The organism is Massilia sp. Root133 (genome assembly GCF_001426525.1).
Taxonomy (GTDB): Bacteria; Pseudomonadota; Gammaproteobacteria; order Burkholderiales; family Burkholderiaceae_D; genus Telluria; species Telluria orientalis.
Window position 1 is genome coordinate 440,731 of sequence record NZ_LMEW01000035.1, and the last position, 57,671, is coordinate 498,401.

Annotated in this window: 48 protein-coding genes (1 of these 48 running past the window's edge); 27 read left to right on the forward strand and 21 right to left on the reverse strand. The window is 66.1% G+C overall.

What is annotated here, in order from left to right; translation table 11 throughout:
• The first annotated feature begins 142 nt into the window (after positions 1–142).
• From accD to ASD28_RS28720, 7 genes are all read left to right on the forward strand, one after another.
• Entirely contained in the window at positions 143–1,015 is an 873-nt protein-coding gene (accD, locus tag ASD28_RS28690; RefSeq protein WP_056136719.1) for an acetyl-CoA carboxylase, carboxyltransferase subunit beta, read from the forward strand.
• Between the two features lie 68 nt (positions 1,016–1,083).
• Positions 1,084–2,382: a bifunctional tetrahydrofolate synthase/dihydrofolate synthase gene (gene folC / locus ASD28_RS28695; protein ID WP_056136721.1), complete on the forward strand. Its 1,299-nt coding sequence runs from the start codon at positions 1,084–1,086 to the stop codon at positions 2,380–2,382.
• An 11-nt stretch (positions 2,383–2,393) separates the two neighbouring features.
• Complete coding sequence (locus ASD28_RS28700) at positions 2,394–3,398, forward strand: SPOR domain-containing protein (RefSeq protein ID WP_056136723.1); 1,005 nt, start codon at positions 2,394–2,396, stop codon at positions 3,396–3,398.
• A 13-nt stretch (positions 3,399–3,411) separates the two neighbouring features.
• The gene (locus ASD28_RS28705) at positions 3,412–3,900 is read left to right on the forward strand and encodes a CvpA family protein (RefSeq protein WP_056136726.1); all 489 of its coding nucleotides are present in this window, start codon (positions 3,412–3,414) and stop codon (positions 3,898–3,900) included.
• Positions 3,901–3,940: 40 nt separating this feature from the next.
• Positions 3,941–5,464 (forward strand): amidophosphoribosyltransferase, encoded by a 1,524-nt coding sequence (gene purF, locus ASD28_RS28710; protein ID WP_056136727.1) that lies wholly within the window; start codon positions 3,941–3,943, stop codon positions 5,462–5,464.
• Between the two features lie 66 nt (positions 5,465–5,530).
• Positions 5,531–6,772 (forward strand): cystathionine gamma-synthase family protein, encoded by a 1,242-nt coding sequence (locus ASD28_RS28715; RefSeq protein ID WP_056136730.1) that lies wholly within the window; start codon positions 5,531–5,533, stop codon positions 6,770–6,772.
• Positions 6,773–6,824: 52 nt separating this feature from the next.
• On the forward strand, positions 6,825–7,613 hold the full coding sequence (locus tag ASD28_RS28720) for a tetratricopeptide repeat protein (protein ID WP_200948785.1): 789 nt from the start codon (positions 6,825–6,827) through the stop codon (positions 7,611–7,613).
• A 16-nt stretch (positions 7,614–7,629) separates the two neighbouring features.
• Here the strand turns inward: ASD28_RS28720 and ASD28_RS28725 are convergent, their stop codons facing one another.
• Positions 7,630–8,154 carry a hypothetical protein gene (locus tag ASD28_RS28725; protein ID WP_156403739.1) on the reverse strand — a complete coding sequence of 175 codons (525 nt, stop codon included), beginning with the start codon at positions 8,152–8,154 and terminating at the stop codon, positions 7,630–7,632.
• 92 nt (positions 8,155–8,246) lie between these two features.
• On the opposite strand from ASD28_RS28725, the gene ASD28_RS28730 reads away from it, so the two are divergent.
• Positions 8,247–8,882: a hypothetical protein gene (locus tag ASD28_RS28730; RefSeq protein ID WP_056136734.1), complete on the forward strand. Its 636-nt coding sequence runs from the start codon at positions 8,247–8,249 to the stop codon at positions 8,880–8,882.
• A 55-nt stretch (positions 8,883–8,937) separates the two neighbouring features.
• Here the strand turns inward: ASD28_RS28730 and lexA are convergent, their stop codons facing one another.
• Entirely contained in the window at positions 8,938–9,600 is a 663-nt protein-coding gene (gene lexA, locus ASD28_RS28735; RefSeq protein ID WP_056136736.1) for a transcriptional repressor LexA, read from the reverse strand.
• Positions 9,601–9,891: 291 nt separating this feature from the next.
• Between lexA and rpsF the strand changes: the two genes are divergently transcribed.
• The 8 genes from rpsF (at position 9,892) to ASD28_RS28775 (ending at position 18,074) form a co-directional block, all read left to right on the forward strand.
• The gene (rpsF, locus tag ASD28_RS28740; protein WP_056136738.1) at positions 9,892–10,275 is read left to right on the forward strand and encodes a 30S ribosomal protein S6; all 384 of its coding nucleotides are present in this window, start codon (positions 9,892–9,894) and stop codon (positions 10,273–10,275) included.
• A gap of 23 nt (positions 10,276–10,298) precedes the next feature.
• Positions 10,299–10,589, forward strand: coding sequence for a primosomal replication protein N (gene priB, locus ASD28_RS28745; protein WP_056136740.1), 291 nt, complete (start codon positions 10,299–10,301; stop codon positions 10,587–10,589).
• 38 nt (positions 10,590–10,627) lie between these two features.
• On the forward strand, positions 10,628–10,918 hold the full coding sequence (rpsR, locus tag ASD28_RS28750) for a 30S ribosomal protein S18 (protein WP_020656854.1): 291 nt from the start codon (positions 10,628–10,630) through the stop codon (positions 10,916–10,918).
• A 46-nt stretch (positions 10,919–10,964) separates the two neighbouring features.
• Positions 10,965–11,417 carry a 50S ribosomal protein L9 gene (rplI, locus tag ASD28_RS28755; protein WP_056136742.1) on the forward strand — a complete coding sequence of 151 codons (453 nt, stop codon included), beginning with the start codon at positions 10,965–10,967 and terminating at the stop codon, positions 11,415–11,417.
• 182 nt (positions 11,418–11,599) lie between these two features.
• Positions 11,600–12,985: a replicative DNA helicase gene (locus ASD28_RS28760; RefSeq protein WP_056136924.1), complete on the forward strand. Its 1,386-nt coding sequence runs from the start codon at positions 11,600–11,602 to the stop codon at positions 12,983–12,985.
• 96 nt (positions 12,986–13,081) lie between these two features.
• Entirely contained in the window at positions 13,082–13,708 is a 627-nt protein-coding gene (locus ASD28_RS28765; protein WP_056136743.1) for a DUF47 domain-containing protein, read from the forward strand.
• Between the two features lie 22 nt (positions 13,709–13,730).
• On the forward strand, positions 13,731–14,741 hold the full coding sequence (locus ASD28_RS28770) for an inorganic phosphate transporter (protein ID WP_056136745.1): 1,011 nt from the start codon (positions 13,731–13,733) through the stop codon (positions 14,739–14,741).
• 237 nt (positions 14,742–14,978) lie between these two features.
• Positions 14,979–18,074 (forward strand): alpha-1,6-glucosidase domain-containing protein, encoded by a 3,096-nt coding sequence (locus tag ASD28_RS28775; RefSeq protein ID WP_229412069.1) that lies wholly within the window; start codon positions 14,979–14,981, stop codon positions 18,072–18,074.
• 65 nt (positions 18,075–18,139) lie between these two features.
• Here ASD28_RS28775 and ASD28_RS28780 read toward each other — a convergent pair whose 3' ends face one another.
• Genes ASD28_RS28780 through ASD28_RS28790 form a run of 3 tightly spaced genes read right to left on the reverse strand, consistent with a single transcriptional unit; the run spans position 18,140 to position 21,708 of the window.
• Positions 18,140–18,388: a hypothetical protein gene (locus ASD28_RS28780; protein WP_056136749.1), complete on the reverse strand. Its 249-nt coding sequence runs from the start codon at positions 18,386–18,388 to the stop codon at positions 18,140–18,142.
• Positions 18,389–18,424: 36 nt separating this feature from the next.
• Positions 18,425–20,806: an ATPase, T2SS/T4P/T4SS family gene (locus ASD28_RS28785; RefSeq protein ID WP_082577195.1), complete on the reverse strand. Its 2,382-nt coding sequence runs from the start codon at positions 20,804–20,806 to the stop codon at positions 18,425–18,427.
• On the reverse strand, positions 20,806–21,708 hold the full coding sequence (locus ASD28_RS28790) for an MBL fold metallo-hydrolase (RefSeq protein ID WP_056136751.1): 903 nt from the start codon (positions 21,706–21,708) through the stop codon (positions 20,806–20,808). Before ASD28_RS28790 ends, ASD28_RS28785 begins: the two co-directional genes overlap by 1 nt.
• 210 nt (positions 21,709–21,918) lie before the next feature.
• Between ASD28_RS28790 and ASD28_RS28795 the strand changes: the two genes are divergently transcribed.
• The 5 genes from ASD28_RS28795 to ASD28_RS28815 all read left to right on the forward strand — a co-directional run bounded on the left by ASD28_RS28795 (position 21,919) and on the right by ASD28_RS28815 (position 32,462).
• Entirely contained in the window at positions 21,919–23,538 is a 1,620-nt protein-coding gene (locus tag ASD28_RS28795; RefSeq protein WP_056136753.1) for an HD family phosphohydrolase, read from the forward strand.
• On the forward strand, positions 23,535–25,763 hold the full coding sequence (locus ASD28_RS28800) for an adenylate/guanylate cyclase domain-containing protein (RefSeq protein WP_229412436.1): 2,229 nt from the start codon (positions 23,535–23,537) through the stop codon (positions 25,761–25,763). Before ASD28_RS28795 ends, ASD28_RS28800 begins: the two co-directional genes overlap by 4 nt.
• Before the next feature lie 304 nt (positions 25,764–26,067).
• On the forward strand, positions 26,068–27,636 hold the full coding sequence (locus tag ASD28_RS28805) for a ShlB/FhaC/HecB family hemolysin secretion/activation protein (protein WP_056136931.1): 1,569 nt from the start codon (positions 26,068–26,070) through the stop codon (positions 27,634–27,636).
• 10 nt (positions 27,637–27,646) lie between these two features.
• Entirely contained in the window at positions 27,647–31,714 is a 4,068-nt protein-coding gene (locus tag ASD28_RS28810; protein ID WP_056136754.1) for a filamentous hemagglutinin N-terminal domain-containing protein, read from the forward strand.
• Positions 31,680–32,462 carry a FecR family protein gene (locus tag ASD28_RS28815; protein WP_082577196.1) on the forward strand — a complete coding sequence of 261 codons (783 nt, stop codon included), beginning with the start codon at positions 31,680–31,682 and terminating at the stop codon, positions 32,460–32,462. Before ASD28_RS28810 ends, ASD28_RS28815 begins: the two co-directional genes overlap by 35 nt.
• Positions 32,463–32,626: 164 nt before the next feature.
• Here the strand turns inward: ASD28_RS28815 and ASD28_RS28820 are convergent, their stop codons facing one another.
• The 10 genes from ASD28_RS28820 to ASD28_RS28865 form a co-directional block, all read right to left on the reverse strand.
• A complete protein-coding gene (locus ASD28_RS28820; RefSeq protein WP_056136756.1) occupies positions 32,627–34,444 on the reverse strand; it encodes a PhoH family protein in 1,818 nt (605 codons plus the stop codon).
• A gap of 221 nt (positions 34,445–34,665) precedes the next feature.
• On the reverse strand, positions 34,666–35,163 hold the full coding sequence (locus ASD28_RS28825) for a peroxiredoxin (RefSeq protein ID WP_267873886.1): 498 nt from the start codon (positions 35,161–35,163) through the stop codon (positions 34,666–34,668).
• A 36-nt stretch (positions 35,164–35,199) separates the two neighbouring features.
• Positions 35,200–36,141: a polysaccharide deacetylase family protein gene (locus ASD28_RS28830; RefSeq protein ID WP_056136761.1), complete on the reverse strand. Its 942-nt coding sequence runs from the start codon at positions 36,139–36,141 to the stop codon at positions 35,200–35,202.
• Between the two features lie 9 nt (positions 36,142–36,150).
• Positions 36,151–37,191, reverse strand: a complete 1,041-nt coding sequence (locus tag ASD28_RS28835) for a bifunctional UDP-4-keto-pentose/UDP-xylose synthase (RefSeq protein ID WP_056136763.1) — start codon at positions 37,189–37,191, stop codon at positions 36,151–36,153.
• 22 nt (positions 37,192–37,213) lie between these two features.
• Positions 37,214–38,131: a formyltransferase gene (locus ASD28_RS28840; RefSeq protein WP_056136765.1), complete on the reverse strand. Its 918-nt coding sequence runs from the start codon at positions 38,129–38,131 to the stop codon at positions 37,214–37,216.
• 88 nt (positions 38,132–38,219) lie between these two features.
• On the reverse strand, positions 38,220–39,203 hold the full coding sequence (locus ASD28_RS28845; protein WP_056136935.1) for a glycosyltransferase: 984 nt from the start codon (positions 39,201–39,203) through the stop codon (positions 38,220–38,222).
• Positions 39,204–39,214: 11 nt separating this feature from the next.
• Positions 39,215–40,384: a DegT/DnrJ/EryC1/StrS aminotransferase family protein gene (locus ASD28_RS28850; RefSeq protein WP_056136767.1), complete on the reverse strand. Its 1,170-nt coding sequence runs from the start codon at positions 40,382–40,384 to the stop codon at positions 39,215–39,217.
• Positions 40,385–40,461: 77 nt separating this feature from the next.
• Entirely contained in the window at positions 40,462–40,836 is a 375-nt protein-coding gene (locus ASD28_RS28855; protein WP_056136768.1) for a 4-amino-4-deoxy-L-arabinose transferase, read from the reverse strand.
• A gap of 9 nt (positions 40,837–40,845) precedes the next feature.
• Positions 40,846–42,513 carry a glycosyltransferase family 39 protein gene (locus tag ASD28_RS28860; protein ID WP_056136770.1) on the reverse strand — a complete coding sequence of 556 codons (1,668 nt, stop codon included), beginning with the start codon at positions 42,511–42,513 and terminating at the stop codon, positions 40,846–40,848.
• Complete coding sequence (locus ASD28_RS28865; protein ID WP_056136772.1) at positions 42,510–42,899, reverse strand: Mth938-like domain-containing protein; 390 nt, start codon at positions 42,897–42,899, stop codon at positions 42,510–42,512. Before ASD28_RS28865 ends, ASD28_RS28860 begins: the two co-directional genes overlap by 4 nt.
• Positions 42,900–43,114: 215 nt before the next feature.
• Here ASD28_RS28865 and ASD28_RS28870 point away from each other — a divergent pair, with 215 nt between their 5' ends.
• A complete protein-coding gene (locus tag ASD28_RS28870) occupies positions 43,115–44,341 on the forward strand; it encodes a pyridoxal phosphate-dependent aminotransferase (RefSeq protein WP_056136773.1) in 1,227 nt (408 codons plus the stop codon).
• 29 nt (positions 44,342–44,370) lie between these two features.
• Complete coding sequence (locus ASD28_RS28875) at positions 44,371–45,690, forward strand: homoserine dehydrogenase (protein ID WP_036233023.1); 1,320 nt, start codon at positions 44,371–44,373, stop codon at positions 45,688–45,690.
• 59 nt (positions 45,691–45,749) lie between these two features.
• On the opposite strand, the gene ASD28_RS28880 is transcribed toward ASD28_RS28875, so the two are convergent.
• The 5 genes from ASD28_RS28880 to ASD28_RS28900 form a co-directional block, all read right to left on the reverse strand.
• Complete coding sequence (locus ASD28_RS28880; protein ID WP_056136775.1) at positions 45,750–45,962, reverse strand: hypothetical protein; 213 nt, start codon at positions 45,960–45,962, stop codon at positions 45,750–45,752.
• A 185-nt stretch (positions 45,963–46,147) separates the two neighbouring features.
• Positions 46,148–47,431 (reverse strand): Glu/Leu/Phe/Val dehydrogenase, encoded by a 1,284-nt coding sequence (locus ASD28_RS28885; protein WP_056136777.1) that lies wholly within the window; start codon positions 47,429–47,431, stop codon positions 46,148–46,150.
• Positions 47,432–47,654: 223 nt separating this feature from the next.
• Positions 47,655–49,001, reverse strand: a complete 1,347-nt coding sequence (locus ASD28_RS28890) for a type II toxin-antitoxin system HipA family toxin (RefSeq protein WP_056136779.1) — start codon at positions 48,999–49,001, stop codon at positions 47,655–47,657.
• Positions 49,002–49,003: 2 nt separating this feature from the next.
• Positions 49,004–49,267 carry a helix-turn-helix domain-containing protein gene (locus tag ASD28_RS28895; RefSeq protein WP_056136781.1) on the reverse strand — a complete coding sequence of 88 codons (264 nt, stop codon included), beginning with the start codon at positions 49,265–49,267 and terminating at the stop codon, positions 49,004–49,006.
• A gap of 262 nt (positions 49,268–49,529) precedes the next feature.
• Positions 49,530–50,456, reverse strand: a complete 927-nt coding sequence (locus tag ASD28_RS28900; RefSeq protein WP_056136783.1) for a LysR substrate-binding domain-containing protein — start codon at positions 50,454–50,456, stop codon at positions 49,530–49,532.
• 301 nt (positions 50,457–50,757) lie between these two features.
• Between ASD28_RS28900 and ASD28_RS28905 the strand changes: the two genes are divergently transcribed.
• The 4 genes from ASD28_RS28905 to ASD28_RS28920 are packed head-to-tail and all read left to right on the forward strand — an operon-like array spanning position 50,758 to position 56,317.
• The gene (locus ASD28_RS28905) at positions 50,758–52,029 is read left to right on the forward strand and encodes a dicarboxylate/amino acid:cation symporter (RefSeq protein ID WP_056136937.1); all 1,272 of its coding nucleotides are present in this window, start codon (positions 50,758–50,760) and stop codon (positions 52,027–52,029) included.
• Between the two features lie 32 nt (positions 52,030–52,061).
• Positions 52,062–53,072, forward strand: a complete 1,011-nt coding sequence (locus ASD28_RS28910) for a porin (RefSeq protein WP_229412075.1) — start codon at positions 52,062–52,064, stop codon at positions 53,070–53,072.
• Positions 53,073–53,101: 29 nt separating this feature from the next.
• The gene (locus tag ASD28_RS28915) at positions 53,102–54,964 is read left to right on the forward strand and encodes an ATP-binding protein (RefSeq protein ID WP_056136785.1); all 1,863 of its coding nucleotides are present in this window, start codon (positions 53,102–53,104) and stop codon (positions 54,962–54,964) included.
• Between the two features lie 9 nt (positions 54,965–54,973).
• Positions 54,974–56,317: a sigma-54 dependent transcriptional regulator gene (locus tag ASD28_RS28920; RefSeq protein WP_056136787.1), complete on the forward strand. Its 1,344-nt coding sequence runs from the start codon at positions 54,974–54,976 to the stop codon at positions 56,315–56,317.
• Positions 56,318–56,341: 24 nt separating this feature from the next.
• On the opposite strand, the gene ASD28_RS28925 is transcribed toward ASD28_RS28920, so the two are convergent.
• Positions 56,342–57,671, reverse strand: partial view of a sensor histidine kinase gene (locus ASD28_RS28925; protein WP_056136789.1) — the 3' portion only. It continues 101 nt past the right edge of the window; only the last 1,330 of its 1,431 coding nucleotides appear in the window; its start codon lies off the right edge, out of view — the gene reads right to left on this strand; it ends in the stop codon at positions 56,342–56,344.

The window sequence follows — 57,671 nt, forward strand, 5'->3', positions numbered from 1 at the left end:
TTACCGGGGCCAAGCGCCCCGGTTCTCATGTCTGCTAGCGCAACTTTGCTAAGAAGGCAAGTAATTAACGGCAAGAATTCGACAAGCCTGATGCGAACGGCTACACTACGCCCAATTCCAGAATTGCCGCAAAGGAGAGAACATGAGTTGGTTGGAAAAGCTGCTGCCCCCCCGGATCCAGCGCTCCGATGCCGCCAAACGCCAGACCATGCCCGAAGGCCTGTGGGTCAAGTGCCCGTCGTGCGAGTCGGTCCTGTACCGCGCCGACCTGGAGTCGAACCTGCATGTCTGCCCGAAATGCAGCCACCACATGCGCATCCGCGCCCGCGAGCGCCTCGACGCGCTGCTCGACGAGGGCGGCCGCTACGAGATCGGCCAGGACGTGCTGCCGGTCGATACCCTCAAGTTCAAAGACAGCAAGAAATATCCTGATCGTCTGAAGGACGCGATGGAAGCCACCGGCGAGACCGATTCGATGGTCGTGCAGGGCGGTTCGATCATGAGCCTGCCGGTCGTGGTCGCCTGCTTCGCCTATGAATTCATGGCCGGCACGATGGGTTCCGTGAACGGCGAGCGCTTCGTGCGCGGCGCCCAGGTGGCGCTCGAGCAGAAGGTGCCGTTCATCTGCATTACCGCCAGCGGCGGCGCGCGCATGCAGGAAGGCCTGCTGTCGTTGATGCAGATGGCCAAGACCACGTCGATGCTGACCAAGCTGGCCGAGAAAAAACTGCCGTTCATCAGCGTGCTGACCGACCCGACGACGGGCGGCGTGTCCGCTTCGTTCGCGTTCATGGGCGACGTCGTCATCGCCGAACCGAAGGCCCTGATCGGCTTCGCAGGTCCGCGCGTGATCGAGAACACGGTGCGTGAAAAACTGCCGGAAGGCTTCCAGCGTTCCGAGTTCCTGCTGCAAAAAGGCGCCATCGACATGATCGTCGACCGCCGCAAGATGCGCGAAGAAATCGCGCAACTGCTCGCCCTGCTGCAAAGCCAGCCGGCCGACGTCATCGCCTGATTCGCTGTCACCGCGCGGCCGGCTGCTTGTGCAAAGCAGCCGGCCGCGCGCATTCCGGAAGCCATCCCATGCCTAACCTGCCGACTACCTTGCCCGACTGGCTGGCGCTGCTCGAGTCGCGCCATGCCGAAACCCACATCGACATGGGCCTGGACCGTGTGCGCGCCGTCAAGGAGCGCGTGGGCCTCGCCTTTTCCTGCCCCGTGATCATGGTCGCGGGCACCAACGGCAAGGGCTCGACCTGCGCCATGCTGGAAGCCATCCTGCTGCAGAGCGGCTACAAAGTCGGCCTGTACATCAAGCCGCACTTCCTCGACTTCAACGAGCGCGCCCGCATCAACGGCGACATGGCCAGCGACGACAAGCTCATCGCCGCCTTCAACGACGTCGAGGCGCGCCGCGGCGACATCGACCTCACGTATTTCGAATTCACGACGCTCGCGATCATGCACCTGCTGTCGACGTCCGGCGTCGACGTGGCGATCCTGGAAGTGGGCCTCGGCGGCCGCCTGGATGCCGTGAACGTGATCGATGCGGACGTGTCCATCGTCACGAGCATCGACATCGACCACAAGGATTATCTCGGCGACACGCGCGAAGAGATCGGCTTCGAGAAGGCCGGCATCTTCCGTCCCGGGAAGCCCGCGATCTGCAGCGATCCGCAGCCGCCGCAAGCGCTGATCAAGCATGCGGAAGACATCGGTGCCGACCTGTGGCTGCTGGGCCGCGATTTCAACTACCAGGGCGACAAGCAGCAGTGGGCCTACGGCGGCCGCACGCAGCGCCGCAATTCGCTCGCGTATCCGGCGCTGCGCGGTGCCAACCAGCTGCTGAACGCATCGGCCGCGCTGGCCGCGCTGGAAGCGCTGCGCAACGTGCTGCCGGTCGGCGCGCAGGAAACGCGCGCGGGCCTCGCGATGGTCGAATTGCCGGGTCGCTTCCAGGTGCTGGCGGGCCGTCCGACGACGATCCTCGACGTCGCGCACAACCCGCACGCGGCCGCGACGCTCGCCCAGAACCTGGGCAATATGGGGTTCCACCGTTTCACGTACGCCGTGTTCGGCATCATGCAGGACAAGGACATCGACGCCGTCATCGCCCACCTGGCGCCGACCATCGACCACTGGTGCGTGACGGCGCTGCCGTCGCCCCGGTCGGCCGACCCGGCCGTGCTGGCCGAGAAGCTGCAGGCATTGAAGCCGAGTGGTGCGAAAGACGACGAATTCTCGGTCAAAACGTTCGCGAATCCGGCCGATGCATTCGCAGATGCAACAAGCCGGGCCGGACAGGATGATAGAATAGTGGTCTTTGGCTCGTTCTATACCGTGGCTGGCGTGATGGCAGCCCGTAAATCCTCTCTTCATTGACGTGACACCGCATGGGCTTGTTCTCCCGTAAAAGCAAGCAGGACCGCCTCACCGAGGACAGTGGCCGCTTCTACAGCAAGGACGACGACGCCGCGATTGGCGAGCGCGCCCGCGCCAAACGCGCCAGCAATGCCGGTGGCGGCGCATCGCGCCGTCCCGGTGCCGACCCCATGCTCCCCGAAAAGAAGCGCGCCCGGCGCCGCCTCGTCGGCGCCATCGCGCTGGCGCTCGCGGCCGCCGTCGGCCTGCCGATGCTCCTCGATTCCGAGCCCAAGCCGCTCGCCGGCGACATCGCGATCCAGATTCCCGCGAAAGACAAGGCCGCGCCGCTGCCCGTGCCGGCCGCCGACAAGGCCGTGTCCGCCGCGGACAGCGTCGACAAGGGCGAGGAAGTGGTCGACGCACCGCCGCCCGCGCCCGCCGCGAAGGCCCCGGCCGCCGTCGCCGCCGCCAGGCCGGAGAGCGCCGCGACGCAGCCGCCGGCCGTGATCGCGCCGAAACCGGAGCCGAAGGTCGAGCACAAGCCCGAACACAAGGAAACGCCCGCGGCCGAGCACAAGGATGCGAAGGCCGAGGCGCGCCTCGCCGAGAAGGAAAAGGCGGAACGCGCGAAGGCCGAGCACGACCGGGCCGAGCACGAGAAGGCGGAGCGCCTCGCGCGTGAAGCCCGCGACAAGGCCAAGGCCAAAGCCGAGGACAAGCCCGTGAAGCCGAAGGACGACGCGGCGCGCGCCATGGCCATCCTGGAAGGCAAGCCGGCGGAGAAGGACAAACCGGCCGAGGCCTCGTCGCAGCGCTTCGTGCTGCAGGTGGCCGCGCTGTCGAGCCAGGAAAAGGCGGCGGAAGTGCAAGCGAAGCTGCGCGAAGCGGGCATCTCGTCGTACACGCAGAAGACGTCCACCCCCTCCGGCGAACTGATCCGCGTTAGAGTCGGCCCCCTGAACAAGGAAGACGCCGAGAAAGTACGCGCCAAGCTGGGCCGCCTGGGCTTGTCCGGCGCCATGACCCCGGTCTGATTCGATTGAAGCCGTGACGATTTTCGACTACGTGGTGTTGTTCATCCTGATCTCGTCGGTCGTCATCAGCACCATGCGCGGCCTGGTGAAGGAAATCCTGTCGCTGGTCGGCTGGGTGGCGGCCTTCATCGTGGCCAACGCCTTCGGCGCGAAACTGGCACCCATGCTACCATCCGTGATTCCGGGCGAAGCCTTGCGGCTGATCGTTGCCTTCATTGCACTGTTCCTCGGCGTGCGCGTGCTGATGGGCCTGCTGGCCCTTGCGATCAGCGCCCTGATCGAGGCCTCCGGCCTGTCCCTGGCCGACCGCGGACTCGGCGGCCTGTTCGGATTGGGCCGGGGTATTGTGATCGTGCTGGCCGGCGTCATATTGTGCGGGATGACATCCATCCCCCAACAGGCTTTCTGGAAAGACGCGCTGTTCTCGCCCATGGCGGAAACCGGAGCGCGCACAGTCAAACCTTTCTTGCCCGCTGCCTTCGCGCAGCACGTGCAGTTTTGAAACACCCTTTTGTCTAGCTGTCCAAGTTTAGGAGCACACCATGTGTGGCATCGTCGGCGTCGTCTCGCAAGCCCCCGTCAACCAGCTGTTATATGATGCGTTGCTGCTGTTGCAGCACCGCGGTCAGGACGCAGCGGGGATTGCAACCAATCACAGCAGCATGTTCTCGATGTACAAGGCCAACGGCCTCGTGCGAGACGTCTTCCGCACGCGTAACATGCGTTCGCTGCAAGGCAATTCCGGCATTGGCCACTGCCGCTACCCGACCGCCGGCTCGTCCAGCGAAGAGGAAGCGCAGCCGTTCTACGTGAATGCCCCGTTCGGCATCACCCTCGCGCACAACGGTAACCTCACGAACCAGGAACAACTGAAGGAAGAGCTGTTCCGCATCGACCGCCGCCACGTCAACACGAACTCCGACTCGGAAGTCCTGCTGAACGTGCTGGCCCACGAGATCGCCACGGCCGCCGACGGCTACTCGCTCGATCCGGACGCCGTGTTCAAGGCCGTCGCGCACGTGCACCGCCGCGTGCGCGGCGCGTACGCCGTCATCGCCCAGATCGCCGGCCACGGCCTGCTCGCGTTCCGCGACCCGTTCGGCATCCGCCCGCTGTGCCTCGGCATCAACGAGACGGAGAACGGCCCCGAATACCTCGTCGCCAGCGAATCCGTCGCGCTGGAAGGCCTGGGCTTCCGCTTCGTGCGCGACATCGCGCCGGGCGAAGCCGTCTGGGTCGACGCCGACCGCCAGCTGCACACCCGCCAGTGCGCCGAGAATCCGTCGCTGAATCCGTGCGCGTTCGAATACGTCTACCTGGCCCGCCCGGACTCCGTGATCGACGGCGCCTCCGTGTACGCCACCCGACTGCGCATGGGCGAATACCTGGCCGAGAAGATCCGCAAGGAGATTCCGGTCGAAGAGATCGACGTCGTGATGCCGATTCCGGATTCGTCGCGTCCGGCCGCCATCCAGCTCGCGCTGAAACTGGGCGTCGAATACCGCGAAGGCTTCATCAAGAACCGCTACGTCGGCCGCACGTTCATCATGCCGGGCCAGGCGATGCGCAAGAAGTCGGTGCGCCAGAAGCTGAACGCGATCCCGTCCGAATTCAAGGACAAGAACGTGCTGCTCGTCGACGACTCCATCGTGCGCGGCACGACGAGCCGCGAGATCGTGCAGATGGCGCGCGAATCGGGCGCCCGCAAGGTGTTCTTCGCGTCCGCCGCGCCGCCGGTCCTGTACCCGAACGTGTACGGCATCGACATGCCGACGCGCGACGAGCTGATCGCCCATGGCCGCACCGTCGAGGAAGTGTGCCGCGAGATCACGGCCGACCGCCTCGTCTACCAGGACCTCGATGCGCTGAAGAAGTCGATCTCCGACGTCAACCCGGCCCTGACGAACGTGGAAGCGTCGTGCTTCGACGGCGTCTACGTCACGGGCGACGTCACGCCGGCCTACCTCGACCAGCTGGAGCACGCGCGCCACAAGTCGTCCGGTAAATCGTCGGAAGACATCGTGCGTACGCAACTGAACCTGAACCCGCCCGTCGCGGCGGAATAACGCGTATTCCGTAGGGCGGGCACCCGGTGCCCGCCTGGCGTATCGCGGCCCATCATTCAAAAGACCATGAGCGACAAACCCAACTACGGCTTCACCACCACCATCCTGCACAACGATCGCAGGAAGTCGATCGAACACAACTCGCTGCACAAGCCGATCCACACATCGGTCGCGTTCGGCTACACGGATGCGCGCCAGCTCGCGTCCGTCTTCCAGGGCAAGGAACCGGGCTTCCGCTACGGCCGCCAGGGCAACCCGACCGTCAGCGCGCTGGAAGACAAGATCAGCAAGATGGAAGACGGCGTCGCGTCGCTGTGCTTCGGCACCGGCATGGCTGCCATCGGCGCGCTCGCGCAGGCACTGCTGCGCGCCGGCGACCACGTCGTGTCGTCCTCGTTCCTGTTCGGGAATACCAACAGCCTGTGGAACACGGTGGCCGCGCAGGGCACGGAAGTGTCGTTCGTGGACGCGACCGACGTCGCGAACGTGGAAGCCGCGCTGAAGCCGAACACGCGTCTCGTGTTCGTCGAGACCATCGCCAACCCGCGCACGCAGATCGCGGACCTGGCCCGCATCGGCGCACTGTGCCGCGCGCGCGGCATCCTGTACGTCGTCGACAACACGATGACGACGCCCTACCTGTTCCGTCCGAAGGCGGTCGGCGCGGGCCTCGTCGTGAACGCGCTGACGAAGTCGATCGGCGGCCACGGCATGGCGCTGGGCGGCGCGCTGACGGACACCGGCGTGTTCGACTGGAGCGCCTATCCGAACATCGCCGACAACTTCCGCCGCCAGCCGTCCGCCGCGCAGGGCATGGCCCAGCTGCGCGCGAAAGCGCTGCGCGACTTCGGCGCATCGCTGGCGCCGGAAGCGGCCCACCACATCGCGGTCGGCGCCGAAACGCTCGCGCTGCGCATGGAGCGCACGTGCGCGAACGCCCTGGCATTGGCCCGCATGCTCGAGGCCGATGATCGCGTCGCCGCCGTCCACTATCCTGGCCTGGAATCGCATCCGCAGCACAAGCTGGCGTCCGAACAGTTCCGCGCGTACGGCTCGCTGTTCAGTTTCGAGCTGAAGGAAGGCATCGACTGCTTCGATTACCTGAACCGCCTGAAGGTGGCGATTCCCGCGTCGAACCTGGGCGACACGCGCACGCTCGTCATCCCGGTCGCGCACACGATCTTCTTCGAGATGGGCGCCGAGCGCCGCGCCAGCATGGGCATCGCGGAATCGCTGATCCGCGTGTCGGTGGGTATCGAGGATACGGCCGACCTGCTGGCCGATTTCGGTAACGCGCTGAACGGTTGAGCCCGGGCGACGCTGCGGTTATGATCGACTTGTTGCCATTCATCTATTCGCCATGAAGACTGTCCTGTTCTGTGCCGCATTGCTGTGCGGCGGTGTCGCGCTGGCTGCCGAGCCCGCAGCAAAAAAAGGTGCTGCGCCGAAGCCGGTCGCCGCCGCCCCGTCCGCCAACGTCGCCGCCGAGCTCGCTGAAGCGGACGCGCTGTTCGCCAAGAAATCGTATCCGGACGCGCTGGCGAAATACACGAAGCTGGCGAACGCCGGCAACTTGATGGCCCAGCAGCACCTGGGTGAAATGTATTTCTACGGCGAGGCCGGCAGCGTCGACATGGACAAGGCCGCGCAATGGTTCCAGAAGGCGGCCGCCAAGGGCAATGCCGTCGCCATCGCATCGCTCGAGCTGATGAAGCAGCGCGAGGCCCGGCGCGCCGACCTCGACTACTGGATCGTGAAATACGACGGTTCCGACGTGCGCACCAACGACTACCGCTGCCCGGCGCCGCGCTTCCCGACCATGTCCAAGGTCAACGAGGAAATCGATTACTACAGCGGCAAGATGAAGGATTGGGAAGCGTGCCACAACCGTTGGGTGAAGCAGTTGAACGCCTCCCTGCCGCTGACGAAACGCATCCCGGAAGACATCGCGAAGCTGATGACGAAGGACGAGACGGAGAAGGCGAACGTGCACCTGAAGGAGGTGGGTGATCGCCTGGCGGAAGACACCAAGGTGGCCGGCCGGATGATCGTGGCGGACTTCGACGCCTGGCGCGCAGGCACGGAAGCCTACGTCAAGGAGCACAACGAGATGGTCAAGAACGCGCCGCCGCCGGATAACGACAAGTAAGCGTCGGTGAGGCGCGCTAGCGCGGACATGTGGTGTTCATGGGCGCGCTGCCGTTTGCCGGGTAGGTGCGGCAGAATACGCCCACCGGCGTGACGATGCGGTACACGCGCGCGTTGCCGTCGGCTGCCGTCGTGATGTCTTCGATGCGCGCAGACCGGAACCAGCTGCCGCCTGCCGCGTGAGCGGCGTCGAACCGGCGGTCGATTTCATCCTGTGCGCGCGAGCGGAAGCGTTGCGGCGCGCCGGGTGCGTGGTTCAGTTCGCGGGCAATCACGGCCGCATCGCGCGTGGCGGCCGCCAGCACGTCCATGCGCCCCGGAGGGCGCACGTCCGTCGGCGCGGCAGGCGCGGGGTCGGGCTGCGGCTCGGTGGCGGCTTGCGGCGGCGCGTCATCGTGGCCGGGAAAACGTGGCAGGGCAACGGACGTCGTCTGGACCAGGCCCAGCCACAGCAGGTGCGCCGCGCCGGATACCAGCACGGCAAGTGCCAGCCTTCCGTGCGCACGGGCGCCGGGCAGTTGGATGCTGGGGGAGGGCGGCACAAGACTCCTTCGTGGTACGGCGCCGCAAGCCGACGCACCAGGATCATATCTAAAAAATATCGTTGTTTTCTCACCAAAAGTCGCTTCGGCATATGCTCATCATCACCATCAAACAAGGCAAGGAAAAAAGCCTGCTGTCCGGCGACCCGTGGATTTATTTGTCCGCCGTCGAGAAGATCGAGGGACGGCCCCAGGAGCGCGGCAAGCCCGGCGTCACTGCAATCGTGCAGTCGTCGGCACGCCAGTTTCTGGCGCGCGCGGCCTACAACGCGAAGTCGCAGATCGCGGCCCGCGTCTGGACGCTGCGCGAGGACGAACCCGTCGATCACGCCATGATGAAACGGCGCGTGCAGGCCGCGGTCGCGCGGCGCGCCGTGGCCGTGCGCGGCGCCGATCCGCAAGCCCTGGTCATGGTGATCGATGGCGAAAAAGACGGCCTGCCGGGGCTGCTGGTGCACAGCTATGGCGGGACCGGCGGTTACCTGGTGTGCCAGTTCAATGCGGCCGGCGTCGACGCGTGGAAAGTGACCATCGTGCAGGCGCTGATCGCGGCGACGGGTTGCGCCAACGTATTCGAGCGGAGCGACGAGCTGTTGCGCAAAGGAGAGGGGCTGCCTGTCATCTGGCGCGCCCTGGCCGGCGACGAGCCGCCGCAGCGCCTTATGGTACGTGACGGCAGCCGGCTGCTGCCGACGGATATCCGTACCGGTTTCGTCTATCCGCGCTGAGAGCAGGATAAAACGACAAGGCCCGCATGACGCGGGCCCGTGTGCAAGCGGAAGGTCAGTGCCAGGACCGCAGCAGTCCGACGGCCAGGCCTTCCAGCGCGAACTCGTCGGCCTGCGGGTCGACGGTAATCACGGAAAAGTCCGGGTTTTCCGGCAGCAGTTCGATCGTGGAACCGGTCTTGCGGTAGCGCTTGACCGTCACTTCGTCGCCGATGCGGGCGACGACGATCTGGCCGTTTTTCGCGCTGTCGACCTTCTTGACGGCGAGGAAGTCGCCGTCGCAGATGCCGGCGTCGCGCATCGACCAGCCCTTGACCTTCAGCAGGAAGTCGGGCTTGCTCGAGAACATGGCCGGGTCGACGGAGTAGGTCGCTTCGACGTGTTCCTGGGCGAGGATGGGCGAGCCCGCAGCGACGCGGCCGACGAGCGGCAGCGACATCAGGTTCGGCGGAATCGGCGGCACGAAGGCCGGTACCGCGGCCGCAGTCGCCTTGGATTCGACGGACTGGCCGACGAGGCGGATACCGCGCGAGGTACCCGGGGAAATTTCGATCGCGCCCTTACGGGCCAGGGCCTGCAGGTGTTCCTCGGCGGCATTGGCCGAGCGGAAGCCAAGCTCCTGGGCGATTTCGGCGCGAGTCGGCGGGAAGCCAGTGTTGTCGATGGCTTCCTTGATCAGGTTGAGGATCTGTTCTTGCCGTGCGGTGAGCTTAAGCATGTTCGTCTTCGTTGGTACGGGGTCAGACTGTATTTTTGTACAGTATTGCGCCACGCGCAAGGGGATTTCAAAGTTTTTTTGCGGTGCGGTACGCAGCGCACGTCCACAACTCTTTGCGCTGCGGTACGCGGCGCACGTCCACGACTCTTTGCGTTGCGGCACGCAGCGCACCTGCAAGCGGTACCTATTGAGCACTTGACGGTCTTGCTGTTATAATGTTGGGCTTTCCCTTCCCACACTCGTCTTGACGCCGAGGTGGGCATTTGTTTAAACGTCCTTAAGGAGTGTTTCATGCGTCATTATGAAATCGTGTTTATCGTCCACCCGGACCAGAGCGAGCAGGTCCCGGCGATGATCGAACGCTACAAGGCTACGGTCACCTCGCGCGGCGGCAACATCCACCGCGTCGAAGATTGGGGCCGTCGTCAAATGGCTTACCAGATCCAGAAGCTGCCGAAGGCACACTACATCTGCCTGAACATCGAGTGCGACAACGAGACCCTGGTCGAGCTGGAAACCGCATTCAAATTCAATGATGCCGTGCTGCGTCACCTGACCGTGAAGATGAAGAAAGCTGAAACCGCACCGTCGCCGATGATGAAGTCGGTCCAGCGCGAAGACGCAGCCAAGAGCCACCGCGCCGAGCAGGCCGCCGCTCCGGCCGCCGCAGCCTAATCTCGCGGGAGCAACAAGCTGTAGTGAACGAGCTGTCCCTGGTCGCGAGCATCCTGGAACGCGACGTCCTGCGCTACACACCGGCCGGCATCCCCATCGTGGGCGGCATCCTGCAACACGGATCGACGCAGACGGAAGCGAGGCTGGACAGGCAGGTCGAATTCGAGATTCCCGCGGTTGCCGCGGGCGAGATTTCGGGACGATTTGCCAATGCCGAGTTGGGCGCGATGTACCGCTTCACGGGATTCTTGGCCAGGAAAAGCCGTCACAGCAAAAGCTTGGTGTTTCACATCATTGATTTCAGTGCCGCGTAAATGCGGGCACGTTTATAGATAGATACAGGAGCCTCAAAATGGCATTCGGTAAAAAGTTCGACAAAAACAAAGCTAAGCTCAAAGAGAAGCGCAAACAGCAGAACCCGCTGTTCAAGCGCAAGAAGTTCTGCCGCTTCACCGCTGCAGGCGTGGAACAGGTTGACTACAAAGACGTCGACACCCTGAAGGATTTCGTCCAGGAAAACGGCAAGATCATGCCGGCACGCCTGACCGGCACCAAGGCTCACTACCAGCGTCAAGTGGACACCGCCATCAAGCGCGCCCGTTACCTGGCTCTGCTGCCGTACACCGACCTGCACAACGCTTAATCGTCGGTTACGACATCGAAGCATAGTCAGATTACTGGAGAATAAAATGCAAGTTATCCTGCTGGAAAAAGTCGTCAACGTCGGCAACCTGGGCGACGTCGTCAAGGTCAAGGATGGTTACGCTCGTAACTTCCTGATCCCGCAAAAAATGGCCCGTCGTGCAACGCAAGCTGCCGTGGCTGAATTCGAAGTCAAGCGCGCCGAACTGGAAAAAGCAGCTGCCGAGAAACTGGCTGCCGCTCAAGGCCAGGGCGACAAGCTGAACGGCATGACCGTCACGATCGCCCAGAAAGCCGGCGTCGACGGCCGTCTGTTCGGTTCCGTGACCAACTTCGACATCGCTGAAGCCCTGACCAAGCAAGGTTTCGCCGTCGAAAAGGCACAAGTGCGCATGCCGACCGGTCCGCTGAAGACCACCGGCGAGCACCCGGTGTCGGTCGCTCTGCACACCGACGTCGTGGTGGAAATCACCATCGCTGTCGTGGGCGAAGCCGCCTAAGCAGAGTTTCAGGTAATACCGTCGTCCCCGCGCAGGCGGGGGGCCAAGTTGCGACTTCGGATGCATAGCTTGGGTCCCCGCCTCCGCGGGGACGAATTATTTTTGCGACAGCAAAAATAATTCGTTTTTGGAAACTCACCAATGATTTCAGCGCCTGATCGGGAACGGGTATAATGCCGGCCATGAACACCCCAGCAGACCCGCAGATCGAGTCGCTCCGCATCCCCCCGCATTCCATCGAAGCAGAACAGTCCGTCATCGGCGGCCTGCTGCGCGATAACGCGGCGTGGGACCGCATTGCCGACTTCATGCATGCGGAGGATTTTTACCGCTACGACCACCGGATCATCTTCGAACAGATGGTCCGCCTGATCAATGCCGGCAAGCCTGCCGACGTGATCACCGTGTACGAGGCGCTCGTCCAGCTCGGCAAGGCCGAGGACGTCGGCGGCCTGCAGTACCTGAATGCGATGGCGCAGAACACGCCATCCGCCGCCAACATCCGCCGTTATGCCGAGATCGTCCGCGATCGCGGCGTGCTGCGCCAGCTCATCACCGTTGCCGACGAAGTGTCCGGCAAGGCATTCAATCCGCAAGGCGCCGAGGTCAAGCAGATCCTCGACGAGGCGGAATCGCGTATCTTCGCGATCGCCGAGCAGGGCGCCCGCGGCGCCCAGGGCTGGCTGCCCGTTCAGCCGCTGCTGACCCAGGTGGTCGAGCGCGTGGACGAGCTGTACAGCCGCGACAACCAGGGCGAGATCACCGGCGTCCCGACGGGCTTCACCGATCTCGACAAGATGACGTCCGGGCTGCAGCCGGGCGACCTCGTCATCGTCGCCGGCCGTCCGTCGATGGGCAAGACCGCGTTCTCCGTCAACATCGGCGAAAGCGTGGCGGTCGACGCCGGACTGCCGGTCGCGATCTTCTCGATGGAGATGGGCGGCGTGCAGCTGGCGATGCGTATGCTCGGCTCCATCGGCCAGCTCGACCAGCACCGCCTGCGTACCGGCAAGCTGCTGGACGAGGACTGGCCGCGCCTGACGCACGCGATCCAGAAGATGAACGATGCGCAGATCTTCATCGACGAGACGCCGGCGCTGAACCCGATCGAGATGCGCGCCCGCGCGCGCCGCCTGGCCCGCCAGTGCGGCAAGCTGGGCCTGATCATCGTCGACTACCTGCAGCTGATGCAGGGTTCCAAGCCGGGCGACAACCGCGCGTCCGAAATCTCGGAGATCTCGCGTAGCCTGAAGGGCCTGGCGAAGGAACTGGGATGCCCGGTGATCGCGCTGTCCCAGCTGAACCGCTCGCTGGAACAGCGCCCCAACAAGCGTCCCGTGATGTCCGACCTGCGCGAATCGGGCGCTATCGAACAGGATGCGGACGTGATCATCTTCCTGTATCGTGACGAAGTTTACAACCCGGACTCGCCCGACAAAGGCACTGCCGAGATCATTATCGGCAAACAGCGTAACGGCCCGATCGGCGCCATTCGCGTGACCTGGATGGGCATGTACACCAAGTTCGGCAATTACACCGGCAACCTGGCTGTGTACCAGGGCGATTAAGCCGGCGGCAGTCAAGGATCGCGGCGCCCGGTCCACCCTGGAACGGGCGCCGCGACTTTCAAAGAAGTCCCAAGAGATTTACCCAACGGAGAACCTATGTTTGGACGCCTGATGCCCACGGAGGGCAAATTTTTCGACCTGTTCAACCAGCACGCCGCGTTGTGCGTGAAGGGTGCACAAGAGATGGTCGGCCTGATGACCAACTTCGACGACCTGGAAAACCGCACGCACGCCGTGGAGAGCATCGAAAAACAGGCGGACAAGGTCACGTACCAATGCGTGGACCTGCTGCACAAGACGTTCATCACGCCGCTCGACCGCGACGACATCCACAAGCTGATCACCCGCATGGACGACATCCTCGACATGATGGAGGACGCCGCCCAGACCATCTCGCTGTACGACCTGCACGCCGTCACGCCGGAAGCGAAGCGCCTGGCCGAGCTGTGCCTGGCATGCTGCGAAAAGGTCCAGCAGGCCGTCGGCATGCTGCACAACATGGACAACGCCCAGAAGATGGTCGCCATCTGCGAAGAGATCGACCGCCTGGAATCGGACGCCGACCACGTGATGCGCGCCGCCATGTCCAAGCTGTTCCGCGACGAGCCGGACGTGCGCAACCTGATCAAGATGAAGGCCATCTACGAAATCCTCGAGACCGTGACCGACCGCTGCGAAGACGTTGCCAACATCATCGAAGGCATCATCGTCGAGAACGCGTAACGACCGGAACAACAAAAACAACATGGACTCTCTACATATCAGCATTTATGTGCTGGGCCTGCTCGTCTTTTTAGCGCTGGTCTTCGACTTCATGAACGGCTTCCACGACGCCGCCAACGCGATCGCGACGGTGGTGTCGACGGGCGTGCTGCGTCCGCAGACGGCCGTCGCGATGTCCGCGATGTTCAACTTCGTCGCCATCTTCACCGTCGGCCTGCACGTGGCGTCAACGGTGGGCAAGGGCACCGTCGACCCGCACATCGTCGACCACTACGTCGTGTTCGGAGCGCTCGTCGGCGCGATCATCTGGAACATCATCACGTGGTACTACGGCATTCCGTCGTCGTCCTCGCACGCCCTGATCGGCGGCCTGGTGGGCGCGGCCGTCGCCAAGAGCGGTACCGGCGCGCTGGTCGGCGGCGGCCTGCTCAAGACCGTGCAATGGATCATCCTGTCGCCGCTGCTGGGCTTCATCCTCGGTTCGCTCGTGATGCTGGCCGTGTCGTGGATCTTCGTGCGCACCCCGCCGCGCAAGGTCGACACGTGGTTCCGCCGCCTGCAGCTGTTCTCGGCCGCGGCGTACAGTCTGGGCCACGGCGGCAACGACGCGCAGAAGACCATCGGCATCATCTGGATGCTGCTGATCGTGGCCGGCGTCTCCAAGGCCGGCGATGCCACGCCCCCGCTGTGGGTCATCATCTCCTGCTATACGGCGATCTCGATGGGCACGCTGTTCGGCGGCTGGCGCATCGTGCGCACGATGGGCCAGAAGATCACCAAGCTCAAGCCGGTCGGCGGCTTCTGCGCGGAATCGGGTGGCGCCATCACGCTGTTCATCGCCAGCGCGATCGGCGTGCCGGTGTCGACGACGCACACCATCACGGGCGCCATCGTCGGCGTCGGCTCGGCGCAGAAGGCGTCGGCCGTGCGCTGGGGCGTGGCCGGTAACATCGTATGGGCCTGGATCTTCACCATCCCCGCGTCGGCGTTCATGGCGGCGATCGCGTGGTGGGTCGGCACCCACATCCTGTAAGCGCACCGCGCCGTCATCCACAAGCAGCCTCCAGGCTGCTTTTTTATTTCCCAAAACCGGGGTCAGAGCCCGGGTTTGGGCAATTTCCAAAAATCGGGCTCTGACCCCGGTTTTCTTTTCATTTTTACTAACGACGTAGTAATATTACATGCGATCGTCGGCCAGCGTTGCCGTCCGGGCCACGCCCGTCGGTCAGAATAAGAATGAAGAGGGGACAATATGATATTGAGAAGTAGTTTGACTTCATGGTTGGGGCTCGCCGCGGCCGCCTGCGCCAGCCTGCTGCTGGCCGGTTGCGGCGCCGGCGGTTCCGGCCAGCAGGCCACCCAGTCCGGCACGCGGTTGCTGGCGGCCAGCGCCACCACGGCCACACCCGTCGCGCCGGGCAGCATCCGCATGCACTTCCACCGCGTCCAGAACGACACGGCCCAGTGGGGCGTATATTCGTGGGATGGTCCGCAGCATCCCAGTTCGGCGTGGATCACCGACCGCTTCATGTTCACGGGCACCGACGGTTTTGGCGGCTACGTCGATATTCCGGTGGCAGCGGGCAAGAGCGCGATCTGGTTCCTCGTCACCGACGGCAACGGCAGCAAGAATTGCGGCGCCGACCAGCACGCCGACTTGAATGCCGACGTCGCCACGAAGGGCCAGGAAGCCTGGATGCTCGAAGGCGACTGCGCGGTCTACGCCACCCAGCCCGCGCTCAGCTTCGGCAATCTCGCCTTCGCCAACGCCCAGTGGCTCACCAGCACGACGCTGGCCTGGCCGGGCGTGCCCACCGACGGCACCTATAAACTGTTCCATGCCGCGAACGGCGGTCTCGCGGCGAGCGAAGGCGGTCCCGTGGGCCTCAGCGGCGCGGAGGTCGCCTTCGACCTCACCGTGTCCGCGCTGCCGGACGCCATTCGCCAGAAATATCCGCACCTGGCCGGCGCGACCGGCCTGCGCCTGAAGGACGCCGATGCGGCCAGGATCGCATCGCTGGTCAGCGGCCAGTTCGCCATCGCCCAGTACGACGGTGCCGGCAACCTCGTGCAGGTGACGTCGCTGCAGACGGCCGGCCTGCTGGACGATCTGTACGCGGCGCAGGCGGTGCAGGCCCAACTGGGCGTGACGTTCGACCGCAGCGGCCGCGCGACGTTCCGCGTGTGGGCGCCGACGGCGAAATCCGTCGCGCTGAACCTGTACGCGAGCGCCAACGCGGCGACCGCGACGACCGTCCCGATGACGCGCGACGCGGCCAGCGGCGTGTGGAGCGCCACGTCGAACGATCCGACGCTCGCCAACCGCGCCTACTACACGTACACCGTGCAGGTGCTGTCGCGCTGGGCCGACAACAAGATCGTGACGAACACCGTGACCGATCCGTATTCGCTGAGCCTGTCCGCGAACAGCGCGCGCAGCTTCGTCGCGAACCTCGACAGCCCGCAACTGAAGCCGGCCGGCTGGGACGACCAGCGCATTCCGAAACTGGACGCGCCCACCGACATCGCGCTGTACGAGCTGCACATCCGCGACTTCTCCGCGTCCGACGCCACCGTGCCGGCCGCCCACCGCGGCAAATACCTGGCCTTCACGGACGGCGACGCCAACGGCATGCGTCACCTGAAATCGCTGCAGAAGGCGGGCATGACGCACGTGCACCTGATGCCGAGTTTCGACATCGCCAGCGTCGACGAAAAAGGCTGCGTCACCCCGGCCATTCCGAACGCGGGCGCGGATTCGACCGCGCAGCAGGCCGCAGTCGCCGCCGTGGCGGATACGGACTGCTTCAACTGGGGCTACGACCCGGTCCACTACAATACGCCGGAAGGCAGCTATGCGACGAATGCCGACGACGGCGCCGTGCGCGTGCGCGAGTTCCGCGCGATGGTGCAGGCGCTGCACGAGACCGGCCTGCGCGTGACGATGGACGTCGTGTACAACCACACGAGCCAGTCGCAGCAAGGTCCGCTGTCGGTCCTCGACCGCATCGTGCCGACCTATTACTACCGCCTCGCCAACGATGGCCACATCCTGAACGACAGCTGCTGCGCCGACACCGCGCAGGAAAACGCGATGATGGGCAAGCTGATCATCGATTCCGTGTCGCTGTGGGCGCGCCAGTACAAGGTCGACAGCTTCCGCTTCGACATCATGGGCCTGTCGCCGCTGGATCTCGTCAAGCGCCTGCAGGTCAGCGTCAACCAGGCCGCGGGCCGCGACATCTACCTGTACGGCGAAGCGTGGAACTTCGGCGCCGTCGGCAACGACGCCCGCTTCGTGCAGGCGCGCCAGGCCAACATGGCGGGCACCGGCATCGGTTCGTTCAACGACCGCATGCGCGACACGGTGCGCGGCGGCGGTTGCTGCGACGGCGGCCAGGCGCTGGTCAAGGAGCAGGGCTTCATCAACGGCGTCTACACCGACCCGAACGCACTGTCGACGCAGACCCGCGACGATGCGCTGCGCCTCGCGGACCTCGTGCGCGTCGCGCTGTCCGGCACGTTGCGCGACTACCGCTTCACGGACCGCTTCGGCAACGAGCGCACGAACGCGCAAATCGATTACTTCGGCCAGCAGGCCGGCTTCGCGGCGAGTCCGGCCGAGACGATCAACTACATCGAGGCGCACGACAACCAGACGCTGTTCGACATCAACGCGTTCCGCCTGCCGCAAGCGACCTCGCTGTCCGACCGCGTGCGCGTGCAGACGCTCGGTGCCGCGATCAACGTGCTGGCGCAAGGCATCCCGTTCTTCCACGCCGGCCAGGAAATCCTGCGCTCGAAATCGCTCGACCGCGACAGCTACAACGCCGGCGACTGGTTCAACAAGCTGGATTACAGCTACGCGTCGAATAACTTCGGCGTCGGCCTGCCGATGGCGGGGCAGAACCAGGACAACTGGTCCTTGATGGCGCCCATCCTCGCCAACCCGCTGATCAAGCCGGACACGCGCGCGATCCTCGCCGCGAAGAACGCGTTCGAAGACTTCCTCGCGATCCGCGCGGACAGCACGCTGTTCCGCATGCGCACGGCGCAGGACGTGATCGACCGCCTGAAGTTCTACAACGTGGGACCGAACCAGGTGCCGGGACTCGTCGCGCTGAGCATCGATGGTGCGCGCTATCCGGGCGCCCGGTACAAGGCGGTCGTCGTCGTGTTCAACGTGGACAAGATCCCGAAGACGATCGCGATCCCGGAACTGAAGGGCCGCAAGCTGCAGCTGCATCGCATCCAGCGCAACGGCAGCGACGACGTCGTGAAGGCCTCCACCTTCGTGCCCGGCGTCGGCATCTTCGCGATCCCGGCGCGCACGGCGGCGGTGTTCGTACAGAACGCGAACGACTGACCGGGGTGCAATGAAAAAGGGCCGGGGATGCGATCTCCGGCCCGTGTGCCATGGCGTGTTGCGATTCAGGGCTTGCCGGCTGCCCAGTTGTTGGTGCCGCTGCCGTTGGTGCGGTCGTTCTCGAGCGCCTGCTTGTCGACGATCGTCAGGTTGTCCGTGCGGCTCGGCGCCTTGCGCGGGATGAGGGTGCCGGTCGGCGTGTAGCTCGAATCGAGGTAGGTGTTGCCACCTTGCGCCGGTTTGGCGCCGTCGGCGGCGCAGCCGGACAGCAGGATGGCGGTGGCCGCCAGGATCGGCGGAACGATGCGGTTCATTACGTTACTCTCCTGTAGTGAGTTGCGGTTGGCAGGTCATTTGATGCAGACGGCACGCACCATCTTGATGTCGGTGACGCCGCCCAGGATCTTCTCGATGCCGTCCATTTTCAGGGTCAGCATCCCGTCCTCCAGCGCGGCCGCGAGCAGGTCGGCCACGCGTGCGTGCTCGGTCAGCAGGCGCTTGATACGCTCGCTGCCCAGCATCAGTTCATGCAGGCCGACGCGCCCGCGGTATCCCTTGTTGCACTCGGCGCAGCCCACGGCGCGGTACAGCGTGAAGTGCCCGGAAGCGTCGCCGTGGCGCTGGCGCCAGCCGGCCAGCACGGCCGCGCGCGCGGCCTGCGGGTCCGTCTTGTACGAGGACTGGCCGCGCAGCTCTTCGCAGTACTCGTCGAGCAACGCCTCCACCTCGGCGTCGTCCGGGCGGTAGGGCTGGCGGCACGCGGTGCACAGGCGGCGTGCGAGGCGCTGCGCCAGGATGCCCAGCAGGGCGTCGGCGAAATTGAATGGGTCCATGCCCATGTCGAGCAGGCGCACGACCGATTCCGGCGCGCTGTTCGTGTGCAGGGTCGAGAACACGAGGTGGCCCGTCAGCGAGGCCTCGATGCCCGTGCTGACCGTCTCGCGGTCACGCATCTCGCCGACCATGATCACGTCCGGATCGGCGCGCAGGAAAGCGCGCATGACGGTGGCGAAGTCGAGGCCCGTCTTGCGGTTGACCTGCACCTGGCGCAGGCCCTTCTGGGTGATCTCGACCGGGTCCTCGGCGGTCCAGATCTTGGTCTCCGGCGTGTTCAGGTGCGCGAGGATCGAGTGCAGCGTCGTCGTCTTGCCCGAGCCGGTCGGCCCGCACACGAAGAACAGGCCGTACGGCTTGGCGACGGCGGCCTTCAGGCGCGCCAGGTTGTGCGGCAGGATGCCCAGGCTGTCGAGCGGGATCGGTTCGCCGGCCTGCAGGATGCGCATCACGACGTCCTCGACGCCGCCGCTGGACGGGATCGTCGCCACGCGCAGTTCGATGTCGAGCGGACCGTATTTGCGGAAGCGGATCTTGCCGTCCTGCGGCTTGCGCCGCTCGGAGATGTCGAGGTCGCACATGATTTTTACGCGCGCGACGAGGGCGTTGCGGTAGCTGGCCGGGATCTCGATGTACGGAACGAGCACGCCGTCCTTGCGGAAGCGGATGCCCGTCTTGCCGCGGCCCGGCTGCGGTTCGATGTGGATGTCGGACGCGCCCTGGCGGTGCGCGTCGACGATGATCCGGTTCAGCAGCTTCACCAGTTCGTTCTCGACGGCGGCCGAGACCTCGGTGCTGCCGCCCTCGGTCTCCTCGTCCGGATCGCCTTCCTCGTCGAGGTGCGACAGCAGTTCGCCCACGCTCGTGTCGTCGGCCACCGCCCCGCCGAAGAACTGGGCCACCGTCTGGCGCAGGTCGTGGCGGGTCGTCACGCGCCATGCGATGCGCGCGCGGCCGAACACCTGCGCGGCGATGTGGCTGGCGGCCACGCGCTCCGGGTCCAGCGCCATCAGCACGAGGCCGTCGGGACCATCTTCCAGCGGCAGCCAGCCGTGTTCGAGCGCGTACTGCGGCTTCAGGTTGCGCAGCAGCTCGACGGGCTTCACGCGCTCGGCGCGGAACGCTTCGTAGGGCAGGCCGCAGTACGCCGACAGCGCCTCGCCGATCTGGCCCGGCTTCAGGTGGAAGTCGGACAGCAGCACGTCCTCGATGTCGGCATCGCGCTCGCGCGCGAGGCGCGTGGCCAGTTCCAGTTCCTGCACGGCGAGGACCGCGCGCGTTACGAGGGCATCGTAGCGGCCGCGCGGCAGCGGGGCGCGCAGGCGCTGGCTGAACGCGACGGCCAGGGTGTCGCACAACTGCTTCACGCCGTCGAGGCACAGCTGGGGGAAGGGGCCGCCGGCGCGGTGGTTGATGAACTGGATGACGCCGAGCAGCGCACCGCCCGCGTCGATCAGCGGCGCCACCAGCATCTCGCGCGTGCGGTAGCCCGTGCGCTGGTCGACGCCGCGCTGGAAACGCAGCGTGGGCGCCAGGCGGCGCAGCTCGGCCTCGTCGTAGACGTCGGCGATGTTGACGGTCGCGCGCGCCAGCGCCGCGAAGCCGGCGATGGAGCCGGGACCGATCGGCAGCTGCAGGTGGCGGATTTCGGACAGGCCGGTCTTGACCTTGGCGACGAGGGCGTCCTGCGCCGGCGTCACGGCGTACAGGGTAAAGCGGTCGGCATCGAACAGGTCGCAGAAGTCCTGGCCCAGGTCGAGCATGATCTGGTCCAGGTTGGCGGTGGCGTGGATCCTCGTGGTGATCGCCTGCAGGCGGCGCTGGAAGTCGAGGCGCCGCGCCGTGTCGTCGGGCGCGCGCCGGTCTCCCTTGCGCTGTTCCACGAAGTCCCCGCTCATCAGAGCTCCACTTCCAGGCCTTCGAAAGCCAGCGTCACGGCGAGGCCGTTCAACCGGTCCCGCCAGCGCGCGACGGCCTGCGCGAACACCGCTTCCAGCTCGTCGTCCGAGCGGGTCGGCTCGTGGTGGGTGCAATACAGGCTGCGCGCGCCGACCTTCAGCGCCAGCGCGATGGCGCCGTCGAACGTGCCGTGGCCCCAGCCCTGCTTGGCGGGATATTCCTCGAACGTGTACGAACAGTCGGCGACGAGTGCGTCGACGCCTTCCATGGCGCGCTCGATCTCCCGCTCGCGCCGCTCGATCTCGCGCTGGGCCGCGTCGTAGGCCGCGCTGCCGGGCGCGTGCGGGTTGAAGAACGCTTCGTGGTCGCCCGTGAAGAACATGGCGCGGCCGTTGCATTCGACGCGGTAGCCGAGGTTCGTCACGGGGTGGTTCATCACGACGTTGTGCACGACCACGTCGCCCACGGCGTGCGGCACGCCGATGTCCAGGGTCCGGTAATCGATGGTGGCGTCCATCCGTTCCTCGCTGACGGGGAAGTAGCTGTTCTGCAGCTGCACACCCATCACATGCTCGATGCCCTGGCCGGTGACGGGATCGTGGGCGCCGTGCAGGCAGACCCGCGTGCCCTTCACGAACAGCGGCGTGAAGAAGGGCAGGCCGTGGATGTGGTCCCAATGGCTGTGCGTGATGAAGATGTTGGCGCGCACGGGCGCGCCGTCTTCCGCGCGCCGGCGCATCAGGTCCTGGGCGAGCGCGTAGATCCCGGTGCCGGCGTCCAGCACCACGAGGGTGCCGTCGTCGCCGCGCACCTCGATGCACGTGGTGTTGCCGCCGTAGCGCACGGTACGCGGCCCGGGGGACGGGATCGATCCGCGTACTCCCCAGAATCTGAATTTCATTGGGACTCCCCTTGCTGTGCAGCCTCGTCGTCTGCTCTGTTTTTTGTCGCGGCCAGGCCAGCACCGTTGCAATATATGTCAGATCATAACGTTTATTTGTAACTGATTATCTGGAATTTGCAATTATGCATCGGTTGGTGTACAGCAGGGCGTAATGACGTTACACTGTGGTAGAATTTCACAGCGGCAACTAATGTGGCGATACATCACATGCAAGAGCTCACCCCGGCCAATATCGTGGAGCGCCTCGACCTGCTCACGGAGGTCAGCGTCGCCCTCGGCGACGGCCATGACATCGGCACCTTCCTCGACCGCATCCTGAAGGTCGCCAAGAGCATGACGCATGCGGACGGCGGCACGCTGTACCGCCCGAGCAGCGACGAGCGCAGCCTGTGCTTCCACATCTCGCTGAACGACACGCTGGACCTCTACCAGGGCGGCGCCAGTGGTGTGTCCATCGACCTGCCGCCGATTCCCCTGTACGACCAGCACGGCAACAAGAACCTCGCGTCGGTGGCGGCCTATGCGGCCAACTTCCACCAGTCCGTGAACATCGCCGACGTCTACAAGGCCGACGTCTTCAACTTCTCGGGCATGCGTTCGTTCGACCAGACGTTCGGCTACCGGTCCAAGTCGATCCTGACGGTGCCGATGACGAACCACGAGGGCGAACTGCTCGGCGTGCTCCAGCTGATCAACGCGAAGGACCGGGACACCGGCGAGATCGGCGCATTCTCCGACACCGACCAGCGCTTCATCGAGGCGCTGGCGGCGCAGGCGGCCGTCGCGCTCACGAACCAGCAGCTCGTCGTGCAGATGGAACAGCTGCTGGAAGCCCTCGTCAACCTGATCAACATCGGCATCGACGAAAAATCGCCGTACACGGGCCGCCATTGCCAGTTCGTGCCGGAGCTGACGATGATGCTGGCCGAGGCCGTGCACGAGACGCCCCTCGGGCCGATGGCGTCGTTCCGCATGAGCGACCGCGACCGCCGCGAACTGTGGCTGGCCGGCCTGCTGCACGACTGCGGCAAGATCACGACGCCGGTCCACGTCGTCGACAAGGCGACGAAGCTGGAAACGATCTTCGACCGCATCCACATGATCGACACGCGCTTCGAGGTGCTGCTGCGCGACGCCGAGATCCGCGCGCTGAAGGCGCAATGCCAGCCCGGGGCGAACCGCGCCGCGATCGCCGACCGCCTCGCGTCCGAGCAGGCGCGCCTGCGCGCGGACCGCGACTTCCTGCGCCAGGCGAACATCGGCGGCGAAGGCATGTCGCCGGACGACCAGGAGCGCGTGCGCCGCATCGCCGCGGTCCGCTGGACGGGGCCGGACGGCCAGGAACGGGACTTCCTCGACGAGGACGAAGTACGCAACCTGACCGTGCGCTTTGGTACACTCAACGACGATGAACGCAAGATCATCAACAACCACATCGTCGTGACGATCCGCATGCTCGAATCCCTGCCCTGGCCGAAGCACCTCAAGAACGTCCCGGAATACGCCGGCGGCCACCACGAGCGCATGGACGGCAAGGGCTATCCGCGCGGCCTCACGCGCGAGCAGATGTCCGTGCAGGCGCGCGTGATGGCCATCGCCGACATCTTCGAGGCCCTGACGGCGCGCGACCGCCCGTACAAGAAGGGCAAGTCGCTGTCCGAATCGCTGCATATCCTGGGCAAGTTCGCCCTCAACGGCCACATCGACCCGGACCTGTTCGACATCTTCGTGCGCCAGAAGGTGTACCTGAAATTCGCGCGCAAGAACCTGGATCCGTCGCAGATCGACCACGTCGACGAGGCGGCGATCCCGGGCTACACGCCGTGAAGCTGCTGCGCCGCTACGGCGCGCGCTGGGCACTGGGGCTGGCGCTCACGCTGGCCGCGCTGGCCTACGTGATGGGCATGTGGAGCAGCCACGCGATCGCGCGCCAGGACACCATCATCGGCGATGTGCGCATGCGCCTGGAGGCGCCCGTGCTCGATCCGCGCATCGTCATCGTCGACATCGACACGAAGAGCCTGGGCGAGGTCGGGCGTTTTCCCTGGAGCCGCAACGTGCTGGCGAAGCTCGTCGACCAGCTGGCCGGGCATTACGGCGCCGCCGCGATCGGCTTCGACATCTCCTTTCCCGAGCCGGACACGAGTTCCGGCTATGCGGTGCTGGACCGCCTGGCGGCGCACGAGCTGAAGGACGTTCCCGCGCTGCGCGCGCAACTGGCGCAGCTGCAACCGGCGCTCGACTACGACGGGCTGTTCGCGAAAGCGCTGCAAGGCCGGCCCGTCGTGCTGGGCTATAACCTGGCCGACGTGAAGCGGGGCGTGCTGCCGGCGCCCGCGTTCACGGCGGCCGACCTGCGGGGGCGCGAACTGGTCGCCTACGCGGCGGACGGCTACGAGGCCAACCTGGCGCGCCTGCAGGCGGCCGCGCGCGGCGCCGGCAGCTTCACGGTGATCTCCGACGACGACGGCATGGTGCGATCCAGTTCGCTGCTGCAGCAGATCGGCGACGGCTACTACCCGTCGCTGGCGCTGGCGACGGCCGCCGTGTACCTGGATGCCGGCAAGCTGACGCCGGACTTCGGCGAGTACGATGCGGACAGCGGCGCCGCCGACGCCATCCGCGTGGTGGGCACCCGCGGCAAGCGCCGCATCCCGGTCGGCCTGGGCCTGCTCACGGCCGTGCAGTTCCGCGGCACGGGCGGGCCGCAGGGCGGAGCGTTCCGCTACGTGTCGGCGGCGGACGTGCTGGCGGGACGGGTGGACCCGCGCGTGCTGAAGGGCGCGATCGTGCTGGTGGGGACGACGGCGCCCGGCCTGCAGGACTTGCGCGCCACGCCCGTCAACAAGGAGTACCCGGGCGTCGAGGTGCACGCCAACGTCATCAAGTCCATCCTCGACCAGCACTACAAGACGCATCCCGATTACGCCTCCGGCATCGAGTTCGCGCAGGTGATCGTCGTCGGGCTGGCGTTGTCGCTGCTGCTGCCGGCCCTCGCGCCGCTGGCGGCCGTGCTCACGTCCGGCTTCGCCTTCGCGGCCGTCGTGGGCCTCAACTGGTACGCCTACCGTGCGCTCGACTGGACGACCGACATGTTCATCTGCCTGTTGCTGGTGGCCGTGCTGTTCGTGCTGAACCTGGCGTGGGGCTGGTTCTTCGAGCACCGCAAGGGCCGCGCGCTCGTCTCGCGCTTCGGCGAATACGTGGCGCCGGAACTGGTCGCGCAGATGGCCGAGAATCCCGAAGCCTATACGATGGAAGGCGAAAGCCGCGAGCTGTCCGTGATGTTCGTCGACGTGCGCGGCTTCACGACGATCTCGGAAGGCCTGTCGCCGAAGGCGCTGCGCGAGTACATCAATCTCTATCTCACGGCGATGTCCGAGGACATCCGCGGCAGCCACCAGGGCACGCTCGACAAATACATCGGCGACGCCGTGATGGCCTTCTGGGGCGCGCCCGTCGCCTTCGCCGACCACGCGAGCCGCGCGGTGGCCACGTCGCTGCTGATGCAGGCCAGCGCGGCGCGCCTGAACGAGGATTTCCAGCGGCGCGGCTGGCCCCCGCTCGCGATCGGCATCGGCATCAACTCGGGCCTGATGCACGTGGGCGACATGGGTTCCGCGATCCGCCGCGCCTACACGGTGATGGGCGACGCGGTGAACCTGGGCTCGCGCCTGGAAGGCATCACGAAGGTGTACGGCGTCGGGATCGCGGTGGGCGAGGCGACGCGCCTGGCCGCCCCCGAATTCGTCTACCGCGAACTGGATCTCGTCCGTGTAAAAGGCAAGAACGAGCCGGTGGCGATCTTCGAACCGCTCGGCAAGCCGGCCGATCTCGATCCCGCCGTGCTGGACGAGCTGGCCGCGTGGGATGGGGCGCTGGCCAAGGTGCGCGCGCAGGACTGGGATGGCGCGCAAGGCGCGATCGCGGCGCTGCACGCGGCGCATCCGCAGCGCGCGCTCTACACCCTGTACCTGGAACGGATCGCGCACTGGCGTGCGGACCCGCCGGGGGCAGGGTGGGATGGCGTGACGACGTTCGAGACGAAATGACAGTGGCTCGTCGTTCCCGCGAAAGCGGGAACCTATGCTGGTCGGCCGAATCCCGTACCCTGGAAACGCAGCAAGTTCGATCGACAGACTGACTTCGGCGCCTCGGCATGGCCCCCCGCCTCCGCAGGGGCGACGTATCAAATGTATCGGTCGCACAACGCGGTATCCGGTATTCCCCCCATCCCGTGGGGAAGATCCCGGCATTCTCCACTATTTTTCTCTCAAGCAAGTAAAACCTCTTTACACTCGTCGAGGGGCCCGGGGATGCATGGGCCAGAACAATAACGATATGGTCATCCACAACATGAAACTACGCTTGGCACGCCTGGTCGCGGGCTCGGTGCTGGCTGCCGCCGTCGGCGCCGCCTGGGCCGACGATGCGATCCGGTTCGAGATCAGCCGCTTCGATGTGAGCGGCAATACGCTGCTGCCCGCAGCCGACGTGCAGGCCGCCGTCGCCCCGTACACGGGCACGGGCCGCGATTTCGGCGACGTCCAGCGCGCGCTGGAAGCGCTCGAGGCGCTGTACCACGCGCGCGGCTGGAACGTCGTCACCGTCCAGTTGCCGGAACAGGAACTCAATGGCGGCGTCGTGCGCCTGCACGTGGTGCAGACGACCGTGCGCCAGGTCGAGGTGACGGGCAACCGCCGGTTCTCCGAGGCGAACGTGCGCGCGAGCCTGCCCACGCTGGTCCCGGGTGCGACGCCCAACCTGGCCGAGGTGTCGCGCAACCTCCGACTCGTCAACGAGAACCCGGCGAAGAAGGTCAAGCTGAGCCTCGCCGGTGCGAACGGCGAAGACGCGGTCGACGCGAAGGTCGAAGTGGCCGATGAGCGTCCGTGGAAGGTGATGTTCAATGCCGACAACACGGGCACCGAGTCCACCGGCCAGACCCACGCCGGCGTGCTGCTGCAGCATGCGAACTTGTGGGGCCGCGACCACGTGGGCACCCTGCAGTACACGACGACGGCCGAGCGCCCGGACCGCGTGGCCGTGTGGGCCGCCGGCTACCACGTGCCGCTGTACGCGCTGGGCGATTCGATCGACCTGTTCGCGAGCTATTCGGACGTCGACTCGGGCGCCGTCAACGCCGGCCTGTTCGACCTCGCCGTGAGCGGCAAGGGCACGGTCTACGGCGGCCGCTACAACCACGTGCTGCCCAAGCGCGGCAACCTGGAGAGCCGCATCGTCCTTGGCTTCGACGTCAAGGCCTACCGCAACAACGTCGTCTTCGGCACGCAGAACTTCGGCAACGATGTCACCGTGCGCCCGCTGAGCATCGCCTGGGCCGGCGGCCACGCGACGGCCGACGGCCAGGCCGATTTCTCCATCGCCCTGCTGCAGAACGTGCCGGGCGGCTCGCGCGGCAGCGCGGACGACTTCGCGGCCGTGCGCAGCGGCGCCAAGGCAGGCTACCGCATGGTGCGTTTCGCGGCCGCCTTCACCAACTTCGTGGCACACGACTGGCAGACGCGCGTGCTGCTGAACGGCCAGTGGACGCACGACGCGCTGGTGCCGGGCGAGCAGTTCGGCGCCGGCGGCGCGACATCCGTGCGCGGCTTCGGCGAGCGCGATCTCGCGACGGACACGGGCATCGTCTCCAACATCGAACTGTACACGCCCGACCTGTGCGGCCGCGCGGGCTGGCAGTGCCGCCTGCTCGGCTTCTACGACACGGCCTGGGGCGAGCGCAATCGCGCACTCCCGGCCGAGCTGCATCGCACCGCGATCTCCAGCACGGGCCTCGGCCTGCGTGTCTCGGCGGGCGGCGCGGCCAGCGTGCAGCTCGACTACGGCCACGGCCTGCACGTGGGCCAGGTGGCGGCCACCAGCAGGAACAAGCTCCACGTGCGCGTGGCGCTCGCGTATTGAGGATCCATCCATGACTTCTTCCATCCAAAGACGGCTCGGTGCGCTGCTGCTCGCGGCGTGTTACTGCGCCACCGGTTCCGCCGCGCCCACGCTGCCGCAGGTCGTCGCGGGCCAGGCGACGTTCAACCAGCAGGGCAACGTGTTCTCGATCACGAACACGCCCGGCGCGATCATCAACTGGCAGAGCTTCAATATCGGCGCAGGCGAGGTCATGCGCTTCATCCAGCAGGGCGCGGACAGCGCGGTGCTGAACCGCGTGCTGGGCCAGGACCCGACGAAGATCCTCGGCGCGTTGCAATCGAACGGCAAGGTCTTCCTGATCAACCCAAACGGCATCCTGTTCGGCCAGGGCGCGCGCGTGGACGTGAACGGCCTCGTGGCCTCCACGCTGGACATCGGCGATGCCGACTTCCGGGCGGGCCGCAAGCGCTTCCAGGCCGGCACCGTCGCGGGCAGCGTGCGCAACGAAGGCACGATCGCGACGCCGTCCGGCGGCCAGGTCTTCCTGATCGCGCCGCACGTCGAGAACACGGGCATCGTTACGGCGCCGGACGGCGACGTGATCCTCGCGGCGGGCCACAGCGTGCAGCTGGTGGATTCGAACGATCCGGACCTGCGTGTGGAGCTTTCCGCGCCGGCCGGACAGGCCATCAACCTGGGCCAGGTGATCGCGCAGGGCGGCCGCATCGGCATCTACGGCGCGCTCGTGAACCAGCGCGGCGTCGTCAACGCGGACAGCGCCGTCATGGGCGCGAACGGCCGCGTCGTCCTGAAAGCGACCCGCGCGGTCGCGCTGGACGCGGGCAGCGTAACGCGCGCTGCCGGTAGCGCGGGCGCGGACGGCGGCACGGTGCAGGTGCTGGGCGAGCAGGTGAATGTCGCCGCCGGCGCGGGCGTGGATGCGAGCGGCCGCAATGGCGGCACGGTGCTCGTCGGCGGCGGCTGGCAGGGCGGCGGCGGCATCATGCGCGCGCAGACCACCAGCGTCGCGAAAGGCGCCGTCATCCGCGCGGACGGCAGTGCCGGCAACGGCGGCAAGGTCGTGCTGTGGTCCGACGGCGCGACGGCGGCGCACGGCGTCGTGTCCGCGCGCGGCGGCGCGGCCGGCGGCAAGGTCGAGACGTCGGGCCATGCGCTCGACGTGGACGGCATCGCGGTCGACGCCTCCGGCAGCAAGGGGAAGAACGGCACGTGGCTGCTGGACCCGTACGACATCGAGGTCGTGGCGGACGGCACGGCGGGCACCGACAACGTCACCCGCGTGGCGCCCGCCACGTTGACGGCCCCGGGCACGGACGTCGTCCTGCAGGCGGAGCACGACCTCACCATCACGGACGCGCTGGACGCAGCCGCCAGCGTACGCGCGACGGCGGGCAACGACATCCGCATCAACGCCCAGGTGAGCGCGGGCGGCGACCTCGATTTCCGCGCGCAGAATGCGTTCACGCTGGGCGCCAACGGCCTGCTCAAGACCGGGAACTACATCGACATCAGCGCCAACCAGATCACGCTGGCGGGTGGCATCGCCGGTACCGGCCAGTTGCCGATCCTGACCCTGACGTCGGCCGATCCGGGCCGCGCCATCAGCATCGGCACGGGCACCGGCAGCACGGGAGCGCTGGCGCTGGACGAAGCATCCCTGCAGCGCCTGAGCATCAACCTGTTCGAGATCAACGTGGGCAACAGCGTGCACAAGGGCACCGTGTCCGTCGACAGCGCGCTCTCCGCGGCGACCAACGTGGTGCTGGAAAACGCCGGCGACATCCACATCGGCGCGCCCGTCGACCTGACCGCGAACGCGGCCAGCCGCTTCATCGCGAGCCAGTACGCCGATGGCGGCCGGATCGACGTCGCGGGCGGCGTGAAGGCAGCGAAATCCGTGCTGCTGCAGGGCGACCAGCTCGCCATCGGCGCGACCGTGTCCGCCGACAAGGTCACGCTGCAGCCCAGCAGCGCGGGCACGCACATCAGCATCGGCGGCACGGGCCAGTCCGACGGCTTCATGATTGGCCAGGCGGCCCTGTCCAATGTGCAGACGAACGATCTCACGATCGGCGGGCTGGCCGGCGGCTGGGGTGGCATCGACGTCGACGGCGCCGCGAGCTTCGCGGGCGCGAAGCTGACCCTCGATGCGGGCGCCGGCGAGCTGGCGATCAAGGCGCCGCTGGGCGCGACCGGCACCGTGGCGCTGGCGTCCAGCCTCGGCATCTACGAACGCGATACGGGCACCCTCAGGGCGGGCAACGTGGCGCTGCGCGGCGGCCAGGTGATTCTCACCGGCGCCAACGAGATCGGCACGCTGTCCGGCAGTGCGAGCGGCGACCCGTTCCACGTCGTGAACCGGGGCGCCCTGCGCATCGGCACCGTCGACGGCACGAGCGGCATCGCCGCGCCGAACGCCAGCGTGCAAGTCATCACCGGCGGTCTCCTGACGCTCGATGCCGGCATCGCCGGCGCCGGCGCGACCCTGGACGCGGCGGGCATCGCAGGCAGCGGCCTGCTGCAGGCCGGCACGCTGACGCTGAAGTCCAGCGCCGGCATCGGCACCACGACGAGCCCGCTCAAGACAAGCACCGGTATCCTGACGGCGTCCAACCAGGGCACGGGCAGCCTGCCGATCAACATCGCCAACACGGGTTTCCTCGAGCTGCGCCGGGCCGTGCAGGACGGTGAGGGCAATGCTGGCGCGATCGCCATCGACAGCGTGGGCGGCATGATCGTGCCCGCGTTCGACGTGAACAACGGCGTCGGCGAAGTGCGCACCAACAGCGGCGACATCAGCCTCACGACGCACAGCCCGCTGACCATCGACGGCCGCGTGGCGACGACGAGCGGCAACGTGCGTCTCTTCGCCGACAATGGCGGCGCCCTCAAGATCAGCGACAGCGCCAACGTCATGTCGGTCACCGGCAACGTCACCATCACGGCAGGCACCACGGAGATCGCGCCGAACCGGGTCACGGGCGCGCACGTCGACATCACTTCCACGAACGGTGGCACCACGACCCCGCCGCCAACGCCGACACTCGACGCCTGCCTCGCCGACCGCACCGCGGCCGGCTGCGCCCCCGTGCTGGCGGCCGCGCTGCAGGCCTGCACGGCGAATCCGTCCGCCCCGCACTGCGGCGAGATCATGCCGACGTACGAGACGTGTTCGGCCCAGCCCACCGCACCGGGCTGCGGTGCCATCATCAAGGAACACGATGCGATCACCGCGTGCATGGCCGACCCGAAGGCGCCGGGCTGCACGACCACGCTGCCCGTGTACGACGTCTGCAAGACGGCGCCGGCGACCTATGGCTGCGCGGTCGTCATCAAGGAACACGACGCCATCAGCGCCTGTATCGCCGATCCGAAGGCGCCGGGCTGCACGGCGACCCTGCCGCCGCTGGACCAGTGCCGCGCGGACGGCAGCGCCTACGGCTGCGCGGCCGTGCTGGCGCGCGCCCGGTTCGACGCCTGCCTCGCGAATCCGTCCGGCGCGGGCTGCGGCGACGTCCTGCCGAAACTGGACGTGTGCAAGCTGACGCCGTCGCTGGAAGGTTGTACGCAGGTGCTGGCGCTGGGCTTCCAGGCCTGCCTCGCGAACCCGCACGATGCGAGCTGCAGCGGCATCCTGCCCACGCTGACGCAATGCCAGGGCAATACGAAGCTGCCCGGCTGCGACGCCGTGCTGCCGACCCTGGCGCAATGCATCGGCAGCCCGAGCCTGCAGGGTTGCGACGTGCGCCTGCCGAGCCTCGCGGTGTGCGCGGCGGCGCCGAACACGGCGGGCTGCGAAGCCGTGCTGCCGACGGCGTCGTTCTGCAGCACGCATCCGGGCGACGCCGTCTGCGTGGTGTTCGGCGGCAGCGGCGGCGCCGGCCAGGATGCGAAGGGCACGCCGGTGGCCCAGGCGGTACAGACGGTCGTCCAACTCATCAACACGTCGACGCCCACTGTCTCCGGCAGCGGTGCCGACAAGAGCGACAAGGACGCGGCGGCCGCCAAGCCGGGCGAACGCCTGTCGGGCCTCGCGCAAGCGGAACTATCTGGAGTCAAGAATGAAAAACCTGCGACCAAAATGTACTGTAATTGAGGCGCTGGCCCGGGTCCTGCTGTGCGCCGTGCTGCTGTGCGGCGCAGGCGCGGCATGGGCAGGGCAGGCCGTGGGCATCGTGGAGCACCTGAGCGGGCCGCTGATGGACCGCAAGGCCGACGGCACCGTCAAGATACTCGCAGCGAAGTCGGAAGTGGAGAGCGGCGACACGCTCGTGGCGGAGAAGAACACCTACGCGCAGATCCGCTTCATCGACAACAGCGAGATCACGCTGCGACCGGGCACGACCTTCAAGATCGACAACTTCGCGTATGACGCCGACAAGCCGGAAGCCGACAGCGCCGCATTCAGCCTCGTGAAGGGCGGCCTGCGCTCGATCACGGGCCTGCTGGGCAAGCGCAACAAGGAGAAGTTCCAGCTCAAGACGCCGGCCGCCACGATCGGTATCCGCGGCACGACGTTCATCGCGCAGTGGGTCGAAGACGCGGCCGCGGCGAAGCAGGCGCCGGGGCCGGTCACGCCCGGTCTCGTGCCCGACCTGGCGCCGGGTCTGCACGTGGCCGTCCTGGACGGCATGATCGTCGTGACGAACCCGGGCGGCGCCCAGCATTTCCAGGCCGGCCAGTTCGGCTTCGTGCCCAACATGACCGTGCCGCCGATCGTGATCCCGCAGAATCCGGGGCTGAAGTTCACTCCGCCGCCGACGTTCAATATCGGTACGGGTGGACCGCTGGCGTCGCAGGGGCCTGCGGCGCAGCAGAACAAGGTGGATTGCATCGTGCGCTAAGCCGCACGGCAAAACAACGTCGCCCCTGCGCAGGCAGGGGCCCGATTTTGCGAGCGCTGCGGTAACGCCAGCAAAATTGGGTTCCCGCCTTCGCGGGGACGACGGTGAAAAAAAAGCCTGAGCACCTTTCGGCGCACAGGCTTTTTTATCGGGGAAGTCGACCGTTACAGCACGTCGCTCGCGTGATCCGCCAGGCGCGAACGCTCGCCGCGCGCCAGGGTCACGTGGCCGCCGTGACCCCAGCCCTTGAAGCGGTCGACCACGTACGTCAGGCCGCTCGAGCCCTCGGTGAGGTAAGGCGTGTCGATCTGCGCGATGTTGCCGAGGCAGAGGATCTTCGTGCCCGGACCCGCGCGCGTGACCAGCGTCTTCATCTGCTTCGGCGTCAGGTTCTGCGCCTCGTCGATGATGAGGAATTTGTTCACGAACGTGCGGCCGCGCATGAAGTTCAGCGACTTGATCTTGATGCGCGAACGGATCAGGTCCTGCGTCGCCGCGCGGCCCCAGTCGCCGGCGTCGCCGTCGCCCTTCATCAGCACTTCCAGGTTGTCGTCGAAGGCGCCCATCCACGGCGACATCTTTTCTTCCTCGGTGCCCGGCAGGAAGCCGATGTCTTCGCCGACGGGCACGGTCACGCGGGTGACGATGATCTCGTTGTAGACCTTCGTCTCCAGCACCTGCGCGAGACCGGCGGCCAGCGCCAGCAGCGTCTTGCCGGTACCGGCCTGGCCGAGCAGCGAGACGAAGTCGACTTCCGGATTCATCAGGAGGTTCAGCGCGAAGTTCTGCTCGCGGTTGCGCGCCGTGATGCCCCACACGTTGTTCTTGTTGCTGGAATAGTCGCGCAGGGTCTGCAGCACGGCGGTCTTGCCGTTGATCTGCTTGACCTGGGCGTACAGCGGCGCTTCGCCGTTCTTCGGTTCCAGGTACACGAACTGGTTGACGAGCAGGGTCGGGATCAGCGGACCCGTGATGCGGTAGAACGTGGACGAGTAGCCGCCCTTGATCTCCTGCCACGATTCGACGCCCTTGCCGTGCTTCGTCCAGAAGTCGTCCGGCAGCTGGACGATGCCCGAGTACAGCAGGTCGGTGTCTTCCAGCACGTGGTCGTTGAAGTAGTCTTCGGCGGCCAGGCCCAGCGCACGCGCCTTGATGCGCATGTTGATGTCCTTCGACACCAGCACGATCGCGCGGCCCGGCTGCTCCGCTTCCAGCGCGCGCACGACACCGAGGATCTGGTTGTCGGCCTTGCCGGACGGGAGACCCTCCGGCAGGGCGGCGCCGTTCAGGCGCGTCTGGAAGTGCAGGCGGCCCTTCGCATCCTTGTTGCCCAGCTTGGCCAGTGGAATGCCGGTCTCGATGGCGTCGTCGTCGACATTGGCGATCAGCGCGTCCAGCGTACGCGAGACCTGGCGTGCGTTGCGCGCGACCTCCGACATCCCCTTCTTGTGGTTGTCGAGTTCTTCCAGCGTCATCATCGGCAGGTAGACGTCGTGTTCCTCGAAGCGGAACAGCGAGGTCGGGTCGTGCATCAGCACGTTCGTGTCGAGCACGAACACCTTCGTGGTGCCCGACGTGTCGGCCTTGCGGCTCGCTTGCGACTTGACGTTGACCTCGACCGGCTTGTGCTTGGCCGGATGCGGTTCGTTCATGTCGCTCTCGCGCAGCTTGGCGCCGGCGCCTTCGGCCTTCGCCTTGCCGGGTTTCGCAGGCTTTTCGCCGCGTGCGGGCATCGGGGGCGTGGGTGGCGCAGCCACCGGCGTGTCTTCGCGCGCGGGCGCCTCGGCCAGCAGGGCGGCCTTCGACTTGCGCGGCTTCGTCGCCTTCGGGGCCGGCACGGCCGGGCCGCTGATCAGGTCTTCGACGGGGTCGTTTTCCGCTTTCGCGGTTGCGCGCACAGGCGTCTTGCCCGGTTCGGCCCTCGGGTAATCCTTGGCCAGCAAAATGGTTGCCGGCTTGGTGGGGAGTTTAGGCAGTGGCATCAGGTTCTCAATCCAGAAAAAAAGTCGGAAAAACGCACCGCACGGCACGCGCGCGCCGCCGGGCAGACAGATGCAACTGGGGGGAGCTGCGAGGCGCCGGCGAGCCCAGACGGGGGCCCTGGCCGGCAGCCAGATTGGAATGATGCGGTGAGGTAAAACAGTGACTCAAAATAGGCGAACGCTCGGCTAAAGGTTTGTAAGAACCATCGCCAGCCCGCTCTTCAAGGCTGGCTTTGTAGAAATTCCAGCACTTCTTGGACGTGATCATTGACTTTCACGCCACGCCATTCTTTCACCAACTTGCCGTCAGCGTCAATGACAAACGTACTGCGCTCGACCCCCCGCACTTTTTTGCCGTACATATTCTTCATCTTCATGACGTCGAACTGGGTGCACACGGCTTCGTCCGGATCGGAAATCAGTTCGAAGGGCAGGCCCAGTTTGGTCTTGAAGTTTTCGTGCGAGCGCAGGGAATCGCGGCTGATGCCGTAGACGTCGGTGTTCAGCGCCTTGAATTCGTCGTAGCGGTCGCGGAAGTTCATCGCTTCCGTCGTGCAGCCGGGAGTATTGTCTTTGGGATAGAAGTACAGCACCGTGTAGCGCGCGGGGCGACCGTTCAGTTGAAAAGTCCGGTCGCCGGTCATCGGCGCGCTGAAATTCGCCAAGGGCGCGGCGGCGCCGTCTGCGGTTGCGGGTGCTGCGGTTGGGCTTTCGGCCACGGTTTTCTCCTGTCTCGCGGCCCTAGCACCGCGTGCTTACATAGTCTTGTCGAGGATGATCAGTTCGCCCGATCGTCCCGGTAACTCGCCCCACTGGACCGGATGCTCGGGCAGCGGGTCGCCTTTTATCTTCTCATAATAGTCCGCCATCGAGGCAAGTCGGTAGCCCTGGGCTTTCCAACCTGACAACAGCTGCTCGAATATGGGGGCGAGTTTCTGTCCTTCAAGCTCTGCGTGCAAGGTATACACGTGGTCGCGTTGCGGATCCGCCGTCAGCTTGAGCAAATGGGCGGCGATATTGTTCTCGTCGATGACGGTGCCGTCGATCTCGCGGCCCAGCAGCTCGTCCAGCGTGGGCAGCGTGGTGGGCATCTGGATGTGCGACAGGCCCCGGTAGCGGTACGGGCCGAACTGCGGATCGGCCAGCGAGCCATCGTCGCGCAACTGGGCGCGGCCGTCCGACGCGTAGCGGTAGCCGACGGCGTCATGACGGGCGAAGGCATGCGGGTTCATTTGCCAGCCCGCCGCGCCGTGCGTGTGCGGCGGCTCGCCGAACACCTGCGTATAGCGCTGCTCGCTCTTCTTCATCATGCGGTCCGTCCACGCGGCATCGCGCCCGCGCACGTTGTCCTGCCACCAGACGTGGTCCCACGTGTGGATGCCGCATTCGAAGCCGGCGTCGCGCGCGGCGCGCATCTCGGCCGCCGCCTTCGCCCCGATGTCCGGGCCGGGCAGCAGCACGCCGTACATCAGCGTCCTGACGCCGTAGTGTTCAACCACGGACGTGCGCGACACCTTCTGGAAGAAGCCGGGACGCAGCGCGCGCCGCATCGCCCATCCGGTGTGGTCGGGGCCCAGCGAAAACAGGAACGTCGCCCCGGCCCCGTGCTTGCTCAGCATGCGCACGAGGTTGGGCACGCCTTCGCGCGTGCCGCGGTAGGTGTCGACGTCGATCTTGAGGACGAGCAGCGGTGCCAAGGTCGTTCCTTAATCGACGAGGGCCTGGGCCGCCGCGACCTGGCCGCGGTAGGCGTCGAAGATGTGGCGCAGCGCGTCCGCCATCGTCACGGTCGGTGCCCAACCGAGATCGTTCTTCGTGTTCTCGATCTTCGGCACGCGGTTCTGCACGTCCTGGTAGCCGGTGCCGTAGTAGGCGCCCGAGCTGGTCTCGACGATCTGCACCTTCTGCGCGCCGGCCGCGTATTCCGGGTACTCGGCCGCGAGCTTCATCATCATGTCGGCCAGTTCGCGGATCGAATAATTGTTGACCGGGTTGCCGATGTTGTAGATCTGGCCGGTGGCACGGCCATCCTTGTTCTCGATGATCTTCATGAGCGCCGCGATGCCGTCGTCGATGTACGTGAACGCGCGCTTCTGGTGGCCGCCGTCGACGAGCTGGATGGTCTCGCCGCGCACGATGTGGCCGAAGAACTGCGTCAGCACGCGCGACGAACCTTCCTTCGGCGTGTGGATGGAGTCCAGGCCGGCGCCGATCCAGTTGAACGGGCGGAACAGCGTGAAGTTCAGGCCTTCCATGCCGTAGCCCCAGATCACGCGGTCCATCAGCTGCTTCGCGCAGGCGTAGATCCAGCGCGGCTTGTTGATCGGGCCATAGACCAGTTCCGAGTTCTCCGGATCGAATTCGGCGTCGCGGCTCATGCCATAGACTTCCGACGTCGACGGGAAGATCAGGTGCTTTTTATATTTCGCGGCCGAGCGGACGATCGGCAGGTTCGCCTCGAAGTCCAGTTCGAAGACTTTCAGCGGCTCCTTCACATACGTCGACGGCGTCGCGATGGCGACCAGCGGCAGGATCACGTCGCATTTCTTGACGTGGTACTCGACCCATTCCGTGTTGATCGTGATGTCGCCTTCGAAGAAGTGCATGCGCGGATTGTCCAGTAGGTGCGCGATGCGGTCGGACGCCATGTCCATGCCGTAGACTTCCCAGTCGGTCGTCTCGAGGATGCGCTTGGACAGGTGGTGGCCGATGAAGCCGTTGACGCCGAGGATGAGGACTTTTTTCATGTGGGTTTTCCTGGATGCTTGTTCAGGCCTGGCCTTCTGCGAGTTGTGCCCGCAGTTCGGCAGGGGAGATGCGCAGGCCGTCGGCCAGCAGGCTGTGGATGACCAGCGCGCGGCCGTCGCCGCAGACGCCGAGGATGGCATTATCGATGACCGCAAGACCCGGCGAGAGGCCCTGAACATTACCGTTCTGTAATCGAGCGCGTTCGATGACGTAGCGGCGCGGCCCGACGTCCGTGAAGGCGCCGGGGTAGGGCGGGGCGACGGCGCGGTGCAGGTTGTACACCTCCTGCGCCGGTTTGGTCCAGTCGATGCGGCCGTCTTCCGGCTTGCGGCCGCCGAAGTAGCCGCCCTTCGTCAGGTCGTTGGGCGTGCGCGGCGCCGTGCCGGCGAGGAGACTCGGCAGCACGTGGTACAGCGCCAGCTCCGCGGCGACCGTCACCTTGCCGAACACTTCGAACGCGGTGTCGTCCGGCAGGATCGGGACGGCCTGCTGGGCGACGATGGCGCCGGCGTCCGGTTTCACCGTCATCTCGTGCAGGGTGGCGCCCGTCTCGGTGGCGCCGTGCAGCACGGCCCAGTTGGTGGGCGCGCGGCCGCGGAACGCCGGCAGCAGCGAGCCGTGCATGTTGTACGCGGGCGCGATGTCGAGGATCGCCTGCGGCAGCATGTGGCGGAAGTAGAAGCTGAACATCAGGTCCGGCTGCGCGGCCCGGATGGCCTCGGCCAGGTCGGCGCCTTTCGCATCGATCGGCGTGAGGTAGGGGATACTTTCGGTCTCGCACAGCGAGAGGACGGATTCGAACCAGATGTTTTCGGTGGCGCTGTCCTGGTGCGTGATGACGAGCGCGACGTCGACGCCGCCGGCCAGCAGCACCTTCAGGCAGCGCACGCCCACGTTGTGGTAGGCGAAGACGACTGCGCGTTTGCGGGGTTGGGTCATAGTGTTCGAGTCAATTTGGGATGAGCATGCAAAACACCGTCATCCCCGCTTTCGCGGGAACGACGATTTTATGGCCGCGGCCAGATACTCAGCGCGCGACCTGCCGCTTCTCGATCCCGTCGAGTTCCGCCAGGTCCGGCGGCACGCCCTCCAGGATCGTCGCGACGACGTAGCGCGGCCGTGCGCGCACCTGCTGGTAGATGCGGCCCACGTATTCGCCCACGAGGCCGATGCCGAACAGGATCACGCCCATGAAGAAGAACGCGATCGCGAACAGCGTGAACACGCCTTCCGCCTCGGCGCCCAGCAGGAAGCGGCGGAAGATGAGCACGATCACCAGCAGCGCCGACAGCAGCGACAGGGTCATGCCCAGCAGCGAGAACATCTGCAGCGGCACGAGCGAGAAGCCCGTCATCAGGTCAAAGTTCAGGCGAATGAGGCTGTACAGCGAATACTTCGATTCGCCGGCCGCGCGTTCCTCGTGCTCGACGACGATCTCCGTCGGCTTGCGCGCGAACTTGTACGCGAGCGCCGGCACGAAGGTGTTCACTTCGCCGCACTGGTTGACGAGGTCGATCACGTTGCGGCCGTACGCGCGCAGCATGTTCCCCTGGTCCGTGATGTGGATGTTCGTGATGCGCTCGCGCACCCGGTTCATCGCCTTCGATGCCACCGTTCGCCACGCGGAATCCTGGCGCTTGCGGCGGATCGAGCCCACGTAGTCGTAACCCTCGCGCATCTTGGCAATCAGCTTGTGGATCTCTTCCGGCGGGTTCTGCAGGTCGGCGTCGAGCGTGATGACGATCTGGCCGCGCGTCTGCTCGAAGCCCGCGAGGATCGCCATGTGCTGGCCGTAGTTGCCGTTGAAGAGGACGACGCGCGTGACGTCCGGGCGCTTGCGGTACTGCTCCGCCAGGATCGCCACCGAGTTGTCGCGGCTGCCGTCGTTGACGAAGACGACTTCGTACGCGATACCGAGCGCATCCATGGCGGGGTACAGGCGCGCGAACAAATTCGCCAGGCCCGCTTCCTCGTTATAGACCGGAATGACGACCGAGACTTCCGGTTTCATCGCCACCGCCGTCATTTTGCGAGCACCGCGCTGTTGAGTGCCGCGCTGTTGAGTACCGACTTTACGGCTGCGACGGCACGCTCGACGTCCGCGAACGTCATCGCATTGAACATCGGCAGCGTGACGGTCAGGCGGCCGATCTTCTCGGCGACGGGGAACATCCCTTCCTTGAAGCCGCGCTCGCGGTACAGCGTGAACAGGTGGATCGGCGCGTAGTGGTAGCCGGTGCCGACGTTGTGTTCCTTCTGCATGCGGGTCATGAAGTCGGCGCGCGTGCCGGGGCCGTTGTCCGGCAGGATGATCTGGAACAGGTGCCAGTTGCTCGTGCCGAAGGCCTGGATCGGCAGCTGGGCGCCGGTCTGCGCCTCGAAATCGGGGCCGAAGCAGTCGAAGTAATGGCGCGCCAGCGCGGCGCGGTGCGCCGTCAGCGCCTCCAGGTTCTTCATCTGGCCCAGGCCGATGGTGGCCATGATGTCGCTCATGTTGTACTTGCCGCCCAGGACGTCGACGTCGATGCCGTCCACGCCGCTGCGCGTCACGCCCTGCAGGCGGTACTTCTCGGCCAGGCGCGCTTCTTCCAGGTTGTTCAGCACGAGGCAACCGCCTTCGCCCGTCGTGATGTTCTTGTTGGCCTGGAAGCTGAACGACGCGAAGTCGCCGAACGAGCCGATGCGCTTGCCGTTCCACAGCGAGCCGATGGCCTGCGCGGCATCCTCGACGACGCGCAGGTCGTGCTTGTGCGCGATCGCGTACAGGCGGTCCATGTCCAGAGGCAGGCCGGAGAGGTACACGGGGATGATCGCCTTCGTACGCGGGGTGATCGCGGCTTCCAGCTTGTCCAGGTCCATGTTGCGCGTGACCGGGTCGATGTCGGCGAAGACCGGCGTCGCGCCCACCTCGATGATCACGTTGGCGGTGGCCGGCCACGAGATCGGCGTCGTGATCACTTCATCGCCCGGCTTGATGCCGGCGATGCGCAGCGCGATCTCCATCGTGCAGGTGCCGGAATTGAAGGTGCGGACCGGGCGGCCGCCGAAGTATTCCGACAGCAGGGCCTCGAATGCCTGGTTTTTCGGACCGGTCGTGATCCAGCCGGAGCGCAGCACTTCGCCGACGGCGGCGATGGTCTCTTCGTCGATGGTGGGCCGGGAAAAGGGCAGGAAGGGCAGCTCGGCAGTCATGGGAAACTCGTTATTTTCTTGATAAAGATATATGCGGGCAAAGCGGGCATTGTAACAGCGCCCTGTCCGACGCTAAATTAGGTTCTCGCCAGCAACACGACGCCCACCACGATGACGCCGATGGCCGCCAGGCGCTGCGGCGACACCGCCTCGCCCAGGAACATCCACGCGCCGAACGCGGACACGACATAGCCCAGCGACAGCATCGGATACGCGATCGTCACGTCCGTGCGCGACAGGCCGATGATCCACACGACCAGCGAGACGGCGTAGCACGCCAGGCCGCCCAGGATCGGCAGCTGGGTCACGACCTTGACGAAGGTCTCGAACCAGTTGCTCATGGTGAGGTGGATGGCGCCGCCGATGGCGTTGGTGCCCGCTTTCAGCAGGAGCTGGGCACAGGCGTTCAGGATCACGCCGGAGATGATGAAGGCAAAGGTGGTGAGGTTCATTCGGGAGTATCAAAAATTCGCGATGACGGTACGGCGCGCGTCCGCCGCCACGATGCGCAGGGGGACGCCCTGGCGCTGCAGGTCCGCGGCGATCTCGGGACGGGTGATCGCCACGTCGTGCACGCCCGCGGCCGCATCGAGCCGCCAGCGGGCGACGAACTCGGGAATCGTCGGGATCGTGAGTTCCGGTTGCTGCTGGAGGCCGAAGTCGAACTCGTCGCGGTAATCGACGAGCGTCACGGGACGGCCGAGATAGAAGGTCAGCGACTGCTCGTAGATGCCGACCGAGTAGACTTTCACGGCCGGATTCGCGGCGCCGGCGGCCTTCAATGCGGGCAGCAGGTTGACGCCCGCGCGCACCTGCCCGATCGGCTCGAAGCCGACGAGCAGCAGCTGCGTACCGGCGAAACCGGCGACGGCCAGCACGACGACGAACAGGTCGCGCAGCATCTGGCGTGCGTACAGCAGGGCGAGGCAGCCGCCGATCAGCAGCACGAGGCCGGCCGCCAGCACCCACGGCTGATAGGCCGCGTACAGCACGTCCTCGCCCGCATGCTTGGCGAACTTCAGCATGAACGGGACGGTGACGAGGAAGCCCACGCCCAGCAGCGCCGTCAGGGCCGCCGTGATCATGCGGCCGCGGCGCGTGCCGGCGTCCAGGTAGACCGCCACCAGCAGCGCGACGGCGGGGAACACGGGCAGGATGTAGCCGGGCAGCTTGGAATTCGACTTGGTGAAGAACAGCGTGATGAACGCGACCCACACGAGCAGCATCAGGCGCGGGCGGAATTTGGTCGTCTCGCCGTCGCGGCGGGCGGCGCCGATCAGGCTTTGCACCAGCACGCCGACCCACGGCACGCTGCCGGCGGCCAGCAGCACGAAGAAGATGTACCACGCCGCTTCGCGGTGGTGTTCCTTCTTGAGGAAGCGGTCGAAGTGTTCGTGGACGAAGAAGAAGTGCGGCTGCTCCGGATTCTTCAGCCCGACCAGCACGAACCACGGCGTGGCGATCAGGAAGAACAGGAGCAGGCCTTTCACGAGGTGCAGGCGCTTCCAGATGGCCCAGTCGCGCGAGAAGATCGTGTAGAACACGAGCACGCCGCCCGGCAGCACGAGGCCGATCAGGCCCTTGGACAGCACGGACAGCGCCATGCCGGCCCAGCACACGAGCATCCAGTTGCGGCGCTCGGACTCGGAAGCATCGTCGCGCTGGGCGATGAGCAGGGCGCACAGGGCCACCGTCATCATGCCGGACAGGCCCATGTCGAGCGAATCGATCTGGCTGCACGCGACCCAGTAGAACGAGGAGCCGAGCACCAGCGCGGCGTAGAAGCCGATGCGCGCGCCGAACACGCGCGTGCCCGCGACGCCGGTCAGGACGACGCCGAGCAGGCCGCACAGGCCCGTCCACAGGCGCGCCTGCCAGTCGCCGAGGCCGAACAGGGTGAACGACAGGGCGTTCATCCACGTCTGCAGCGGGGGCTTTTCGAAATACTTGATGCCGTTCAGGCGCGTCGTGATCCAGTCGCCGCTGGCGAACATCTCGCGCGCCATCTCGGCGTAGCGGCCTTCGTCCGGCGGCACGAGCGTGCGCACGCCCAGTGCGTACAGCAGGACGGCGGCAAAGACGATCAGCAGGGTCCAGGTGAGGGTTTTATTCCGGTGCAGGTCGTTCATGCGGCCTTCGCGTCCCCTTCGATGATCAGCGCCAGCGTCACCTTGCGGCCTTCGCCCATCAGGATGTTGTAGGTGCGGCAGGCGGCGTGGCTGTCCATGCTTTCGACGCCGATGCGCTGGCTGGACAGGCTGGTGACGAGGCGCGGATGCACGAAGCGCTGGCGCTCGCCGGTGCCGAGGATGACGACGTCCGGCTTGTCGGCCGCGATCGCCTCGAAATGCTCGGCTTTCAGGTCCTCGAAGCGCGTGACGGGCCACGCGCGCGGTGCCGTTTCGGGCATCACGAGCACGCTGTAGTCGAAGCGCTGGGCGTTGATCTCGACGCCGGCCCGGTCGTAGCCGGTGACAGTCTGGTATTTTTCGGTGCTGCTGGAATGGAGCTTCATGATGGCAAGCCGGGGAATGACAGGCACAGGGCGCGTATTGTAACTGGTTTCCATGACGTCCCAGCAATGGGCGGTTGCTTAATCCCCGCCAATTGGGCAGAATGGAATTTTTCGCATTGCAACAACGGGGGCGTCGATAAACCTACTTCGCTACGGTTTCTCGAAGCCCCCGGAGACGGTGCTGATGTGTTCAGATACATTTCCAAGGTGATATTTTGCGACCGATTCTGAAATCCAACAAGCTCGACGACGTCTGCTACGAGATCCGTGGCCCGGCGCTGCAGATCGCGCGCCAGATGGAGGAAGACGGCCACAAGATCATCAAGCTGAACATCGGCAACCTGGCCGTGTTCGGGTTCGACCCGCCGGACGAGATCGTGCGCGACATGATCCTCAACATGCAGAACTCGGCCGGCTACACGGATTCGAAGGGCATGTTTGCACCGCGCAAAGCGATCATGCATTACACCCAGGAAAAGAATATCCGCGGCGTCGGCATCGACGACATCTACCTGGGCAACGGCGCCTCCGAACTGATCGTGATGGCGATGCAGGGCCTGCTGAACAGCGGCGACGAAGTCCTCGTCCCGGCGCCGGACTACCCGCTGTGGACGGCGGCCGTCAGCCTGGCCGGCGGCAATCCCGTGCATTATGTCTGCGACGAGCAGGCCGGCTGGCTGCCCGACATCGACGACATGCGCAAGAAGATCACGCCGAACACGCGCGCGATCGTCGTCATCAACCCGAACAACCCGACCGGCGCGCTGTATTCGCGCGACGTGCTGCTGGAAATCGTCGAACTGGCGCGCCAGCACCAGCTGATCGTCTACGCCGACGAAATCTACGACAAGACGCTGTACGACGGCGAGGAGCACGTGTCGCTCGCCTCGCTGGCCGACGACGTCCTGTTCGTCACGCTGAACGGCCTGTCGAAGAACTACCGTTCGTGCGGCTACCGCGCCGGCTGGATGGTCCTCTCCGGCGAAAAACGCCATGCGAAGGACTATATCGAAGGCCTGAACATGCTCGCGTCGATGCGCCTGTGCGCCAACGCGCCGGGCCAGTTCGCGATCCAGACCGCGCTCGGCGGCCACCAGAGCATTGCGCACCTCGTGGCCCCCGGCGGCCGCCTCGCTCGCCAGCGCGACCTGGCTCACCAACTCCTGACCGATATCCCGGGCGTTACCTGCGTCAAGCCAAAAGCGGCGCTGTATATGTTCCCACGCCTCGACCCGAAGATCTACCCGATCGCCGATGACCAGCAATTTATCTGTGAGCTGTTGTCCGAGGAAAAAGTCCTGCTGGTGCAAGGCACTGGCTTCAACTGGAAGACGCCGGACCATTTCCGCCTGGTCTTCCTCCCCAATTCCGACGACCTGACGGATGCGTGCGGCCGTATCGCCCGCTTCCTCGATGGCTACCGGCGCCGCCACGCGCGCTGAGAACGACAGACAGCAGACAGTACATTCATATGAAACCCATCAAAGCAGGCTTGCTCGGCCTCGGCACCGTCGGTGCCGGCACCTACCACGTCCTCCAACGCAACCAGGAAGAGATCCGCCGCCGCGCCGGCCGCGGCATCGAGGTTGCGATGGTCGCCGTCCGTAACCTCGAACGCGCCAAGCGCATCGTGGGCAGCGAAGTCGAGGTCGTCGCCGACCCGTTCGCCGTCGTGAACAATCCGGATATCGACATCGTCGTCGAACTGATCGGCGGCTACGACCTGACGCGCGAACTGGTGCTGCAGGCGATCGCCAACGGCAAGCACGTCGTCACCGCCAACAAGGCGCTGCTGGCGCTGCACGGCAATGAGATCTTCGAGGCGGCCCAGGCCAAGGGCGTGATGGTGGCGTTCGAAGCGGCCGTCGCCGGCGGCATCCCGATCATCAAGGCGCTGCGCGAAGGCCTGTCCGCGAACCGCATCGAATCCGTCGCCGGCATCATCAACGGCACGACGAACTTCATCCTGTCCGAGATGCGCGACAAGGGCCTGGATTTCAACACCGTGCTGAAGCAGGCGCAGGAACTGGGCTATGCGGAAGCGGATCCGACCTTCGACATCGAAGGCGTGGACGCGGCGCACAAGCTGACCATCATGTCCGCCATCGCGTTCGGCATCCCCGTGCAGTTCGGCAGCGCCCACATCGAGGGCATCAGCCAGCTGCAGGCCGTGGACCTGCGCTACGCCGAACAGCTGGGCTACCGCATCAAGCTGCTGGGCATCACGCGCCGCACGACGGTCGACGGTAAAGAGGGTATCGAACTGCGCGTGCACCCGACCCTCGTGCCGGGCGCGCGCCTGATCGCGAACGTCGAAGGCGCGATGAACGCCGTGCTCGTGCAGGCCGACGCCGTCGGTGCGACGCTGTACTACGGCAAGGGCGCCGGCGCCGAGCCGACCGCCTCCGCCGTCATCGCCGACCTGATCGACGTGACCCGCCTGGCGACCGCCGACCCGTATTCGCGCGTGCCGCACCTGGCGTTCCAGCCGACGGAACTGGCCGACGTGCCGATCCTGCCGATGGAAGAGATCCGCACCAGCTACTACCTGCGCGTGACCGTGCAGGACCAGCTGGGCGTGATGGCCGACCTGACCCGCATCCTGGCCGACGCCGGCATCTCGATCGACGCCGTGCTGCAGAAGGAGCCGGGCGAGAAGGCGCGCACGGACATCGTCATCATCACCCACCAGACCCGCGAAAAATACGTCAACGCCGCGATCGCCAAGATCGAGAGCCTGGCGACGACCGTGGGCAAGGTGGTGCGCATCCGCCTGGAAAGCCTGGGCTGATCGTCCTCGCTCGAATCGAAGCCGCCGCCGTGCGAACGGCAGGCGGCTTTTTTTACGTCTCATGGTGCGGTGCGCCAGCGCCGCGCGAGCGGGATGGGAGACAGGCCGATGTGGCCGAGGAAGCCATCCGCGAATTCATCCACGCAGCGGCTTTCCGCCTGTGTCGGCGCGTGCAGCGGGGCGGTGGTGAGCGCCAGCAGGCGGCGCTCGATGTGGTCGAACAGCGCGTCGTCCGCGCCGGGCGATGGGGGAGGGAAGTCGGTCGTTTTCATCCGCACATCTTACCTGTGCTGCGGCGCACAAGAAATCATGTCCGAAGGCATGCTTGCGGTCGCTCAACGATGTGAGAATGTGCTGCAACGCATGCTTATCTGCGCGCAATGTGCGGCGAAAAATGGATTTTTTTGAAGTCGCGTGGCGTCATACCGGCAGGCGCGCCACGCGAGCTTCCGGGAGATTACGGGTACAGGCCGCGCACTTCACGCGCCTGCAGGATACGCGTGCAGGCCACGATGAACGTCGCGGTGCGCAGGCTCACCTTCTTCTCCTGAGCGACGTCCCACACGGCGCCGAACGCGCTCTGCATGATGCGGGTGAGGCGGGCATTGATCTCGTCTTCCGTCCAGAAGAAGCTGGAAAAATCCTGGACCCATTCGAAGTACGACACGGTGACGCCGCCCGCGTTGGCCAGCACGTCCGGCACGACGAGGACGTCCTTGTCGGCCAGGATGTCGTCGGCTTCCGGCGTCGTCGGGCCGTTCGCGCCTTCCAGGATGATCTTCGTCTTGAGCCTCGCCGCGACGTCCGCCGTGATCTGCCGCTCCAGCGCGGCCGGGATCAGGATGTCGGACTCGATGTCCCAGAACGCGTCGCGGTCCAGCGTCGCATCCGCGCCGGGGAAGCCCTTCACGCCGCCCGCTTCGGCCACGTGCTTGTGCAGTTGCGCGACGTCGAGGCCGTCTTCGCGCACGATGGTGCCCGTGTGATCCTGCACAGCGACGATCTTCGCGCCGGCATCCGCGAAGATCGTGGCCGCGGTGCCGCCCACGTTGCCGAAGCCCTGGATGGCGATGCGCGCGCCGGCCAGCGCCACGCCGCGCCGCGCCGCCGCTTCCTGGCCGACGACGAACACGCCGCGGCCCGTCGCTTCACGGCGTCCCAGCGAGCCGCCGAGCGAGATCGGCTTGCCCGTCACGACGCCCGTCGACAGATTCCCTTCGATCATGGCATACGAATCCATCATCCAGGCCATGACCTGTTCGTTGGTGTTCACGTCCGGCGCGGGGATGTCCTTCGTCGGGCCGATCAGCATGCTGATCTCGCTCGTGTAGCGGCGCGTGAGGCGCTGCAGCTCGCCCTTCGACAGGGTGGACGGATCGACGCGGATGCCGCCCTTGGCGCCGCCGTACGGCACGTTGACGGCCGCGTTCTTGACCGACATCCAGGCCGACAGCGCCATCACTTCCGACAGCGTCACGTCCTGGTGGAAGCGCACGCCGCCCTTGCCCGGGCCGCGCGACAGGTTGTGCTGGACGCGGTAACCCTCGTAGTGCGCGATGGTGCCGTCGTCGCGTTCGATCGGCACGTCCACGGTCAGGATGCGCTTCGGACGCTTCAGCGTTTCGACCCAGCGCGACAGGCTGCCCAGGTGCGGGGCGACGCGGTCGACCTGTTGCAGGTACTGGCCCCACGGGCCGAGGTCGTTCGGGTTCAGGTAGGAAGGGATGTAGTCGTGGCTCATGGCAGGTCTCCGTGTGTGATTCAAGGCTGAGCGCATCATAGGATGGGCTGCCGGAGCCTGGCCAATGCTGCTTGCGCATGCGGTCATGCGCAAAAAGCATGGCTGTGTTTGCGTGGTTTATGCGGGCCGACAGCGGTTGTCGCGGTCGAGAGTATTGTCATGATCGCGCTTACCGAATGGCGCCGAATGGCATGGACGTTCGATGTTCGTTTGTTGGGCGTTCTTAGCTTGGCGGCATTGCTTCCAGCGCGTGCGCCGCAGCCAGCACGCCATCCAGAACCTTGTCCGCTACGGCGGCCGAGAAGCCATCCGGAAGCTCACCGCGGACCTTCTCCACGACGTCCGGCGTGCGGGCGATGAACTCCTGGAGCAGCGGCTCCGCGTTATCGCCGTAGCCGACCTTTTTCGCGGTGCTGTTGAAGTGCCGTCGTTGGATGTCGCGCGCCAGATAGTGCCGGTTCTTGCCGAGAAGGGCCATCGCCATTTTGACTTCGTATTCCGACCACTGGTTCGGGCAAGGGCCCATGACGGGGTAGGCCGACATCACGTCATAGATGGGCGTCAGCTTGAAGCGGCCCGTGCCGGCCAGCAGCTGGATACTGAAGTTCTTGGCGTGGCCGTCCGGCGCACGCATCATCCAGAACAGCAGCTGCGACGCCATCAGCGTGCGCATGTCCTCTTTGGCCTGCTGCGACTGCTGGACCAGGGTGAAAATTTGCTTCAGGCCCGGGCCGCCTTCATTCTCATACTTCACCAGAGGCGACACGCCGGTGGCCTGGCAGAAGTCTTCCTGAACGAGCCGGAACAGGTGCTGACCGTTGGCCGAGCGCACCCGGTCGAAGCGCTCGACGACGAGGACACGTTGCTTGCCGAAGGTAGCAATCTCGGCGTTCGCTGTCGGCAGGCCGAATTCCTTGAACAGTCGCAGGCAGAGCCACTCGTTGTCGACCGAGGTCGAGAAGTCAGCTTTGCGGCCGCCGACCAGCCCGATTGGAAGCTTGAAGATGTGCGTCGTCGGCGTGGCGCCGCGCGGCTTCATCCATTTGCCATTCCACCTCAGGAACGCGTCCTTCTCCTGCGCGCCGGCCAGAGAAATCCGGAAGTCGTCGTCCGGGTCCCGCGGGCCGCCGCGCTGGTCTGGGTTCACCATGTCCAGCAGGTGGCGTTCGATGGCTTCGTCATCGACTACAATGCCGTCCACCTGGTCAAGACCCTCCGGCTGGGCGCCATCCGGCAGCAGCTGCAGGGCACCAACGCAGTCGCGGCCGATGGCGGCCAGCAGGTCGAATGCGTCAATGGAGCCCGTCTTGAACCGGGCCGCAACCCGTCTGCGAATCGAATCGCTGTCGGGCAGCAGGCCGTCGAAGTAGTGGGAGACCCGGACTCCCTTCAGCGGCTCATTGTGCAGGTTGAAGGGTAGCGACAGCGAGATAGGGCGGCCGCGCGGGGAGGCGCACCAGGCGGCATCGTACTGCAGCTCCGAGTTTCCGGCAGCATTGACCGTCCAGCGGCCGACATACTCTCCGTTGGCCCAGAGATTGAGGGTTTGGCTGTGCGAGCGACGGCCCATGATTACCATTCCGCCGAGTTGCTGGCCGCTGACGTGTCCCTCTCGCCGAGTTTGAGCTCCAGCTTTAGCGCCGAGCACCAGCTGAGCAGCTGCCTGATGCTGAGTTCCTCGGGGTGATTCTCGAGGTGCGAGATACGGTTCTGGCTGACCCCGACATAGCCAGCCAGCTCGGCCTGCGTGATTTTGTGCCGTTTGCGCGTGGTCTTGAGGAGCTGGCCGAGGTGGGACGCCGTAGAGAGCGTGTGGTAGTCAGGCGCGGAGGACATAGGAAATATCCGATATTCAGATACGTCGATTTTATCTGAGTAACAGATAAAGTCAATATATCCGAATATCAGATAAAAAGGGTTTGGCTGATATTCGGATAATCGCAGGCGACTGGCCAAGCGGTCAATCCGTTGTAGCTCGCGCGGGATGATCGGCCGGAATAATTGACACCGGCACATCCGCCATCGACGCCTGCGGGCGTCTGCAACGCGCGCGCCAAGTAGCGATGTGACATGCCAGACGCGAACACCGCCACCAGCATCACGTCGCCGACTGCTGCGCGACGAGGTACTCCCACAGTTCCGCGACGATCTGCTTGCCCGGCCGCGCATCGGAAGGCCGTTCGCGATACAGCCGGATCTCCATCTCGATCTCCCACTGACCCGGTTCGCTGGCCCGCGCCAGCTGCCCCTGCGCGACCTCGCGCGTGACGGCGGATTCGGGCAGGAACGCGATGCCGTGGCCATCGAGCGCCATCATCTTGAGGCCTTCCGCCATGTCGGTCTCGTAGCGCTTGTCGACGTGCAGGCCGGGCTTCGCGTCGGCGAGGATCAGGTCCACCATCCGACCGAGGTAGGCGTTCGTCGTGTAGGAGAGGAACGGCAGCGGCGCGTCCCTGCGGCCGGGCAGGCGGTATTCCGCCTGGCTGTCCGCGCCGCAGCGGGCGTACGCGCACAACGCTTCGCGGCCCATCAGCAGCATGTCGTAGCGGCTTGGGTCGAGCTGCACCGGCTGGCGCGGATGGTGGTAGCACAGCAGCAGGTCGCATCCGCCTTCGACGAGCTGCAGCACCGCGTCATGGACGTTGAGGGCGATGAGGCGGCTGTTGATCGACGCGAAGTCGCGTTCCAGCGCGGCGAGCCACTTCGGCACGAACGTGAGCGACAGGGTATGCGGGACGGCCAGGTCGATCGTCTTCGTCGCCGTGACGCGATTGTTGCGCAGCATCTCGCGCACGCCGTTGATCTGCCCGAGCATTTCCAGCGCCTGTTCGTAGAAGATCATGCCGGCCGGCGTGACACGGGTGGGGAACGTGGTGCGGTCGATCAGGTCCGTGCCGAGCCAGTTTTCCAGCGAGCGGATGCGGCGCGAGAACGCGGGCTGCGTCACGTGCCGCAATTGCGCGGAGCGACTGAAGTTCTTGGTCTCGACCAGTGAAATGAAATCTTCCAGCCATTTGGTTTCCATGCCGCGTCCCGCACCGTTGAATATCGCGGCATTGTAAGGCCATTCCCGGCCCCGCAGACAGGGCCTTGCGGCGCCTTCCAAGTATTCATACAGCCCCCGCCGAGCGCGTCCCGAAAATTGGACGCTCCGCGCTGGCCAACTTCAGTTTCCAAAATAAAACACATTTGTAATCAGGAGTTTACGACGTAAATATTTCAAAGATCTCTCTGGCATGCGGCTTGCTGTTGTGGTCGCACCCGGTTCCCGCCGGGTCACGACAACACGCGGCGACAGTAAAACGCCGCGATTCTTGGAGATCAAAGTGAAAAAGAAGCGTCCCCTGACCCTGTACATCCTGATCGCGATGGTGCTGGGCGCCGCGGTCGGCTACGGCCTGCATGAAACCGTCGCCGACAAGACGATCAGCGCCGACATCGCCGCCCACATTTCCATCGTCACCGACGTGTTCCTCCGGTTGATCAAGATGATCATCTCGCTGCTCGTGTTCTCGACGCTGGCCGTCGGCATCGCGCACATGGGCGACGGCCGCGCCGCGGGCCGCATCGGCATGAAGGCCATGGCCTGGTTCGTGATCGCGTCGCTGGTCTCGCTGAGCCTGGGCATGTTGCTGTCGAACGTGATGCAGCTGGGCGCGCACCTGAACCTGCCGCTGCCGCCGATCGACGCGGCCACGGGCCTGAAGACCACGGCGTTCACCTTGAAGGACTTCGCCGCCCACCTGGTGCCGAAATCGCCGATCGAGGCGATGGCCAACAACGAGATCCTGCAGGTGCTCGTGTTCGCGCTGTTCTTCGGCGCCGCGCTGGGCGCGCTGGGCCCCGCCGCCGCCGGTCTCACCGCCGTGATCGACCAGCTGGCGCAGGTGATGCTGCGCATTACTGGCGTCATCATGAACATGGCGCCGCTGGCCGTGTTCGCGGCGATGGCCTCCATCATCACCACCAACGGCCTGGGCATCCTCTTCACGTTCGCCAAGTTCATGGGCGGCTTCTACCTCGGTCTCGTGACGCTGTGGTTGCTGCTGATCCTGGGCGGCTCGCTGTTCATCGGCAAGCGCGTGCTGCACCTGCTGGCGCTGATCCGCGAACCGTTCCTGCTCGCGTTTTCCACCGCCAGCTCGGAAGCCGCGTATCCCAAGCTGCTGCTGGCGCTCGACCAGTTCGGCGTGCAGCGCAAGATCTCCAGCTTCGTGCTGCCGATGGGGTATTCGTTCAACCTGGACGGCTCGATGATGTACTGCACCTTCGCCGTGCTGTTCATCACGCAGGCGTACGGCATCGACCTGTCGCTGGGCACGCAGATCACCATGCTGCTGCTGCTGATGCTGACCTCCAAGGGCATGGCCGGCGTGCCGCGCGCGTCGCTGGTCGTCATCGCCGCCACGCTGAACCAGTTCCACATTCCCGAAGCGGGCCTGCTGCTGTTGATGGGCATCGACCAGTTCCTCGACATGGGCCGCTCGGCCACCAATGCCGTCGGCAACGCCGTCGCCACGGCCGTCGTCGCCAACTGGGAAGGCGCGCTGGAAGAAAAACCGCAACAGGTCGCACCCGTCGTCGCGCAAGTCGGCTGACCACATAACAAATCAAATCAACGGAGACTTCATTGAAATATCGTCATATCGCCGGCGCCGGCGCCGGCGCGTGCGCGCTCGCCCTGTTTGCCACCTGCGCGCAGGCGCAATCGTTCGTGAAGGTCTACGGCGTCGCCGACGCCGGCATCGTGCTCGACCGCGGCGGCGCCGCCGGTTCGTCGCAGAACATCGGCAGCGGCGTGGCGTCCGGCTCGCGGCTGGGCTTCAAGGGCAAGGAAGATCTCGGCGACGGCCTGAGCGCCGTCTTCGTGGTGGAAAACGGCTACAACATCGACACCGGCAAGGCCGCGCAGGGCGGCCTGCTGTTCGGCCGCCAGGCGTACGTGGGCCTGTCCGGCGCGGCCGGCACGATCAGCCTGGGCCGCCAGTACGCGCCGTACTACAAGGTCATGCGCGACATCGCCGACCCGTTCTGCACGGGCCTCGCGGGCAATGCGCAGAACATCCTCCCCGGACTCGGCCGGGTCGACAACTCGGTCGAGTACCAGTCGCCGAAGTGGAACGGCCTGTCCGCCGATGTGCTGTACGGCGCGGGCGAAGTGGCCGGCGACGCCGCGAAGAACCGTACTTTCGACGCGTCGGCCACGTACGAAGCGGGTCCGCTGACGCTGGCGCTGACGCATCACCGGCAGAACGATGCGACGGGCGCCGCGCACGAGCGCAACACGATGCTGGTGGGCCGCTACCGCTTCGGCACCGTGACGGCGCACGCAGCCTTCGCGCGCAACCGCAACGTGCTGGGCCACGCCAGCCGCGACGCGCTGCTGGGCGCGGCCGTGCAGGCCGGCGCCGCGGGCAGAGTGCTCGCGTCCGTGATCGTCCACCACGACGATTCCGGCCGCGGTGCAAACGCGCGCCAGGCCGCGATCGGCTACGAGTACAGCCTGTCGCGCCGCACCGACCTGTACGCGGCGTATGGCCATATCGTCAACCGCGGCGGCGCCGCGTACACGGTCGGCGACGCCACGAACGCCGGTACCGGCACCACGGGCATCAACCTGGGCGTGCGTCATGTGTTTTAATCGCACAACGTAAACATTCCAGGACCGCCATGCCCGCAGCCGCACCCACCGTCAACCCGCAGCAGACCGGCCGCTGGCCGCGGCGGCTGGGGCTGTCGCTCATGCTGCTACTGGTGTGCGCGGCGCTGGCGGCCGTGGCGTACCGCTATGCCGAGGATGCCGCGATCGACCGGCTGCGGCTGTCCGGCGCGCAGCGCCTGGACACGTACGCGGCCGGCCTCGAACACCTGCTGTCCAAGTACGATTTCCTGCCCGGCACGTTCGAACTGAACAAGGACGTCATCGCGCTGCTGCGCCAGCCGGGCGACGAGGCGCTGCGCCGGGACGTGAACATCTACCTGGAGCGCGTCAACCGGCTGGCCGGGTCGACCAGCATCTACATCGTCAACCTGAAGGGCGTGACGCAGGCCGCCAGCAACTGGCGCGCGCCCGACAGCTACGTCGGCGACTACATCGCGTTCCGGCCCTATATCCGCGAGGCCCTGCGGGGCATGCCGGGCGGTTTTTACGGGGTCGGCACGACCCGCGGCGAGCCCGGCTATTACTTTGCCCGCGGCATTTATCACGAGGGCCGCATGCTGGGCGTGGCGACCGTCAAGGTCAACATCGAGAGCCTGGAGGCGAGTTGGGCGGAGGCCGGCGGCAAGGCCTTGCTCACCGATGCGCATGGTGTCGTGTTCCTGAGTTCGGTGCCCGAATGGAAATACCGGACGCTTGCGCCGCTGACGCCGGCCGCGCGGCAGGAACTGGAACAGTCGCGCCAGTATTTCTCGCATGCGCTCACGCCGCTGGGCCTGCGCGAGGTGCGCGCGCTTGACGCCCGCGCGCGCATCGTCGCCGGACCGCCGCCGGCCACCGGGCCGATGCTGAGCCAGTCGCGCGGGCTGGTGACGCGCAACTGGCAGATGGTGTACCTGTCCGACCTCGCGCCGGCCCGCGCGAGCGCCCGCGCGGCGGCGCTGCTGACGGTGCTGTCGGAAGCGCTGGCGGTCATGCTCGTGCTGTATGCGCGCCAGCGCCACCGCCTGGGCCGGCAGCGCCAGCGGGCGCGCGAGGATCTGCAGCGCGCGTACGACCAGCTGGAACACCTGGTGGCCGACCGCACCGCGAGCCTGGAGCAGATCACGCGCGAGCTGCGCGACGAGAACGCCGTGCGGCGCCAGGCCGAAGAGCAGTTGCGCAAGGCGCAGAGCGAATTGGTCCAGGCGGGCAAGATGGCCGTGCTCGGGCAGCTCTCCGCCGGCATCACGCATGAACTGAACCAGCCGCTGACGGCGCTACGCACGATGGCGGACAATGCCCGCGTGCTGATCGAGCGCGGCCGGCACGCCGACGCCTCGGCGAACCTCACGACCATCTCGCAACTGGTCGAGCGCATGGGCCAACTGACCGGGCAGCTGCGCCAGTTCGCGCGCAAGTCCGACACGCGGCCGAGCGCCGTGCCGGTGGCGGATGCCGTCACCGCGGCGCTGTTCCTCGTCGAGCGCCGCATCGCGCAGGAACGTGTAGGATTCCGCATGGCGACCCATCCGCGCGACCTGTACGCGCTGTGCGACAGCAACCGGCTGCAGCAAGTCCTCGTCAACCTGTTCGGCAATGCGCTCGATGCGATGGAGATGGCGGGAAGTCATCCGCGCCAGCTCGTCGTCGAAGCGGGAGGCGCGGGGGCGCGCGTCCTGATCTCCGTGACGGACAGCGGTCCCGGCATCCCGGAGGACGTCCGCGCGCACCTGTTCGAACCCTTCTTTACCACCAAGCCGCAGGGCAAAGGACTGGGCCTCGGGCTCGCGATCTCCGAGCAGATCGTGCGCGAGTCCGGCGGCCGGCTGCGGGCCGAGTCGCTGCCCGAGGGCGGCGCCCGGTTCATCATCGATCTGCCCCGGGCGGAGTAGGAGACAACCATGTACGAATCCATGAAAGTGCTGCTCGTCGAAGACGACGCCATCGTCCGCGCGGGCAGCGCGCAGGCGCTCGATCTCGCCGGCTTCCAGGTCGAGGCGTTCGACGCCGCCGAGCCGGCGCTGGCGCAGATAAAGCCCGGTTTCGCGGGCGTCGTCGTCAGCGACGTGCGCCTGCCCGGCATGGGCGGCATCGAGCTGATGGCCGCCGTCAAGGCCATCGATGCGCAGCTGCCGGTGATCCTCGTGACGGGCCACGGCGACATCTCGATGGCCGTCGGCGCGATGCGCGGCGGCGCCTACGATTTCATCCCCAAGCCGTATTCGTCGGAACAGCTGGTCGAGGCGGTGCAGCGCGCGCTGGAGACGCGGCGCCTGATCCTGGAAGTCGAGACGCTGCGGCACCGCATCGCGAACGGCGAGGGCATCGAGGCGATGCTGCTGGGTGATTCGGCCCCGATGCGCGACCTGCGCCGCCTGATCCTGGACCTGGCCGACGAATCGGCCGACGTGCTGATCTACGGCGAGACGGGCACCGGCAAGGAGATGGTGGCGCGCTGCCTGCACCAGTTCAGCCGCCGCCGCGCGCATCATTTCGTCGCCCTGAATTGCGGCGCGATCCCGGAAAACATCTTCGAGAGCGAAGTGTTCGGCCACGAACCGGGCGCGTTCACGGGCGCGACCAAGCGCCAGGTCGGCAAGATCGAGCATGCCGACAAGGGTTCGCTGTTCCTCGACGAGATCGAAAGCCTGCCGCTGTCGCTGCAGGTCAAGCTGCTGCGCGTGCTGCAGGAACGCTACGTCGAGCGGCTCGGCTCCAACCACCCGGTGCCGGTGGACGTGCGCGTGATCGCCGCGTCCAAGGTCGACCTGAAGGAATGGTCGGACCAGCAGAAATTCCGCAGCGACCTGTACTACCGCCTGAACCTGATCGTGCTGAACCTGCCGCCGCTGCGCGAGCGGCGCGAGGACATCCCGTTGTTGTTCGAACACTTCATGCTGGGCGCGGCGGCCCGCTACAAGCGCGCCGCGCCCACGGTGCCGGGGCCGCTGATGCAATCGCTGATGGCGCACGACTGGCCCGGCAACGTGCGCGAGCTGCGCAACATCGCGGAACGCTTCGTGCTGGGCCTGTCCAGCGGCGCGGACGGCCTGCTGACCGCGCGCACGGCGGCGCCGGTGCCGCTCGCGGACCAGGTGGGCGCGTTCGAGCGCGCCGTCATCGAACAGGAGTTGCGCCGGGCGGCGGGGAGCGTCGTCGACGTCGCTGCGGCGCTCGGGGTGCCCAAGCAGACGCTGTACTACAAGATGCAGAAATACGGGCTTACGCCGGACGACTACCGCTAGATTAAATTGACCGACGTACTTGCGTTACAGGCCTAACGGGAACGTCACGCTGACCTTCAATCCGCGTCCGCTTTCCGCTCGGTCAAGCGCCAGCGTCGCCCCATGCACCGTGGCGATGTCGCGCACGATGGCGAGCCCCAGCCCCGTGCCGCCCGGATTGCTCTCCAGCGTCGCCTGCGCCCGGTAGAAGGGCATGAACACCTTGTCGTATTCGGCCGGATCGAGTCCCGGCCCGCTGTCCTGCACGTCGAGCACGACGACGCCGATCAGCCGCCGCACGCGCAGCAGCACGGTGCCGCCCGGCGGCGTGTAGCGGATCGCGTTGTCGACCAGGTTGCTCGCCAGTTCGTGCAGCAGCAGCGCCTGGCCGTCGATGGTCGTGGCGCCGTCGTCTTCCGCCTCCAGCGCCAGGTCGATGCCTTTCTGGACGGCCGGCAGCGCCAGTTCCAGTCCGACCTGGCGCGCCACCTCGGACAACGCCACCGGCGCCAGTGCCGCGTTCGCGCCGCCGTGCTCGATGCGCGCGAGCGTCAGCAGGCGGTTCGCGAGGTGCACGGTCGAATCGGTCGTCGCCGCGATCGAGCGCACGATGGCCTGCATCGCGGCCGGGTCGTTTTCGCGCAGCGCCAGCTCGGCCTGAGTCTTGAGCACCGTCAGCGGCGTGCGCAGCTGGTGCGAAGCGTCGGCGATGAAGCGGCGCTGGCTCGCGATCAGGTTCTGCATGCGCGCCATCGTCCCGTTCATCGCGGCGACCAGCGGCCGCACTTCGCGGTGCACGAGGGCTTCGTCGACGTCGGACAGGTCGGAGATCGCGCGCGTCTCCACGACCTGTTTCAGCTGCATCAGCGGCTGCAGCACGAGGCGCACGGCGAACCACACGAGCGTCGCCACGGCCAGCACGAGCAGCGCCTGGCGCAGCAGGGTGTTGAGCAGGATGCGCCGCGACAGCGCGCGCCGTGCGTCCAGCGTCTCGCCCACCTGGATCAGGGCGATGCCGCGCATGGAATCGTCGTACACGGGTTGCAGCAGGGCGGCGATGCGCACCGGCTCGCCGTTGTAGTCGGCGTGGTAGAAACGCACGAGGGCCGGATACAGTTCGGAGCGGGGCGTGTCCTTCGGGACGGGCGGCAGGTCGTCGTAGCCGGACACCGTCTCGCCATGCAGCCCGCCCACGCGGTAGTAGATGCGGCCGAGGGTATCGGTCTCGAAGCTGTCCAGCGCCACGTAGGGCACGTCCGCCACGACCTTGCCGTCGCGGACGGACACGCGCTCCGCGAGCGCGCGCGTGGACGCGAGCAGGGAACGGTCGTAGGCGATGTCGGCGGCGTCGAGCGCGTCGCGGTACAGCGAGACG

Excerpts from the sequence above, each read along its gene's own strand:
- accD (WP_056136719.1), top strand. The coding sequence starts at position 143 with ATGAGTTGGTTGGAAAAGCTGCTGCCCCCCCGGATCCAGCGCTCCGAT.
- folC (WP_056136721.1), top strand. The coding sequence starts at position 1,084 with ATGCCTAACCTGCCGACTACCTTGCCCGACTGGCTGGCGCTGCTCGAG.
- ASD28_RS28700 (WP_056136723.1), top strand. The coding sequence starts at position 2,394 with ATGGGCTTGTTCTCCCGTAAAAGCAAGCAGGACCGCCTCACCGAGGAC.
- purF (WP_056136727.1), top strand. The coding sequence starts at position 3,941 with ATGTGTGGCATCGTCGGCGTCGTCTCGCAAGCCCCCGTCAACCAGCTG.
- ASD28_RS28715 (WP_056136730.1), top strand. The coding sequence starts at position 5,531 with ATGAGCGACAAACCCAACTACGGCTTCACCACCACCATCCTGCACAAC.
- ASD28_RS28720 (WP_200948785.1), top strand. The coding sequence starts at position 6,825 with ATGAAGACTGTCCTGTTCTGTGCCGCATTGCTGTGCGGCGGTGTCGCG.
- ASD28_RS28730 (WP_056136734.1), top strand. The coding sequence starts at position 8,247 with ATGCTCATCATCACCATCAAACAAGGCAAGGAAAAAAGCCTGCTGTCC.
- lexA (WP_056136736.1), bottom strand. The coding sequence starts at position 9,600 with ATGCTTAAGCTCACCGCACGGCAAGAACAGATCCTCAACCTGATCAAG.
- rpsF (WP_056136738.1), top strand. The coding sequence starts at position 9,892 with ATGCGTCATTATGAAATCGTGTTTATCGTCCACCCGGACCAGAGCGAG.
- rpsR (WP_020656854.1), top strand. The coding sequence starts at position 10,628 with ATGGCATTCGGTAAAAAGTTCGACAAAAACAAAGCTAAGCTCAAAGAG.
- rplI (WP_056136742.1), top strand. The coding sequence starts at position 10,965 with ATGCAAGTTATCCTGCTGGAAAAAGTCGTCAACGTCGGCAACCTGGGC.
- ASD28_RS28760 (WP_056136924.1), top strand. The coding sequence starts at position 11,600 with ATGAACACCCCAGCAGACCCGCAGATCGAGTCGCTCCGCATCCCCCCG.
- ASD28_RS28765 (WP_056136743.1), top strand. The coding sequence starts at position 13,082 with ATGTTTGGACGCCTGATGCCCACGGAGGGCAAATTTTTCGACCTGTTC.
- ASD28_RS28770 (WP_056136745.1), top strand. The coding sequence starts at position 13,731 with ATGGACTCTCTACATATCAGCATTTATGTGCTGGGCCTGCTCGTCTTT.
- ASD28_RS28780 (WP_056136749.1), bottom strand. The coding sequence starts at position 18,388 with ATGAACCGCATCGTTCCGCCGATCCTGGCGGCCACCGCCATCCTGCTG.
- ASD28_RS28785 (WP_082577195.1), bottom strand. The coding sequence starts at position 20,806 with ATGAGCGGGGACTTCGTGGAACAGCGCAAGGGAGACCGGCGCGCGCCC.
- ASD28_RS28790 (WP_056136751.1), bottom strand. The coding sequence starts at position 21,708 with ATGAAATTCAGATTCTGGGGAGTACGCGGATCGATCCCGTCCCCCGGG.
- ASD28_RS28795 (WP_056136753.1), top strand. The coding sequence starts at position 21,919 with ATGCAAGAGCTCACCCCGGCCAATATCGTGGAGCGCCTCGACCTGCTC.
- ASD28_RS28805 (WP_056136931.1), top strand. The coding sequence starts at position 26,068 with ATGAAACTACGCTTGGCACGCCTGGTCGCGGGCTCGGTGCTGGCTGCC.
- ASD28_RS28810 (WP_056136754.1), top strand. The coding sequence starts at position 27,647 with ATGACTTCTTCCATCCAAAGACGGCTCGGTGCGCTGCTGCTCGCGGCG.
- ASD28_RS28815 (WP_082577196.1), top strand. The coding sequence starts at position 31,680 with ATGAAAAACCTGCGACCAAAATGTACTGTAATTGAGGCGCTGGCCCGG.
- ASD28_RS28820 (WP_056136756.1), bottom strand. The coding sequence starts at position 34,444 with ATGCCACTGCCTAAACTCCCCACCAAGCCGGCAACCATTTTGCTGGCC.
- ASD28_RS28835 (WP_056136763.1), bottom strand. The coding sequence starts at position 37,191 with ATGAAAAAAGTCCTCATCCTCGGCGTCAACGGCTTCATCGGCCACCAC.
- ASD28_RS28840 (WP_056136765.1), bottom strand. The coding sequence starts at position 38,131 with ATGACCCAACCCCGCAAACGCGCAGTCGTCTTCGCCTACCACAACGTG.
- ASD28_RS28845 (WP_056136935.1), bottom strand. The coding sequence starts at position 39,203 with ATGAAACCGGAAGTCTCGGTCGTCATTCCGGTCTATAACGAGGAAGCG.
- ASD28_RS28850 (WP_056136767.1), bottom strand. The coding sequence starts at position 40,384 with ATGACTGCCGAGCTGCCCTTCCTGCCCTTTTCCCGGCCCACCATCGAC.
- ASD28_RS28855 (WP_056136768.1), bottom strand. The coding sequence starts at position 40,836 with ATGAACCTCACCACCTTTGCCTTCATCATCTCCGGCGTGATCCTGAAC.
- ASD28_RS28860 (WP_056136770.1), bottom strand. The coding sequence starts at position 42,513 with ATGAACGACCTGCACCGGAATAAAACCCTCACCTGGACCCTGCTGATC.
- ASD28_RS28865 (WP_056136772.1), bottom strand. The coding sequence starts at position 42,899 with ATGAAGCTCCATTCCAGCAGCACCGAAAAATACCAGACTGTCACCGGC.
- ASD28_RS28875 (WP_036233023.1), top strand. The coding sequence starts at position 44,371 with ATGAAACCCATCAAAGCAGGCTTGCTCGGCCTCGGCACCGTCGGTGCC.
- ASD28_RS28880 (WP_056136775.1), bottom strand. The coding sequence starts at position 45,962 with ATGAAAACGACCGACTTCCCTCCCCCATCGCCCGGCGCGGACGACGCG.
- ASD28_RS28885 (WP_056136777.1), bottom strand. The coding sequence starts at position 47,431 with ATGAGCCACGACTACATCCCTTCCTACCTGAACCCGAACGACCTCGGC.
- ASD28_RS28890 (WP_056136779.1), bottom strand. The coding sequence starts at position 49,001 with ATGGGCCGTCGCTCGCACAGCCAAACCCTCAATCTCTGGGCCAACGGA.
- ASD28_RS28895 (WP_056136781.1), bottom strand. The coding sequence starts at position 49,267 with ATGTCCTCCGCGCCTGACTACCACACGCTCTCTACGGCGTCCCACCTC.
- ASD28_RS28900 (WP_056136783.1), bottom strand. The coding sequence starts at position 50,456 with ATGGAAACCAAATGGCTGGAAGATTTCATTTCACTGGTCGAGACCAAG.
- ASD28_RS28915 (WP_056136785.1), top strand. The coding sequence starts at position 53,102 with ATGCCCGCAGCCGCACCCACCGTCAACCCGCAGCAGACCGGCCGCTGG.
- ASD28_RS28920 (WP_056136787.1), top strand. The coding sequence starts at position 54,974 with ATGTACGAATCCATGAAAGTGCTGCTCGTCGAAGACGACGCCATCGTC.